Source organism: Undibacterium paludis, from assembly GCF_022568815.1.
In the GTDB taxonomy this organism is placed as follows: Bacteria; Pseudomonadota; Gammaproteobacteria; order Burkholderiales; family Burkholderiaceae_D; genus Undibacterium.
This window is the reverse complement of sequence record NZ_JAKZHX010000023.1, coordinates 1-53,152: the sequence shown is the minus strand read 5'-3', so window position 1 is coordinate 53,152 and position 53,152 is coordinate 1. Positions and strand designations below refer to the sequence as shown.

Here is a 53,152-nt window from a genome sequence, read left to right as displayed (position 1 = left end):
GTATCTGGCTAGGTTCATGCCGACATAAGCAGTCTGGCAGGGCCGATCAGGAAAAAGCGCGGTGTTCTCCAATGCGGGGACACCGCGTTTGTCTATATTTGATCGCTCGTTTGATCATTGATCAGCATTCGTCACCTGATCAAACAACTGGTGCCACAAGGCCCGTGTGGTTGCTGCCTCTTGTTCTACCAGCTCAGGTAATACCCTGGCCCTGTCTTCACCCTGAAGCCGTATGCCGTGCTGGAGTTTGCGGTAGAGACGATAGGCATTGGCGGTGTGCTCTGCCAGTTGCGCATCGATCAGACCCAGTTCAGCACAGCGTTTGAGCAAAGCGATATTGCCCTTGTTGGCTGTGAGCGACGGGTGCTGGCCGGCATATTTCAGGACCAGGAATTGTACGATGAATTCTATGTCTATCATGCCGCCGGCATCGTGCTTGAGATCAAACAGTTCGCTGCGGTTGACATGCGCATCACGCATTTTCTTACGCATGTTGACGACTTCCATGCGCAATTTTTCAGCATCCCTGGTTTGCCGTAAAACCTGCTCGCGGATCTGCTCAAACTGTTCGCCTATGGCAGCGTCGCCGGCACAAAAGCGGGCGCGGGTCAGGGCCTGGTGTTCCCACAGCCAGGCCGATTTTTCCTGGTAACGGGCAAACGATGCTACCGAGGACACCAGCAAACCGCTGGCGCCGTCAGGGCGCAGGGCAATGTCGATATCAAACAGGATGCCGGCCGGTGTGTGGCTGGTCATCCAGGTGATGAAGCGCTGCCCCAGCTTGGCATAATTGGCCGGTGCATCCTGGTCTTCGTCTTCATATAAAAAGATCACGTCAAGGTCGGACGCATAGCCCAGTTCCTTGCCTCCCTGTTTGCCATAGGCGATGACGGCAAAGCGTGGCTCTGGCCGGTGGCGGCTGGCGATGGTTTCCCAGGCCGATTGCAGGACGGCAGCGACGATGATGTCCGCCAGTTGCGATAATTCGTCGGCCAGGTGTTCTACGCTGAGCTGGCCTTCCAGGTCTTGCGCCAGCAGGCGGAACTGCATGGCATGATGCATTTCACGCAGGGTTTCCATCTGCCTTTCAGTATCGCCCTGATGCTGCTGCAAGTGATGTTGCAGGTCCAGCTGGAAGGCTGGCCAGTCAGGATGCTCATGCAATGATGCTTCATCGAGCAATTCATCAAGCAGTATGGGGTGGCGCGTCAGGAATTTTGCCGCCCAGTCGGAGGCCGCCATCATCCGTATCACCCTTGCCAGTGCATGCGGATATTCGGTCAGCAGGGATAGATAGGCTGCGCGGCGGGCGATGGCTTCCATGAAATCGAGCAGGCGGTGCCAGGCCAATACCTGGTTGTCACGCTGACGGGCGATGATGTTGAGGGCATTGTTGAGCAGAGACACCAGCTTGATGCGGCTTGATTCTGACAAAGCCTGTACTTTGGGTGACTGCCAGGTGGCCAGCAATCTTTGCGACACTGCCCGAGTGACCTCAGTCGAGAGACCCAGGCTGCTCAGGTGGGCGGCGATCAACTCGTCACTGTCGGGGCTGGCCAGGCTCACAGCCAGCATGCCCTGTTCATTTTCACCGCTATTGTCGGCCTTGTCACGGAAGATGGCGTCAAACTGCTCTGCAATGAAATCGCGATGGGGGCGCAACTTTTCCAGCAACTCTGCGACGCTGCCGCAATGCATCATCAGGGCGATTTTTTGCTGATCTTCTTCGCGGGCAGGGAAGGTATGAGTCTGGGCGTCGTCGAGGTATTGCAGCCGGTGTTCCAGGTTACGCAAGAACTCGTAGGACAGCAGCAGTTTTTCAATCACGCCAGCGTCAAGTATACCCTTGTCAGCCAGTGTTTGCAGGGTCCTGCGGGTGGAACGGTCACGCAGGCTGGCGTCACGACCGCCGCGTATCAACTGGAAGACCTGGGCCAGGAACTCCACTTCGCGTATGCCGCCACGACCAAGTTTGACATTATTGCTGCGCTCAGGGTGCTTGGTTTCTTGCCGTACGACTTCTGCCCGTATTTGTGCATGCATGGAACGCAATGAGTCAATGGCGCCAAAGTCGAGGTAACGGCGATACACAAAAGGGCGGATGATTTTTTCCAGTGCGGCAATATCATCGGGATTGCCCGTCATGGCGCGCGCCTTGACCCAGGCATAACGTTCCCACTCACGTCCCTGTATCAGGAAATATTCTTCTATCATATTGAAGCTGGCAACCAGAGGACCGGATGCGCCATTGGGCCGCAAGGCCATGTCAACGCGGAAACTGTAGCCATCCTCGGTCACTTCGGATATGGCGGCAATCAGTTTCTTGCCCAGGCGATTGAAGTATTCATGATTGGACAGGCTGCGCTGGCTGGCATCCTGTACCTGGGTCTCGCCGTCTTCGGCATAGCAAAAAATCAGGTCTATATCGGATGAGACATTGAGTTCATAGCCGCCCAGCTTGCCCATGCCCAGCACGATCAGCACTTGTTCGTTGCCGCTTTCTTCGCCCGTCGGTGTGCCGTACAGGGCCTGCATTTCCAGGTTCAGGGCTTGCAGATGCTGTTGCACCACAAAATCGGCAAACAGGCTGATTGTTGTTGCTACTTCATCAAAATTTGCCTGACCGCACAGGTCTCGCTTGATCAGCGTGCAGACCACCAGTTTGCGCAGGCGGCGCATGGCTTTGTTAAGACTGGCACCTGCATAAATTTCTTTTTGTAAAAAATGCGCAAAATCGTCCGTGCTCAAGGATAATCCAGAAACTTGCTGCAAAAGTTCGGCTCTGTCGGGATCTGCCTGCAGACAATGATTGAAAAATCGGGATGCCTGGAGAATGTCGGCATGGAGGTTGGTGCTTGCGGTCATCATGTTTTGTCAGTTTGCCAGAGTTGACATCGATTTTAAGCGATTAGGCCGATCAGAGGTATGCAGGTAGTGATGGCGAGGCAGCAAAGTATTTGCCAGTACAGCGTGCTCTGGCAGAATAGAGACTGGGCAGTTTATGCGTGGGAAAGCAGGGCTGGAGGTGTTCCGGCCTGAAGATTGAACAGACATTGCAGTTGCAGCAATAGCAATGAAGAAGTGCTAAGGTGTTGAGATGGGAAGTTTGTCGGCGGACGGCAGCAGGTCCCAGGATGTGAGGATTTACGCAAGGATAAATAAAGATTTTGCTTTTTTGCAAATTTAATTATTCTTACGCAAGTTTGACTTACAAATAAATTACACTTTAGCAATGACACAAGCAGATCAAGAACACATTGCTAACAATAAGGCAGTGAGCAAAAGGCCAGGCCCGGGCCATTTCTGGCGGCTTTGCCGTTTCACCTGGCGCACCTGCGACAAAAGCCTGCGTTTTACGCTCAGGCTCATCCTGTCTTTGTATTTTCTGTTCTGTATCCTGGTCCTGATACTGCGCTACGCAGTATTGCCGAATGTTGACCGCTATAAGCCTGATATCGAACAGGCGATTTCTTCTTCGCTGGGCAGACAGTTAAAGATAGACAAACTGCAAGCCTCCTGGCAGGGACTGAAGCCGCAATTCATGCTGGAAAACGTGGTGATGTACGACAAACAGGGCGGCCAGGCCCTGGTATTGCCCGAGGTGTCGGCTACATTGTCATGGTGGTCGCTGGCAGTGGCTGACCTGCGCTTTGAGCGTATTGTCATCGACAAGCCCAGCCTGGATCTGCGCAGGGAGGCTGACGGCAAGATTTATGTCGGCAGTTTTTATATCGACCCGGCCGGTGAAGGCAAGGGACAGGGCCTGGACTGGGTATTGGCCCAGCACGAGATCTACATCCGCAATGGCGCGTTGCGCTGGACTGACAAGATGCGTAACGGCGCTGAACTGAACCTGCCGCGCGTCAGTTTCCTGTTACAGAACCAGTGGCGTCACCACAAGTTTGCGCTCAAGGCCATACCTGATGCCAGCCTGTCGGCACCGCTTGATATTCGCGGTGATTTCATGCATCCGGTGTTTGCACAAAAGATTTCTGATGTCTCTTTGTGGACCGGTGAACTGTATACCGACCTGCGCCGTACCGATCTGGCTGCACTGAAAACCTTCGTCGATTATCCGGCCGATGTCAAAAAAGCCTATGGTTCGGTGCGGGCCTGGATGCGCCTGGACAAGGGCAGGATGGCTGAACTGACCGCCGACCTGAGTCTGGCCGATGTGCAGGGCAAGTTCCGCGCCGATTTGCCTGAGCTGGACATGGCCCTGGTCAGCGGTCGCCTGGTTGCCAGTGAAAAGGCAACCGCCAAACAGCGGTTTCTGGCATCATTCCTGGGACAGTCTGGCCACAGTGTATCGCTGATTGATTTCTCGATGCGAACCCGCGATGGTCAGCAGTTGCCGGTCACCACCATCAGGGAAACCTTTACCCCCGGTGAAAAAGGCCAGCCGGAAACCGTGGAACTGTACGCCAAGACCCTGGACTTGCAGACACTGGCAAATTTTGCCGAACACCTGCCCTTGCCCAAAGACCAGCGTCAGATGCTGGTGGACTTTGCCCCCAAGGGGCAATTGAAGGACTTTGCGGCAAAGTGGCAGGGCGCTTATCCCGATGTGTCTTCCTATAGCATCAAGGGGCAGTTCATCAATCTGTCAATGCTGGCGCAGGCGGCACAACTGTCCCGGCCCAAGACTGCCCAATTGCCTGCCAAGGCGGCAGTGCCGGCCATACCCGGGTTTGAAAACCTGTCCGGCAGCATAGAGGCGAATGACAAGGGCGGTAAGTTCCTGCTTGACTCCAGGGACCTGTCCTTGCGACTGCCCAGTTATTTCGTTGATCCGCTGATGCCGTTTTCGCGCCTGTACATGCAAGCCGGATGGCAGTTTGTCGAACAGGACAAACTGATCTTCCAGATCGATAAAATGGATGCCCAGCAAGAAGATATGCATGCCACCCTGACTGGCAAGCACATCATGTCCATGCGGCATGGCGTCGAGGCGCAACCGGGTGAGGTGGACCTGACAGGCAGTATCACCGGTTTTGACCTGAAACAGCTTGACCGTTACATCCCGGTCGCGGCGGAAGAACATTTACGTCACTGGCTGCTCAATGCCATCCTGGAAGGCAGGGCTGATGATGTCAGTGTGCGTTTGCGCGGCGATCTGGCGCATTTTCCTTTCAACAGTAATGATGGCAAGAAAGCCCATAAAGGCGAATTCCTGGTCAAGGGCAACCTGACTGGCGGCAAACTTGATTTTGCCGCAGCCCAGTTGAATGAAGAAGGCAAGCCCCTGTGGCCGGTCATCGAAGATATCAAGGGTGGCTTTGTCTTTGATAAGGCCAGGATGGAAATCAGCGGCGATACGGCGCGCACGCTTGGCGTAGACCTGAAAAAGGTCAAGGCCATCATTCCTGACCTGTCCATCCATGGCGCCGTGCTCAATATCGATGGGCAGGCCAGCGGCAATTTGCAAAACATGCTCGCTTATGTCGGGGCCAGCCCGGTCAGTGGCTGGCTTGGCCATTTCCTGAAAGAGACCAAAGCCAGCGCATCGTCAGCCCTGTCACTGAAGCTGCAATTGCCCTTGCAGCACCTGATTGACGCCAAGGTACTGGGAATTTTGCAATTTGCCAATAATGATGTGGTCCTGCAGCCAGGTATCCCGCAAGTGACCGGCCTCAATGGCAAGCTGGAATTCAACGAGACTGGCGTTAATCTGGGCACGCTCAAGGGCGCGGCGCTCGGTGGACCGGTACAGATTACCGGTGGTTCGCAAAAGGATAATAGTGTGAAAGTCAGGCTGGACGGCGGCATCACTGCCGAAGGCGTGCGCAAGATCATGCCGGCTTCCATGGCAGACAAGCTTGGTGATCGCATCAGCGGTGCCAGCCGTTACACGGCCAGTATCCATGTGAAAAAGCGTCAGCCGGAGATCATCATCGATTCCAGTCTGGCGGGCATGGCATTGAATTTTCCCATGCCCCTGAAAAAGGGGATAAATGAAACCATGCCCCTGCATTTTGAACTGTTGCCGCAACCGGGTATGGATGCGCAAAGTCTGCGTGATGAAATCCGTGTCACTCTTGGCAGTGCATCAGGCAATGCCATCAATGCCAGGTATTTCAGGCAAAAACCAGCCAATGGCCCCTGGCAGGTTGTGCGTGGCGGCATAGGGGTAAATGCGCCAGCCCCTGAGCCTGACAGCGGTTTGAATGCAAATGTCGATCTGAAGTCGCTCAATATCGATGAATGGCGCAAGCTGACACCGGCACCGGGCAATGTGGTTGCGACAAGTGCAGCCCAGGCGTCTGCACCAGGCACGGACAGGGACATGGTTGATCTTGATCTGTCGCCCTACATAGAACCGACGACCATGGCGGCCAGGACGCCTGAACTGCATATCATGGGCAAGACCCTTGAAAACGTCGTGGTTGGCGTGTCGCGCCAACGAAATGTCTGGCAGGCAAATATTTACTCCAACCAGGCTGCCGGTTACCTGACCTGGAACGAAGGCGCGGGCGGGCAGGGACTGGGCAGTGTGACGGCACGTTTAAGCAATCTGATCATTCCCAAATCAGCTGCCGCTGATGTCAGCGAGTTGCTGGAGGGGAAAAGTACGACCACCCAGATTCCCGCCCTTGACATCGTGGCTGAAAATTTTGAGCTGTTTAACAAAAAGCTTGGCCAGCTTGAGCTGGCCGCAGTGAACCAGCTTGGTGCCCAGGGTGTGGGGCGCGAATGGCAGATCAGCAAGCTCTTGCTCAAGAATGCTGATGCAGAGTTCAATGCCAGCGGCAAATGGGAAAGTCTGACCGGTGACGGACGGACGCAATTGAACTATGTGCTTGACATTAACAATTCCGGCAAATTGCTGGAGCGCCTGGGCTTTGCCGATGTCTTGCGTGGTGGTCGCGGCAAGCTCGAAGGCGAGGTTCACTGGAATGGGTTACCATTTTCCATGGATATACCAAGCATGAATGGCAGCATCAAGATGGTGCTTTCCAGCGGGCAATTTTTGAAGGTAGACCCTGGTGCTGCCAAATTGCTGGGTGTATTGAGCCTGCAATCGCTGCCACGCCGTCTGACGCTGGATTTCCGTGATGTGTTTTCAGACGGTTTTGCCTTTGATTCGATTGCCGGTATAGCCCAGATACAGCAGGGTGTGGCAAAGACTGATAACCTGAAAATGCTGGGTGTGAATGCGACGGTATTGCTGCAAGGTAATGCTGATATCGTCAAGGAATCACAGGACCTGCATGTGACCGTGATACCCGTCGTCAATGTCGGCACGGCATCGGTCCTGTATGGTCTGGCGGTCAATCCCGTGATTGGCCTTGGCACCTTTTTGGCGCAGGTGTTTTTACGTGAGCCCTTGAGCAAGGCTTTCACGTTTGAATACAAGGTCAGCGGTTCATGGAAAGAGCCGACGGTGACCAAGCTGGAAGGTCGCGACAGCGCACAGTCAAACAACAAGGCCGCCAGCAAATCATAAATGACGACCAGTCTTGTTACGAGCAGATTACATGAGGATGTTATGAAAATCGCAGCGATACAAATGATTTCCACACCGGTGCTGTCAGAAAACCTGGCAACGGCCAGACGCCTGATGCAGCAAGCGGCAGATGAGGGCGCAAAAATGCTGTTGTTGCCTGAATACTGGCCGTTGATGGGCATGCAGGAAACCGACAAGGTGGACATTGCAGAACCGGCTGATGCAGCGGATGATAAGGGGACCATGCAGGCTTTCATGGCGGACATGGCCCGCAGTCTTGGCGTCTGGCTGATCGGCGGCACCATTCCTCTGCAGGCGCCGGAAGCGGGCAAGGTACTCAACAGCACGCTCGTATTCAACCCCGAAGGGCGGCAGGTCGCCCGCTACGACAAGATACATCTGTTTGGCTTTAGCAAGGGGGATGAATCCTATGAAGAAGCGCGCACCATCGTTGCAGGTGGCCAGGTCAGCAGTTTTGATGCCGGTTTCGGCCAGGTTGCCCTGTCGATCTGCTATGACCTGCGCTTCCCTGAGCTGTATCGCACGCTCGGTACCTGCTCGCTGATTGTGGTTCCTGCCGCCTTTACCTATACCACCGGTCAGGCCCACTGGGAAATCCTGTTACGTGCCAGGGCCATAGAAAATCAATGTTATGTGCTGGCCTGCGGTCAGGGCGGCAAGCATGTCAATGGCCGCCGGACCTGGGGCCATAGCATGCTGATTGATCCCTGGGGCAAGATATTGAACCTGCTGGAGGAAGGCGAGGGCATCGTCAGCGGCGATATTGATGAAACCGTGATTGCCAGCATACGCGAGAGCCTGCCCGCACTGCGGCATCGCAAGTTGTAAAAAGCACAGTGTTATTCTGCCTTGCTCCCAGTGAACAGCGCAGATGCTCTACAATGTAAGTACTTGTGCAAATATGCCTTGCAGCTTGAGCGCTATCTCGCCAGGGCTTGTTTGCAGCTTATGTGTAATACCTTTGCAATTCACCTGCAACACCGAACAGACTATTTATGACACCATTTGATCCCGCCATGAGCCATCTTGCCATCGCCCGCGACATTTTGCTGACCCCTTTTGGCCTGGATGAGGCCAAGCTCAGCAAAGTGCTGGCCAGCATGTTCACCCACAAGGTTGATTATGCCGACCTGTATTTCCAGTTCACCCGCAACGAAGGCTGGAGCCTTGAAGAAGGCATTGTCAAGACCGGCAGCTTTTCTATCGACCAGGGTGTGGGCGTCCGTGCCGTATCTGGCGACAAGACGGCGTTCTCGTATTCGGATGAAATCTCCGAGCAGGCGTTGTTTGACGCCGCCAAGGCGACACGCACCATCGCCCGCCAGGGTTCCGGCAAAATTCAGGTGGCGTCAGGCTTGCAGGGGCTGGACGGGCGCTCGCTGTATCTGCGTGACGACCCCCTGCATTCCATGGATGCCAATCAGAAAGTCCTGTTGCTGGAAAAACTGGAAAAGATCGCCAGGGCCAAAGACCCGCGCATTGTACAGGTCATGGCGAATATGGCCGGTGAATACGATGTCGTGCTGGTGGCGCGCAGCGACGGTGTCATCGCCGCTGATATCCGCCCGCTGGTACGCGTTTCGCTGACTGTCATCGCCGAACAGAATGGTCGTCGTGAAATGGGCAACAGCGGTGGCGGTGGCCGTTACGACTATTCGTATTTCACTGACGCCCTGCTTGAGCAATATGCCGATGAAGCAGTCAAGTCTGCCCTGGTCAACCTGGAAGCGCGTCCGGCACCGGCTGGCGTGATGACCGTGGTACTTGGTCCTGGCTGGCCTGGCGTGCTGCTGCACGAAGCCATCGGTCACGGCCTGGAAGGTGATTTCAACCGCAAGGGTTCGAGCACCTTCTCCGGCCGCATCGGCCAGCGTGTGGCTGCCAAAGGCGTCACTGTCGTCGATGACGGCACCATGGCGAACCGCCGTGGTTCGCTGAACATGGACGATGAAGGCAATCCGACCCAGTGCACCACCCTGATCGAAGACGGCATACTCAAGGGCTACATGCAGGACACCATGAATGCCCGTCTGATGAAAATGCCGGTAACCGGCAACGCCAGGCGTGAATCCTTCGCCCACCTGCCCATGCCGCGCATGACCAACACTTATATGCTGGCTGGTGACAAAGACCCGGAAGAAATTCTTGCATCCGTTAAAAATGGTCTTTACGCAGTCAACTTTGGCGGCGGTCAGGTGGATATCACGAATGGCAAATTTGTTTTTTCAGCCAGCGAAGCGTACATGATAGAAAACGGCAAGATCGCTTATCCGGTCAAGGGCGCAACCCTGATCGGCAATGGACCTGAGGTGTTGAATCATGTCAGCATGATAGGCAATGACCTGCGTCTTGATGCTGGCATAGGCGTCTGCGGCAAGGAAGGGCAGAGCCTGCCTGTCGGTGTCGGCCAGCCGAGCTTGCGAATAGAAGGCCTGACAGTCGGGGGAACGGCCTGATGCCCTGTGTAAGCGCAACTGCAGTCATGCCGGAGTCGCAGGCATGATAGTCATTGCGATAGTGTCAGCCAAAGGCGGCGTCGGCAAGACCACGATCACTGCCAATCTTGGCGTTGGTTTTGCAGAGCGCGGCTATCCTGTCACCATCATAGACCTCGACCCGCAAAATGCCATGCAATGGCATCTGGGCGGGCTTGAAGAGGGTGAGAATAACGGCGTCAGCCTGTTGACTGGCGCGCGGGCAAAATTGATGGACGCCTGTTATACCAGCCCCTTTGGTGTCAACTTCGTCCCATTTGGTCATGGTGGTGAAGTACAGCGCATGCGTTTTGAAAAAATGCTGGAAGAGCAGGAATCCTGGTTGCGCAAAAAACTGCAGGCAGCCAGGCTGGCAAACGATACCATCGTCCTGCTGGATACGCCACCGGGGCCGTCCGTATATCTGAAACAGGCCATCCATGCCGCTGACTTTTTGCTGGTGGTGGTATTGGCTGATGCGGCCTCTTATTCAACCCTGCCTGAAATGGAAGAGTTGATTGCCACCTACGGCCATCGCAGCCAGGCCGATGTCGGTTCTGCCTATATCGTCAATCAGGGGTCGAAACGGCAACTGGCACAGGATGTGGTTGCCCTGATTGCCGACAGACTCGGTGAACGTATGGTCCCTTTCATCGTGCAGGAAAGTCCGCAAGTCGAAGAGGCGCTCGCCTTTGAGCGGCCCATACTCGAATACAAACCGGACAATCCGGCTTCGCAAACCATACGAAAAATCATCGACTGGCTCGAAGCAGGCTTGCAAGGCCAGCACTGACAGTCTTGTCCCGGACTTGCCTGAGTCGGTTTGCCGACCACGAATGCGGGTCGGAATGCGGGTGCGCAATGCAAATTCCAAATTAATGGATTTACGATGGAATAGTGCACAAACTGAGGGGCGTTAGCGACCCAATTGTAAAAATGGTATGCAAGATAATTAAATATCTATAAATCCTTGATTCTATTATTAATTGTTGACATTTGACCATCTGCTTTGGCTGGACTACCAATATTAGCGAGTGGTAAAGTCACAACGAATGAACATGCTCTATGATTTGCATGTCACGATACGGCGCATAGAGAAAGAGTCAAAACTAAGGGCTAAATCAAGATGTCAACAACTACGATCCATTATTATGAAGAGCAGCAATGCTCTGTTCAATGGAGATCCTTTCTTGGCGCATTTTCTGCTGAATTTGCATCCAAGGGTGAAGAGAAGGATTTGCGTGCATTCATGCATCAGTTGGGCCGCACAATGTCGAAGGGCTACGACGTGACTGACGGCAGCAGCCTGCAGGCGCTGGAAGCCTGCATGAACCGCGTGTGGTCTGCCATGAACTGGGGTTGGGTGGAACTGGTGGAAGAAGCCGATGCACTGGTGGTTGCCCACCATGCTGCGCCACTGAAGGTCGCTTTTGGTCCGGATGCCCTGAACTGGTCGCCGGCCCTGCTTGAAGGCGTCTATGCACAATGGTTTGAAGGCCTGGGCATGGACAAGAGTCTGCGCCTGACCCAGCGTGATGGCGCTTACGAAGAAGGGCAGTTGTTTGTATTTGATTTGAAAAAACAGTTGGATGAGCCGTCTTATTTCACACGTCGTTAATTTCTTGTTTTTGTGACGCGGCAAGTAACCTGGGCTGGTGGCTATCATGGATGATGATGTAAAAAACTTATTTCAGAAATTTGGACAATCGACAGACGCCTATCGCGAAATCAAGCGCGATGCAGACAGCGAACAGGCCAGGCAGCGCTGGCCTTTGCTGCGTGATGTTCATTTACATGCCGCTACACCTGCCCGCGTCCAGCAACATGATGATGTCATGGTCGCACCAGCCGCGCATGAGAATGAAGCGGGAACAGCACCCAAACCGGTGGCTATGCGATCAGCCGCAAGCAGGGCCGCAGCAGTAAAAACCGCAAGCGCAGAACAGGCAACAGGCACGGTAAAACCGGTGCTAGTCACACCGCTGAAGCAGATACTGACACAGCAGCATCCCGCAGAAGAAACCGAGAGCGATGCTTCCGTATCCAGCCCCGCCGTACCGGCCTTCCTGTCCAAGATCATGCCAGCGTCGCAAAGAGAGGCTGCACCGGCGGCAGCAAGGGAAACACAGGACCGCAGACCATTTTCATCACGCCTGCTGGGCGCGCAGGCTGCATCGGTAAGCTCTGCGACGAATCACGTGTCTGCTGCACATAACGAAGCTCCAGCCAGGACCGTACGCAAGCCTTTGTCCAGTGTCGCCGCTTCGCCCGTTGCGCACAACGCGCCGGCAGCACCGACCGTGCCAGCCAGACAGTTTGCCGCCAGCGATGAAACAAAACCCGCTGCCGCCAATAAATCTGCGGCCAGGGATAAATCGGTCAGCGCAGTCTTTGGCCGCCTGGCCGGCAGGGAAGAAGAGCCCCGGCCTGTGGAAACGAGCAGTAACTCATTTTTTCAAAAAATATTTAAACCATGAGGGTTGTTGCCGTCATTTCGCCCAAAGGCGGCGTAGGAAAAACGACAACTACTGCCAATCTGGCAGCGTCCCTGGCCCGTTTGGGGCCACGTGTCACGATACTCGATCTGGATCCGCAAAATTCCCTGCGTCTGCACTTTGGCATGGCGCATGAAGATGCCAGTGGCATTGCGCAGCAAGAGGCCATGGACAGCACCTGGACGAGTGTCCTGTTTGAAAGCGCCTACGGCGTGAATTTCCTGCCTTATGGCAGCGTCGATGAAAATCAGCGCGGTGATTTTGAGCAGACCATAAAAGATAACCCCAAATGGCTGGCGCAACACCTGGCCAGCCTGCAACTGGCGGACAACAGTGTGGTATTGATCGATACACCGCCAGGCCCCAGTATCTATTTGCAACAGGTATTAAGTGTGGCAAATTATGCGCTGGTGGTATTGAAGCCGGATGCTGCCTCGTATTCGACGATACCATCGATAGAATCGCTGATCGACTATTATTGTGGGCAGCGCAAGGACTTTTTAGGCTATTGTTATCTGTTGAACCAGATGGATGCGTCAAAACAGCTGAGTCGTGACGTGTTTGGCATGTTGCGTAACAGTTTGGGCAAGCGCTTCATACCCGTAACGATACACAGGGATGAAGCCGTCAGTGAGGCCCTGGCTTGTCAGACACCGGTGGCTTATTATTCCCAGCACTGTTCGGCAACGCATGACATGCAGGAACTGACCGCCTGGTTACAGACTAATTTCAGATTGGTTGATTGATGCGCTCGATACTTAATTCCCGTTACCTGTACGGTCGCCTCAACGACCTGGGGCGCTCCATGGTCAACTGGAGCGGCTGGGATGGCAAGATACCGCGTTTTCTGGCGCTGCTGGTGGCCGTGTTCCTGTACTGGTCCAGTATCAGCATCCCGCTGGACCTGCCTTTGCAGACCCTGTTTTCCACCATCATTTTTGGTACTGCGCTATATCTTCGACGCTATACCGGTACCCTGATTTCACTGGTGATGGTGATGTTTTCCATCAGCGCCACCAGCCGTTACATCTATTGGCGCATCACCTATACCATCGGTACCGACAACCTGATCGACCTGTTTTTTGCCCTGGTGCTGATCATGGCGGAAGTCTACGCCTGGGCGGTGCTCCTGCTCGGTTACCTGCAGACTGCCTGGCCATTGAAGCGCAAACCGGTGATGCTGCCGGCGGATACGTCGACCTGGCCCACCATCGACCTGTTCATTCCCAGCTATAACGAAGACCTGAGCGTGGTGAAACCGACAGTGCTGGCGGCAATGGGGCTGGACTGGCCCAAGGACAAGCTCAACATCATCATCCTTGATGACGGGCGCCGTCCGGCCTTTGCCGAATTTGCCGCTTCGGTCGGTGTCCAGTGCTTTACCCGTGCCGATAACAACCATGCCAAGGCTGGCAACATCAATGCCGCCCTGAAGCGCACGAACGGTGATTTTGTCGCGATTTTCGATTGCGATCACATGCCGACGCGATCGTTTTTGCAGTATACGATGGGCTGGTTCCTGGTTGACCCCAAACTGGCCATGGTACAGACGCCTCACCATTTCCTGTCACCAGACCCGTTTGAACGCAATCTGCAAACCTTCCGCAATGTGCCCAATGAAGGTGAACTGTTCTACGGCCTGATACAGGACGGTAACGATCTGTGGAATGCGACTTTCTTTTGCGGTTCCTGCGCAATCCTGCGCCGCACTTACCTCGAAGAAGTCGGCGGCATTGCCGTTGAAACCGTGACTGAAGATGCGCACACCGCATTGAAAATGCAGCGCCTTGGTTATAACACCGCCTATCTGGCCTTGCCCCAGGCAGCCGGGCTGGCGACCGAGAGCCTGTCGGCCCACGTTGGTCAGCGTATACGCTGGGCGCGTGGCATGGCGCAGATTTTCCGTACCGATAATCCCCTGCTGGGAAAGGGGCTCAGTTTTGGTCAGCGGCTTTGCTACAGCAATGCCATGCTGCATTTCTTCTATGGCCTGCCGCGCATGGTTTTCTTGCTGGCGCCACTGTCTTACCTGTTCTTTGAAGTCCACATCATCAAGGCGTCAGCCCTGTCGATTGCCGCCTATTCGCTACCGCACCTCTTGCATGCCAACCTGACCAACTCACGCATACAGGGAGCGCACCGGCATTCCTTCTGGGCCGAAGTGTATGAGGCAACGCTGGCCTGGTATATTTTCCGTCCGACACTGGTGGCGCTGATCAACCCCAAATTGGGTAAGTTCAACGTGACGGCCAAGGGTGGTCTGGTCGAACACGAGCATTTTGACTGGACCATTTCCAAGCCTTACCTGATCATGCTGGGGGCGAACGTACTGGGCTTTTTTGTCGGCATAGGTCGCGCCGTCTGGTGGAATACCTATGAAATGGATACCGTCATCCTGAACATGTTGTGGACCATTTATAACCTGGTCATACTGGGCGCAACGCTGGCAGTGGCGACAGAGTCGAAACAGGTCCGGCGTACCCACCGGGTCAGGGCGGTGCTCAATGCTACCCTGCGCCTTAATAATGGCCACTCCATCGTATGCCGTACCGAAGATTTTTCCATGGGTGGCATGTCCTTCAGGGTACCTGATGGTTTCCACATGAACCGTGACGAAGACCTGATGATTTCGCTCTATGGCACCAATGGTGAATCAGTGTTCCCGGCCAAGACGGTCTTCTTCAAGGACAACCTGCTCAGCGTGCAATTCATGCCGCTTGATCTGCAACAGGAGATGGACCTCATCAATTGCACCATAGGCCGTGCCGACGTCTGGCTGAGCTGGTCAAATGACAGGGACATTGACCACCCGCTGCATGGCTTGCGTGAAATCGCTTATCACAGCATGCGCGGATTTAGCCGGTTTGGAACCAGTATCAAGCAATATCTAGCAGAAAAAACAGAGCATATGAATAAGACAAAAGAGGCCTCCACCGTGAAAACCATCGTGACAAGTATCCGTGCCAAATTCTCGCGCAAAGGCAGCACGACGGCGCTGGCTATCCTCTGTGGTCTGGCAGGTGTTGCCCATCAAGATGACGTGCTGGCAAAATCCAAACATGCCAGTGCCAGTGCAAGCGCCTCAGCACAAGCGGCGGTACCGGAAAAAGTGGCGCTCGAAGACCTGCAGCCGACCTCAATAATCGGTGGCCAGAAAACCTATAACATCAGCCTCAAGGACATGGTAGGCGTCAATTCCAGCATAGAATTGCGCGGCACCGAAGGTGAACGTTCCTTCCCTTTCACGGTACGCAGTGACGAAGTCATCACCTCGGCCAAGATCAAGTACGGTATCGCCTATTCACCGGCCCTGCTGCCTGACCTGTCGCATATCCAGGTATTGGTCAACAATGAACTGGTCAGCGTAGTCCCTCTGCCGCGCGAAAATTCCAAGGGCATCGTCAGGGAAGACGTCATTGATCCGCGCTTTTTTGCCGACTTCAATCAACTCAGCTTCAAGCTGATCGGCCACTACACCAGGGAATGTGAAGACCCTTATCACTCCAGTCTGTGGGCCAAGGTCAGCCATACCTCGAACCTGGAACTGACGGTTTCGCCACTGACACTGGCGAATGACCTGGGCATGTTGCCAGCGCCTTTCTTTGATCGTCGCGATAATAAATTGCTGGAACTGCCGTTCATCCTGCCAGCCACCCCGTCAATGGAAGTATTGCGCAATGCCGGTGTCGTGGCCTCCTGGTTTGGTCACCTGTCTTCTTACCGTGGCGCCCGTTTCCCGGTTGAAGCCAATGCGCTGCCGCGCGGTAACGCCGTGCTGTTTGCCACATCCACCGAAGCCCCGGCCGGCGTCAAGCTGCCGGCAATTGCCGGTCCTACCCTGGCCATCATGGCCAACCCCATGAACCCCAAAGCCAAGCTCTTGCTGGTGCTGGGCCGTGACGTTGGTGAATTGAAGACTGCCGTACAGGCACTGACCATGGGCCAGATCGCCATGCAGGGCGACACTGCCCTGATCAAGAACCTGAAAGAAATCGATCCCCGCAAACCTTATGATGCGCCAAAATGGCTGCCGACCGACAGGCCCGTGAAGTTTGGAGAACTGGCTGCTCCGCCTGCATTGAAAGTCAATGGCCTGACACCGGACCTGATCCGTGTCAACCTGCGTGTTGCGCCTGACCTGTTCACCTGGCAAAAAGATGGTGTGCCCATCGATTTACGCTATCGCTTCACGCCACGACCTACAGTTGACAAATCGACGCTGAACATCGGTATCAATGACGAATTCGTGCGCTCCCTGCCTTTGTCCGGCGCGCATGTGGAAAAGGGCAAGATCAAGGAATCAGTGATGCTGTTCTTCAAGGATGGTCAGCGTTTTGCCCAGGATGAAATCCAGGTGCCAACTTTCCGCATCGGTGCAGAGAATCAGTTGCAATTCCACTTCTTCTACGACTACCCTAAACAGGGTGCCTGTAAAGACGTCTACCTGGACAATGTTCGTTCCGCGATTGATCCGGATTCGACCATCGATTTTTCCAATATGCCGCACTATGCCGCCATGCCCAACCTGGCCTACATGGCCAATGCCGGTTTTCCGTTCACTCGCATGGCTGACCTGTCACAGACTGCCATCGTCATGCCTGATCGTCCCAATGTACAAGAGATGGAGTTGTTCCTCAACGTCATGGGCCGCATGGGCGAGTCAACCGGTTATCCGGTACTGAGCAGCACTTTGATACGCAGTGTCGACGTGGAAAAGTTCAGCGACAAGGACTTTCTGCTGATCGGCACCAGCGGCAATCTGCCCCTGCTCAAGCAGTGGTCCAAGTATATGCCCATGAGTATGGATGAAACCGGCAATCGCCTGCAGTTGCCTACTGGGTTCTTGCGCCTGGTGACACGCTGGTCCGGACGTGACCTTGATCAGATGGAGCGTCATGCTGGTGAAATGCTGGCCAAGACTGGCAATGCCTTCGGTGCGATGATGCAATTTGAATCACCTCTGTCGAGCGGACGCAATGTCATTGTCATGACTTCAGGCGATTCCGCCAGCCTGGCTGACCTGACCATGGGTTTGAACAAGGCCGATCTGCGCAGCAAGTTCCAGGGCGATCTGGTGCTGATCAAGGGGGATCGTGTCGCCAATGCGCAGATCGGTGATACCTATTACAGCGGCAGCCTGCCATGGTGGACCTGGATCAAGTGGCATCTGTCCACGCAGCCATTCATCATGATCATCTTCCTGATGCTGGCCTCGGTGATCGCGGCGACCATGCTGTTCCGTTTCCTGCGCAAGAAGGCGGCTTCACGCCTGGCACTGGAAGACAAGAAAAAATAAAGTGACAGACTGCCAGCGCGCTGTTCTTGCTACCTGTCTGGAATACGGCGTGTCTGACCAGCAGGAGTGAAGCGTATGTTGAGTGGTCTTGTCTGTAGAGTTAATATTACTGCGCACATTTTCTGCAGTGGCTGTACTGATGACGGAACTCAAGAGCGGACCCGGGACCGTGTTCAACGATGGTTTCCGGGTTCAACGAGGGCTCACAGAAAAAGCGATCATTAGGGGACGTAAATGGTCTTGAAAAAAAAAGCGGCAGTATTGGCGCTTTTGGCAGTTTTTTTTGAGAGTGAAACTGCGTTCGCAGAAACAGCGCTGACGCAGCAATTGAAAGAACAGGCGCAATTCTGGCAGCAACGTGGTCGTGATGACAATGCTGCCGACCTCTGGCGCAAACTGTTAAGGATTGATGTCAATAACATCGACGCCCTGATGGCCTTGTCCATGCTGGAAGCCAAGGCTGGTAACCCTGAGCAGGCGAAGGCGTATTTTGCGCGCCTGCAAGGCACCCAGGCCAGCTCGGCACAGGTGCGCAGTGTCGAACAAGTGCTGCGCAAGGGCGGCCTGGGCGGTGTCGCCCAGCTCGAAAACGCCCGCAAGCTGGCCAAACAAGGTGATGTCGAATCGGCTGTCGAAGCCTACCGGCAGATGGGGGACCCATCCAAGCTCCGGGGCGATGCCGCTTTTGAATATTTTCAGACATTGGCTGGCACCAAGGGCGGTTACGAAGAAGCCCGCCGTGGTCTGGCCAAACTGCACAAAGAAAACCCCGGCAACAACAGGTATACACTGGCCCATGCCCAGGTACTGACCTATCGTGAACCGACACGGGTAGAAGGCATGAACCTGCTGGAAGGCCTGGGCAGCAAACCCGATGTCAGCAAGGAGGCGACAGAGTCATGGCGGCAGTCCCTGAGCTGGATGGCCCCCAAACCGGAAAATGCCAAATACTTCAACCGTTACCTGGAAAAATATCCCGATGATGCCCTCATTCGTGAACGTGTCAGCGGGCAGGGCAAGTCGGCCAAGGTGGCAGCACCAGCGGTGACGGAAGAGGTGAGGCCGGTCGAAAAACTGGCAGAAAAACCACCAGAAAAGGCGATAGAAAAGCCCGTCGAAAAAACAGTAGAAAAGCCGCACGGCAAGTCCAAAGAGAGCAAGCCTGCGGAAGAAAAGCTCGCACATGCCAAACCGGCAGAGAGCAAGTCAGCGGAAAAGGCGGCTGAAAAAACGGTAGAAAAACCGGCAGAAAAAAGCAAGCCGGTTGAAGCTGCTGCGCCGCAACCGCCCAAACAGCCCAAGGCAGCCCCGGAAAGCCCGGTTGATAAAAGTCGCATTGCCGGTTTCAAGGCATTGGATGACAATGACGTTGCCACGGCAGAAGCCGAGTTCCAGAACCTGATCAAGATCGCGCCCAAAAATCCAGTTGGCTATGGCGGCATGGGCCTGGTCAAGATGCGTCAGGAAGAATTTATCGAAGCGCGGGATTTCCTGCACAAGGCTGTCGATTTTTCACCGGGTCAGACCAAGGATCAATGGCGTCAGGCTTATGAAGACTCCAGCTACTGGGCTATTGTGGCTGAGGCCAGGACCGCCTTTGAAGACGGCGACAGCGTCAAGGGCATCGATTTCTTGCGTAAGGCCGTTGCACTGAACAGTAAGGAACCAGCCGGTATCCTGCAACTGGCGGATGCCTTGCAGGCAGAAAATGATTTGAAGGGCGCAGAAGAAAATTACCGCCGCGTCCTCGATGCAGATAAAACCAATATCCGTGCGCTTGATGGTGTGATCGGTGTACTGGTGCTGCAAAAACGTATTGCTGATCTTGAAGCCCTGAGCAGCATCATGCTGCCACGCCATCTGGCCATCGTCGCCAACCTCAAGTCTGACGATATGTGGAGCAAGGCCAAGACGGCAGAAGCAGCCGGTGACCTCAATGGCGCCCAGCAACTGCTGGCCGACGCCATCATGATCAAGCCTGACAATGCCTGGCTGAGAATGGCGCTGGCGAAAATCTATCTCAAGCGCGACATGCCGGGTCAGGCCAGGGCGCTGATAGATGCCATGACCAACGTGGAAAACCCCGATCCTGAAGCCCTCTATGTCAGCGCCTTGCTGAGTGAGATGCAACAATACTGGTGGGAAGCCTTGGTCACGCTGGAAAGAGTACCGCCGCCATCGCGCAAAAAGGAAATGGTTGACCTGCAAAGACGGCTATGGATACGCGTGCAGATTGACCGTATCACCCTGATGAGCAAGCGCGGCAATATCGCTGCTGCCAAAAATACCTTGGCTGCGGTAGAGCAGGTTGCCGGTACTGATATTGAATTCATCGGCACCATGGCCAATTTCTACATACAGATGGGTGACAAGGAGCGTGGCTTTGCCATGTTGCGTCAGGCTGTGCAAAACACCCCCAAACCAGCGGCCGGACTATTGTTGCAATACGCTGGCACCCTGATGGAAGCCAACCAGGAAGGTGAGCTTGAAGCCGTCATGCGCCGTGTGGCCGCCATGCCCGGCCTGCAGGAAGGTGAAATTGCTGCCTTTGGCCAACTGCAAAGAGTGCTGGCGATGCGTTATGCAGAGCGCGCACGCGAAGCAGGCGATTATGCCAATGCCTATGCCTACATACAGCCCATGCTGATTGCCGATCCCGAAGACAGCCTGCTGTTGCTGACACTGGCGCGCATCTACAACGCTGCTGGTGATAGCGAATCAGCCAGAGAGCTGTATGCCAAGGTATTGCAGACTGATCCGGAAAATCCCGAAGTCCTGCAAGGCCTGGTGTATGGCGCGATACAGGTGCGTGATTTTGACAATGCCGAACGTCACCTCAGTGTCCTGATGCGCCAGCAGCCAGATAATCCACGCTACCTGTCGCTGGCCGGTAATGTCGCCCGGGCGCAGGGTAACAACCGCACAGCGCTCAGTTATTTCAAACGCGCCCTGGCGTTGGAACAGTCACAGAAAACCGTCATCGGTTCCGGGCCGAATGGCCTGCGTCTGGTCGATGCTGCGCCGGCTAATAGTGTCACGGATTTTAAGACCAATCCGTTTATCCAGACCAAACCAGCAACAGGGGCGCAGCCGCAATTGCAAACTGCACCTGCGGTACGTGGACCGGCTTTAAAGGAAGTACCAGCCAGCAGTTATACCGGTGGTATTTTCGCACCTGTCGGCAAGCCTCTGTCGCCGCAGTCTGCTCCGGCTACTAATCCGGCCACTAATCCTGCTATGAATGCGCCAGTCAATAATGTGCCGGCGACAGCAACACCTGCACCCGCCTTGAAGGCGATACCCAGCTTGCCGCCACAGGCAAGTCCGCCGGTGCCGCAATTGCAGCAGGCGCCTGCCAGTGCGCCGGCCAATTCCAATACGCCAGCTGGCAAAGCGCCGGTAGTGAACCCTTTGCAACCGCCACAGCCCAAGGGCGGCGGTGCAACGCCGGAACCCAATCGCCTGGCCCCCGACGCTTACAGCAATGGCGCGACCATGCAAAGCCCTTATCCTGCCGGGGGAATGATGCTGGCGCAATATACTCCTGCGACACCGTATATACCGCCGAAGGCGAGCTACAACAGCAACGCGACGCCGGTGCCAGTGCCCCAGCAATACGCGCAATATGCGACGGGCAGCAATACCAATAATACCGTCAACCGCAGCAAAGCCAGGGTAGCCAACGTCAGTGCAGAAGAAGCAGCACTGCAAAAAGAAATCGACGCCATCAACGAACTGAGCCGCACCGAAGTCTCGGTCGAAGTGGCAGGGCGCTCACGCAGCGGAGAAAAAGGCCTGTCCGCCTTAAATGACATAGAAACCCCCATAGAAGCCCAGATCAGCACGTTGGGACTGGGCCAGTTCGGCTTAAAAATCATTCCCGTGCTGGCCGATGCCGGCACCCTGTACTTAAACGATACCAACGTCGCAGGCCAGTTTGGCCGCAACGCCATCCTGGTCGAACGCGCCAAGTTTGCCAAAGTCCCGTTCACCACCATCGCCCGCCAGCAAGGCTTAAGCAACGTTGCCAGCCTTGACGAACAAGCCAAAGGCGTCGCCCTCAACTTAAGCTACGAACTGGCCGGCATCAAAGCCGACATCGGCGCCAGCCCCATCGGCTTCCCCGTCCAGAACGTCGTTGGCGGCCTGCGCTGGAGCGGCCAGTCAGATGGCGCTGGCCTCGGGGTAGAAATCGCCCGCCGCTCCGTGACCGACAGCTACCTCTCCTATGCCGGCGCCAAAGACAGCCTTTACGGACTCACCTGGGGCGGCGTCACCAAGACCGGCGGCAAACTCGACACCTCCTACGATGGTGAAGACGGAGGCGTCTACGCCAGCCTGGGCTACTACAGCCTGACCGGCAAAAACGTCGCCAAAAACACCATGGCCGAATTTGGTGCAGGCGCCTACTGGCGCGCCTACAAAACCAACGACTTCAGTTTTACGACAGGACTGGGCCTGACCTCCTTCTTCTACAACAAAAACCTGCGCTACTTCAGCTACGGCCACGGCGGCTACTTCAGCCCCAAATCCTACGTAGCCGTTGGCCTGCCACTCGACATCGCAGGACGCAAAGGCAAATTCGCCTACCAGCTGGGCGCCTCACTGGGGGTACAACACTTCCGCGAAGTAGCGGCAGCGTACTACCCGAACAGCCCGCTGGACCAGGCAGAGCTGGAACAATTTGCGGCAGCCAACCCGACCATCAACATCCAGACCAGCTACCCGGGGCAATCGAAGACCGCATTTGCATTCAAGCTTGGTGGAGCGGCAGAATACCAGCTGACCCCGCACCTGTTCCTTGGGGGCAAACTCAGTGCGGATAACTCAGGAGACTTCAACGACACCACGGCAGCGATCTACCTGCGCTACAGCTTCGAGCCGAGAAAGAGCCCGATAGGCTTCCCGCCGGTGGCGCCCAAGGCTTATTATCAGGGTAACTGAGAGGGTAACTGAGAGGGGAACTGAGAAGAGAACTGTTATCGGGAAATATTTATCCCGAGTAATGAAAACCGCCAGATTCCTCACGGAACCGGCGGTTTTTTATTGGATTTGCAATAGATTTACAATTCATGCCACACATACGCTTTCTATTTGGGCTGGCTTACTTCAAAATGCTGCTTAAGCGTATCCTTTGTTTTTACGACATCAAGCTTGCAGGATGCGCCGTACAAGCTTCAATAGGGGACATGAATGATTTTTAAGAAAAAAGCGTTGGCACTGGCGCTTTTGACCGTATATCTGGACAGCGGGCAGGCGCTCGCCAACACCCCCTTGACGCAGCAACTGAAGGAACAGGCGCAATTCTGGGCGCAGCGTGGCAAAGATGAAAACGCCGCCGACGCCTGGCGCAAGATACTGAAGATAGAACCATCCAATGCCGAGGCCCTGCTGGCCCTGGTGATTTATGAATCCAAGGCTGGCAACCCCAGCGAAGCCAAGACCTATTATTCCAGACTCAGAGGCGCTCAGGCGACCATCACCCAACTGCGTGCAGCCGAAGATGCTTATCGTCGCGGTAGCAGCAATGGCGCTGGCGGCCAGCTCGAAGAAGCGCGCAAGCTGGCCAAACAGGGGGATGTCGACAGCGCGGTGGAAGCCTATAAGCAAATGGGTGACCCGTCCAAACTCAAGGGGGATGCCGCATTTGAATATTTCCAGGTATTGGCAGGCACCAAAGCCGGTTATCCTGACGCCAAACGCGGCCTGGAAAAACTGATGAAAGAAAGCCCTGGCAACACCAGGTATGCATTGGCCTATGCCCAGGTGCTGACGTATCGTGAACCTACCAGACTGGAAGGTATAGCCGCGCTGGAGCAACTGACTGCCAAGGCTGATGTCGGCAAACAGGCCGGTGATTCATGGCGTCAGGCGCTGAGCTGGATGGCGCTGAAAAATGACAACGCCAAGTACTTCCGCCGCTACCTCGATAAATTCCCCGATGACCAGGCCATGAGCGAAAAACTGGCTGGCCTGAACCGTCCTGCTGCACCGGCTGTAACTGAAGAAAAGAGTAATCCGGCCAAGGTGCTGGCTGCCGCCAAACAGACTACTGCCGTCAAGGCAGCAGCGGAAGTCAAAGAGAATATCGCCGCAGCACCTAAAGCTGAAGTGCAGGCAAAATCTGAAACAAAGTCAGAAGCCAGGTCAGAATCGAAGCCAGAGCACAAGTCTGCCGGCAAGACAGAAGCGCAGGCAAAGGCAAGTGGCGACAATCTGGACAAGGCGCGTACTGACGCTTTCAAGGCCCTGGACGCCAATGACCTGAAGACGGCTGAAGCGGCCTTCCAGACGCTGATCAAATCCCACCCCAAAGAATCTGCCGGTTACGGTGGCCTGGGCCTGGTCAGGATGCGCCAGGATGAATTTGTCGAATCCCGTACATTGCTGCACAAGGCGGTGGAGTTGTCGCCGTCCAATCGCAAGGACCAATGGAAGCCGGCGTTTGACCGCGCCAATTACTGGGGCATGATTGCCGACGCCCGTACTGCATTTGAAGACAGCAACAGCGCCAAGGGTATCAGCCTGTTGCGCAAAGCCATAGAGATGGACCCCAAGGAAGCGGTCGGCATCCTGCAGCTTGGCGACGCCCTGCTGGCAGAAAATGATGCGGCCGGAGCCGAAGCGAATTTCCGCCTGGTGTTGAAGAGCGACCCCAAGAACCAGGGTGCGCTGGATAGCATGATCGGTTTGCTGGCACAGCAAAAACGCATCAAGGACCTCGAAGAGTTAAGCGCCTACATGTCGCCACGGCAGATGGCGGTGTTGTCTGAACTCAAGGCCGGCAAATTATGGGACAAGGCCAAAGCTGCCGAAGCCGCAGGCGATATCGCCACGGCCCAGACCAGCCTCGAAGATGCGGTACTGATCACGCCTGATAACCCCTGGTTGCGCATGGCGCTGGCAAAAATCTACCTGGGCCAGAATGCTCCAGGTGCGGCGCGTGCCCTGATGGATGCCATGGCCAATGTCGAAAACCCGCAAGCCGAAGCCCTGTATGCCAGCGCCCTGTTGAGCGCCATGCAGCAGCTATGGTGGGAAGGCCTGATGACGCTGGAACGCCTGCCGGTCGCCGCCAGAAAACCCGAGATGGTCGAGTTGCAAAAGCGCCTGTGGACACGGGTGCAGGTTGATCGCCTGAATGTTTTCGTCAATCGCGGTGACACGGCGCGGGCGCGTGAACTGCTGGGCACCATAGAAGGCGTGGCCGGCAATGAGCCAGAATTTGTCGGCATCATCGCTGCCTTCCACATGAAGGTGGGTGACCCAGGTCATGGCCTGGCCCTGGTCAAGCGTGCTGTCGACAGCACACCCAACCCGCCGGCCGGCGTGCTGCTGCAATATGGCATGGCCCTGTTGCGCGCCAATCAGGAGGCAGAAGCACTGGCCGTGATGCGCCGTATCACTGAAATACCCAAACTCAGTGCAGAAGAAGTAACTGACTACAAGGATTTACAGCGCATTGTCTCCATGCGTTACTCGGAAAGGGCGCGTGAAGCCGGCGATTATGCGACCGCCTTCAATTTCATCCAGCCCATGCTGATGGCGGACCCGGACGACAATCTGCTGTTGCTGACACTGGCCAGAATCTATAGCTCATCCGGTGACACCGAGTCTGCCAAAGACCTGTATGCCCGTGTACTGCAGGCTGAACCGCAAAACCCTGAAGTCTTGCAGGGCCTGGTGACTGCCGCCATACAGGCCAGGGACTTCAGCAGCGCAGAACAGCACCTGGCCACCCTGATGCAGTTGCAGCCGGATAATCCGCGCTTTATTTCCCTGGCTGGCAATGTGGCGCGGGCGCAGGGCAACAATGGCAAGGCCATGGAGTATTTCAGGCAGGCTCTGGCCATGGAGCAGGCACAGCGTCCTAACGCAGGTATGGGAGCGAATGGCATACGGCTGGTTGCGCAGAATCAGCCTGCCCCTACCGGTGACTTCAGCGTCAACCCGTTCAGTGATCGTAATGGCAGGGCGCAAGCCGTGGCCATGAATAATCAGCCGGTGCAGGCAGGCGCGGGCAATCCCCGCAGTGCGCTGTTCGCACCGGTTGGCGTGCCTTTGCAGCAGGTAGCACCGCAATATGCGCCACCTGCGCAGGCTCAGTATATGCAGCCGCAATATGCGCAGCCCCAGTACGCTCAACCGCATTACGCCCAACAAATCCCGCAGCAGCAATATGCACCGGTAGCGCCGCAATACCAGATACCGCAACTGCCTGCCAGTACGCTGGCAGCTGCGCAAAACCAAAGCCAAAGCAGCACAGCACCTGCTCCAATGGCGCAGGTCGCAGCAGCGCCTGTGGCTACTATCCCGCAATTGCAGGCTGTAACAATGAACAGGCAGGCTGCACCAGTGCAACAGGCAGCAGCTGCGCCGCAAACAGTACCGCCGTATACCTATGCCGGTACTGCAGCCGGTGTCAGCAATGCAGCTGTGCAGGGTGGTGCCAGCGGCAATGTCAGCAGCGCCAGCGGCACGGCGACGGTCTACCAGATACCGCCCGCGAATGTGACGCGCAGTCCACTGACGCAAGCACCGCTGACATCGCAAGTGCCACAGTTGCAAAGTCAGTCTGTACAAAAGCCACAGACCGGCAATTACTATGATACCGGCAGCGGTGGGGCGGGTACGGCTTCCTCTGCGCCGGTTGTGCCCTACATCCCGCCGAAGGCGAGCTACAACAGCAACGCGACGCCGGTGCCAGTGCCCCAGCAATACGCGCAATATGCGACGGGCAGCAATACCAATAATACCGTCAACCGCAGCAAAGCCAGGGTAGCCAACGTCAGTGCAGAAGAAGCAGCACTGCAAAAAGAAATCGACGCCATCAACGAACTGAGCCGCACCGAAGTCTCGGTCGAAGTGGCAGGGCGCTCACGCAGCGGAGAAAAAGGCCTGTCCGCCTTAAATGACATAGAAACCCCCATAGAAGCCCAGATCAGCACGTTGGGACTGGGCCAGTTCGGCTTAAAAATCATTCCCGTGCTGGCCGATGCCGGCACCCTGTACTTAAACGATACCAACGTCGCAGGCCAGTTTGGCCGCAACGCCATCCTGGTCGAACGCGCCAAGTTTGCCAAAGTCCCGTTCACCACCATCGCCCGCCAGCAAGGCTTAAGCAACGTTGCCAGCCTTGACGAACAAGCCAAAGGCGTCGCCCTCAACTTAAGCTACGAACTGGCCGGCATCAAAGCCGACATCGGCGCCAGCCCCATCGGCTTCCCCGTCCAGAACGTCGTTGGCGGCCTGCGCTGGAGCGGCCAGTCAGATGGCGCTGGCCTCGGGGTAGAAATCGCCCGCCGCTCCGTGACCGACAGCTACCTCTCCTATGCCGGCGCCAAAGACAGCCTTTACGGACTCACCTGGGGCGGCGTCACCAAGACCGGCGGCAAACTCGACACCTCCTACGATGGTGAAGACGGAGGCGTCTACGCCAGCCTGGGCTACTACAGCCTGACCGGCAAAAACGTCGCCAAAAACACCATGGCCGAATTTGGTGCAGGCGCCTACTGGCGCGCCTACAAAACCAACGACTTCAGTTTTACGACAGGACTGGGCCTGACCTCCTTCTTCTACAACAAAAACCTGCGCTACTTCAGCTACGGCCACGGCGGCTACTTCAGCCCCAAATCCTACGTAGCCGTTGGCCTGCCACTCGACATCGCAGGACGCAAAGGCAAATTCGCCTACCAGCTGGGCGCCTCACTGGGGGTACAACACTTCCGCGAAGTAGCGGCAGCGTACTACCCGAACAGCCCGCTGGACCAGGCAGAGCTGGAACAATTTGCGGCAGCCAACCCGACCATCAACATCCAGACCAGCTACCCGGGGCAATCGAAGACCGCATTTGCATTCAAGCTTGGTGGAGCGGCAGAATACCAGCTGACCCCGCACCTGTTCCTTGGGGGCAAACTCAGTGCGGATAACTCAGGAGACTTCAACGACACCACGGCAGCGATCTACCTGCGCTACAGCTTCGAGCCGAGAAAGAGCCCGATAGGCTTCCCGCCGGTGGCGCCCAAGGCTTATTATCAGGGTAACTGAGAGGGTAACTGAGAAAGCAATTGGAGCGGCTACTGATGCAGGTAGCTGCTACTGAAACCGAAAAGACGTACGATGAAATGTAGTGGACAGATAGTGTGGATGGTGCAGATGATGAAAAAAACGACTATTTTCTTAAGATTGCTCTGCGCAGGCTTGCTCAGCCTCGGCGCTGTTGCCGCCCATGCGCAGGACCCCAATGTAGAAGGCCGTAATTTTCTGGCTGAGGGCAATACCAGTGCCGCCAGCAAAAAATTTGCCGAAGCGGCCAGGATCAACCCCTTTGATGCCTCTGCCCTGAACAACCAGGCAGTTGCCCTGGCAGCCCAGGGGGATAATGAAAAAGCCCTGAACCTGCTGGAAAGAGCAAACCGGCTCAGCCCCAACCGGGCCGATATCGCCGCCAACCTCAATGAATTACGTAACTGGATGAACCGCAACACCCCGCAAGTGGCGGCAGTACAAAGAAAATTGCCGGTGCCGGGCGCTTATCCCAACCAGGGTGATATCCCGCCAGAACCGCCGCCTTTATGGAAAAAATAAGCTTAATAAATAAGCTTATTACGCGAACATTCTTGCAAATTGCTGAAAACTGATGCACTATCAGTACGGTTAGTTCATTAGTGATGAACAAAGCAGTACAATAAGATTGTCAAAACTTAAAATACGAACAAATAATGATATGAAACAGGTTGTTTTCTTTTTCTTCTTTTATTTTAGCTATTCCAGGCCAAAGGCGGTGGGAAGACGGTAAGCGCACGAAGAAAAAGAGCTGAACCAGAATTCTAAAAAAACCGCCCGGAAACCAGGCGGTTTTTTTTTGACTTGAATTTTAAGCAAACAAGACCTCTCAACATAGGGGCGCGCAGACACAAAGTAAGGCAGGAGAAAGGTAAAAAGGCGAAACAACAAGAAGACGAACTGCCTGCTCATCGGTATTGGGAACGTCTGGCTTTGTTCTCTGTTCTTCTCTATGTCTTTGTGTTGAGATTTTGGTTTTAAAAACTTTGTAGGTTGGGCAAGATTTTTTTGCCCAACACCCCGAGGTGGAAATGACATGTAGAAGTGTTTTGCTAGGGCTGATAAAGCTTTAGCCCAATCTACAGAGGGCGGTAAATGCGACGGGTCTGGCCAAACCAGGGCTATGACAAGAAAAGGCACCATGCTTTCTTTTGCCTCCCTCTGTGTCTCTGTGGTGAGATTTTTGGTTTTCAGGTTTTCAAGTTCTTGCAACAACATTGATTTGTGATTTAAATTTTTAGAAATTTTCAGGAGAAAACATGCAGCGCACCGACGATTTACGTATACGCGAGATGAAGGAACTGGTTCCGCCCTCCCATTTGATACGCGAATTTGCCTGTTCCGAAAAAGCTTCGGAAACCGCAGGCAATGCCCGTACAGCCTTGCACCGCATACTGCATGGACAAGATGACAGGCTGATGGTCGTGATTGGCCCCTGTTCCATCCATGACCCCAAGGCGGCGATGGAATATGCCCGCAGGCTGGCAGAGGTGCGCCCGCATTTTGCTGGTGAACTCGAAATCATCATGCGCGTGTACTTTGAAAAACCACGCACCACCGTCGGCTGGAAAGGTCTGATCAACGATCCCTACCTCGACAACAGCTTCCGCATCAATGATGGCTTGCGCATTGCCCGTGAACTGCTGCTCAACATCAACGAACTTGGCCTGCCTGCCGGTACGGAATACCTTGACGTCATCAGCCCGCAATACATTGCCGACCTGATCAGCTGGGGCGCGATCGGCGCCCGTACGACAGAATCGCAGGTCCATCGCGAACTCGCGTCCGGCCTGTCCTGTCCGGTCGGTTTCAAGAATGGGACGGACGGCAATGTCAAGATTGCTGTTGATGCGATCAAGGCTTCGTCACAGCCGCATCATTTTTTATCGGTCACCAAGGGTGGCCATTCCGCTATCGTCTCGACCAATGGCAATGAAGACTGTCACATCATTCTGCGTGGTGGCAAGACGCCAAACTATGATGCAGCCAGCGTGGATGCCGCCTGCAAGGACATCGCCAGTGCCGGCCTGGCATCGCGACTGATGATCGATGCATCGCATGCCAACAGTTCAAAAAATCCCGCCAATCAAATCCCGGTCTGCGCCGACATCGGCCAGCAGATCGCCGCAGGCGACACCCGTATCGTCGGCGTGATGATTGAATCGCATCTGGTTGCCGGTCGTCAGGACCTGGTGGCGGGCAAAGAACTGGTTTATGGTCAGTCAGTGACAGACGGTTGCATCGACTGGGAATCGAGCATCAAGGTACTGGAAGGTCTTGCTGAATCCGTCAGGCAAAGGCGCTTGAAAGAAGGGGAGTGATGCGGTCTTAAGCCGTCGAATACCCATTTCGCTTGGTGTGGGCGTGAAATGGTTCATGCCCGCGGTGAAAGCAACTCCCCCTTTGAGCATAACCTCGCAAAAAGTGCCATGTGAGTCGACGTTTGAACGGACTTGTGTAACCCTGTTCAATGGCGCCTGCCCCTGGTCGCTGGCAGGCAAGCGACCAGGCTTGGGTGTTTCGGTGCTATAGCTGCACCCATGCGGCTACTGACATCGGTGGTACGGTGACCGTGCTGTCGTCCCGGCATGCCAGTTCGGCAGCGAGCAGAGCGTCTACGTCATGCAGGCTGGCATCGCTGCGGCCCAATTGACGTGCGGCTGGCATCACCGAACGCACCGCCGCCAGCGGTAGCTCAATCGAGTGCGCGCCAAATTGCATGGGGGCCGAGGTGTGGGCCTGAACTTCGCCGTATTTTGTCAACATGCTGGGCAAGCGCGCCGCCATATGAGGGACGGCACCCGCATCAAGCAAGACGTCAACGATGAAGCTGATTGCCTGTTCGGTAGCGGCACTGGCAGGCGGCCAGATCGTACTGGCTGCACCACGGAAAATATCCATTTCCAGAAAACCCACATAACCACCTGGCCTTACCCATGCAGCAGCCTGAGCAACGGCCGCCTCCGGGTCTTGCGCATACATCAGAAAATAGCGGCCGACGACAGCATCGAAGGTGAGTTCAGGCGGCAAGTCAGCCATTTCGCTGACGATGAACTTGACGTTGTTGAAGCCAGCGGCCCGGATGCGTGCAGCGGCGGCCTCTACCTGGGTGGCATCGCGATCCATGGCGGTGACTTCCCCGTCTGGCCCTGTCAGTTCGGCCAGCAAGAGAGTCACATCGCCACCGCCGCAGCCCAGCTCCAGTACGCGGGACCCTTTACCTATTTTTGCGCCTGTCAGCATTTGCAGTGTGAGTGGTGCAATTGCCTGTGCCTGCAGGCTGAGCCTGCGTCTTTCTGCATCATTGTTATGGAGTGGGTATGGTTTCATTTGTTAACCTCCTGTGAGATGTGAACACGTGATGGACATGATGGTGATGCGCCGGCCAAGGTGTTCGCCGTGCTCAAGCACTTGCCAGCCAAGCCGTGCATACATGGCTGCCTTGTCCGGAGTGAACAGATAAAGTTGTCTGACTCCCATGCTTGCAGCAGCTTGCACCACATGCTGTGTCAATGCCGTGGCTATGCCTTGCCGCCGGTGCGCAGGGGTGACGTAGACTGCCGATAACCAGGGGGACAGATGGGGGTGGGTAATTGTCTTTTGCAGCAAGCTTGCCGACCCCAGAAGCTTGTCATTGTCGACTGCGATAAAACTCAAGGGCATGCCTTGCTTTTGCGCTGATGCAGTCAGTTTTTCCATGCGCTGTTCAAGACTGACCGCAGGTGCGAGATAAGAAAACTGTTCATGCTGCCAATTGGCCAGTATGGGGATGTGATGAAGATGATCTGCCAGGTAGGTGATCTGCATAAAATTGGTTCCCGGTAATTTCGTGTTCTTTAAAAAAAGAGGCAGGCCGACGTCAACGAGGTGACAGTGGCAGGCCGCTTGCTATTGCCGCCCTTGCTCTTACCATTACTCTTGCGAGCTACATGCGCAATACATATCCGTGCCTATGCCCGTTTGGTTGACACGGACCAATAGCAGGGAAGTTGATCCGGTTGGTTTTATGGTGGTTGATATTTTTCATGGAAATTATAGATAATTTAAAAATAATGAATTTACGTTGGTATACTACGTAATTTAATATTTTTTGTGGTAATTATTTTAATAGATAATCTATAAAATGACTGAGACAATAGCGGCGGGTATTGCCAGGTCCTTGGCGGAAAAAATCATGACGGGGGAGTTGCCACCTGGGGCTCCCTTGCGTCAGGACCATATTGCTGAAGAATTTGCTGCCAGCCACGTTCCCGTGCGTGAAGCATTCCAGCGTTTGCAGGCGCAAGGACTGGTTGTCAGTGAGCCACGGCGTGGTGTTCGGGTTGCGCCTCTGGATCAGGCGTCCATGCGTGAATTTGCAGAAATCCGGGCACACCTTGAGGCACTGGCTTTGCGTCATGCAGCCCCCAGATTGACTGCGGGGAGTTTTGAGAAAATTGAACTGGCCTTGATTGCCGGTGACCAGGCCACGTCAATCGTCGAATGGGAACTGGCAAACCGCAGCTTCCATCGCGAACTCGTCGCACCCTGCAACATGCCGCGCCTGCTGGCCATGCTGGACGAATTGCAGCTCGTTAACTCACGTTTCATCTTTGCCGCTACCCGTACGGCAGGCTGGCAACCCGGTTCTGGTCTTGCCCATCGTCAGATTGTCGACGCCCTCAAATTGCATGAGGTAGACAAGGCGGTAATGCTGCTACAGAAGCATATCCAGGGACTGGAGCATGTCCAGGATGCGTGATGAATCAGACCAGGCCCGGATGGGATGCCTGGCGATTTACTGAGGTAGAGTGACGAGGATGAAAGTAGGGTGGGGAGACAGAAACTGCCCTGACAGAGGGCAGGTTTTCGCGGGAAGAGTCACTGACAAAACGTTTCAATATCGCTTGGTCAGGGTCATCTGGTCGCCTTCGCGTCGCATTTCCATGCGGTTCAGGAAGGACATGCCCAGCAGGGGGACATTCAATCCCTGCTCGATGACCGAGGCTTCAACACCATTGAGTTCAACGCCGCCAATCTTGACACTGTCTAGCCTGATCAGGTAGGTGGGGACGACGCCGCCCGCCGTGCTGGCGCTGCCGCGTTGACCTTGCCGGTAGTTCAGACCCAGCCTGATCGCTTCAGAGGCGGGCAGGGCAATCAGGCTGGCGCCCGTATCGACCAGCATATTGATGCCGACGCCATTGATCATGGCCTGCGCCATGAAATGGCCGCGGTCACCCACTTTCAGCACCACGCTGTCGCTGACGGCAGGTCCGGAACGATGGACTGTCTGCCCCATGACCAATACCTTGCGCTTGCCATTGATCATGACGGTGGCGGTTTCGCGGTCCGCCTCGATCAGCTTGGCTTCACTGTTGATGTTGCTGCCGACCGAATAGGTCTTGGGCGCAGCACCGTCCACCACCAGGATAGCCTTGCCGGGGAATAGTCCGACCACACCGATATCGGTAGCCTGGGCCAGTGTTGTACCAGTCAGCAGGAGTAAAGCTGCCAGCGTTGAGATTGTTTTCATGAGTCGTCGGCGTATCAGGGGCGTCGTTGGCAGTTGCAAATATTAACCGTCAATCAGGGAAATCAGTCACGGAAATTATTGAATTCCAGCGGCAGGTCCTTGATTTCCTTGCGCAACATGGCCATGGCTGCTTGCAGGTCGTCGCGCTTGGCGCCGGTTACACGGACGGCGTCGCCCTGTATGCTGCCCTGTACTTTCAGCTTGCTTTCCTTGATGGCCTTGACGATCTTTTTGGCATCGTCGCTTTCTATGCCATTCTTGACCTTGATCACCTGTTTGACCTTGTCACCACCGATTTTGTCGACTTTGCCCAGGTCCAGAAAGCGCACATCCACATTGCGCTTGGCCAGGGTCATGGTCAATTCTGTGCGAACCTGGTCCAGGTGAAATTCAGAATCACCATAGATCGTCAGTTCGCGGTCTTTTTGCTCGACCTTGGCGCTGGTCCCTTTGAGGTCAAAGCGGTTGGTCACCACCTTGTTGGTCTGGTCGATGGCATTCTTGACATCAACCATGTTGGCTTCAGAGACGGTATCGAATGAGGGCATTTCACTTCCTTGCAAATATAAATAAAGTAAACAGCATTTTAGCAAATGCGGGCAAGCTTCAGACAGAGCGCAAAGGCTATAATTTGAGGCTTATGACGAATTTACCTCCATTATTAGCAGATTATCCGCTGCAAAGCCTGAATACTTTTGGTATCGCAGCCCGTGCCCGCCAGTTCATGCAGATAGAGCAACTGGAGCAGTTGCAGGCAATCCAGGCCGATACCGCATTGTCTTCTTTGCCACGACTGGTATTGGGGGGCGGCAGCAACCTGGTCTTGTCTGACCAGGTTGACGCCCTGGTCTTGCACATGTGCATCAAGGGTAAACAAATCGTTGGCGAAGATGCTGGCCATGTTTATGTACAGGCCGCAGCGGGTGAGAACTGGCATGAGTTTGTGCTCTGGACCCTGCGGCAAGGTCTTGGCGGGCTGGAAAACCTGTCCCTGATACCTGGCACCGTCGGCGCCGCGCCGATACAGAATATCGGCGCTTACGGACTGGAGATCAAGGACGTCTTCCACAGCCTGACGGCCTTTGATTTTACGACCGGCCAGGTGCTGGAAATGGACAGGGCGGCTTGCCGTTTTGCCTATCGCGACAGTATCTTCAAGCAGGATTACAAGGACCGCATGGTGATACTGGCCGTGCGTTTTGCCCTGCCCAAACACTGGCAGGCCAGGCTGGCCTATGCCGATGTAGCCAATTACCTGAGTCAGCATGCGATAACGCACCCAGGTCCGGCAGATATCAGCGCCGCTGTGATCGCCATACGCCAGGCCAAACTGCCTGATCCTGCCGTGACGGGTAATGCCGGCAGCTTTTTCAAGAACCCGGTGGTGAGGGCTGCTGAGCGTGAACGCTTGCTGGCAGCTTATCCGAAACTGGTCAGCTATCCGCAAGACAATGGCGACTACAAACTGGCGGCTGGCTGGCTGATAGACCAGTGCGGCTGGAAAGGGCGGCATCTGGGGCGGGCAGCCGTCTATGAAAAACAGGCCCTGGTGCTGGTCAATCTGGGCGGGGCCAGCGGCGCAGACGTGCGGGCGCTGGCACAGGCAGTACAGGCCGATGTGTATGCCAGGTTTGCCGTGCAGCTGGAAGTGGAGCCGGTGTTCGTTTAAGCAGGCTGCTCAAAAAAATAACAAACTGCCAGCCATGCCGACTGTGGGCATCAAATAAATTGCATGGCATTGAGCATGCATCAGGATATCTTATGTCAGTAACGCAAAATACAAATACCGAAAAAGAAGAGCCATTTGTGCCAGGGGCGAATACGCCGGGACCAGATGCGCAGGAGCAAATGCCCGCAATACCGCCTGAACCAGGTCAGAGCAGACGGTCGGATGCCGGGTTGTCCAGCCTGTTTATTGAAGCCTTGCGCGCCAGCGTACTGAAGCAACCGCATTGGGAAAATGTGAAGGCCAGTCCCGCGATCATTGCTGCTTTGGTGCTGGCGTATCTGCTTTACACAATTGTGTTTTCCCGCCTGGCGATAGCCGGGCCCGCAAGATTCTACTGGCCTGCTGTTGCCGGCGGCTGGTTCTCTTTTGCCTCGTGGGCCTGGATTTGCTACAGCCTGCGCCACCGCACAGGCAAGAATGGGCAAGCTCCCAGTCTTGCCCAGGCGCCTGATGCCAGTCATTTGTTCGTGCTGTCGATGGCGCAGGGCCTGGCGATCAACATGGCATTGAATGCGCCCTTATTGCTGGCCGGGCGCATGGACTGGTTGCAGTCGGACAGTTTTGGCCCGGCGGTGCAGTGGCTGTTGTTTCTGCTCCCGGTGCTGGTCGCCATTCTGGTGCAATCGGTGTTTTTATGGCGTGCCAGTGATCGTCACCCTGGAGCGATGTTCATGGCTGTCATTGTGATGATGATCGCCCTGGGCCTGCAAGTGGGGACGCGTCAGGCGCAATACTGGTATCCCAAACCAGCGCCGGATGCGGACAAAGTATCGGAAGACAAAAGCCCGGAAATCACCCAGGAAGTTTTTGAATCCCAGTCAGCCCTGTTCTTGCAAAAACTCGATGAAATACAAAAACAGAGGCCGGGCGTCATCGACCTGTACAGCCTGAGCTTTGCCCCCTATGGTGAAGAAGATGTCTTCCTCAATGAAACCAGCATGGTTTCAAAAGTCATGGAACAACGCTTTGATGCAGCAGGGCGCAGCCTGCAACTGGTCAACAATCCCAAGACCATGGAGACTCTGCCCTGGGCAACGCCACTGAACCTGCAAAGAGCCATTGCGCATATTGCCAAGCGCATGGACGTCAATGAAGACATCCTGTTCATCCATATGTCCTCCCATGGGGCCAGTGACGGTGAGCTGTCTGCCGGCATGTGGCCGTTGACCGTCAACCCGGTTACGCCCGATGACCTCAAGCGCTGGCTCGATGAGGCAGGTATCAGGCACAGGGTGATTTCGATTTCTGCCTGCTTTGCCGGTAACTGGGTCCAGCCGCTGTCCGACCCCGACAGTCTGGTGATGACCGCGTCTGATGCCGATCATACTTCATATGGCTGTGGCAGCAAGTCTGACCTGACCTTCTTTGGCCGCGCCATGTATGACGAACAATTGCGCAAGCAGACCCTGTCCTTTGAAGCAGCACATGCAGCGGCCAGACCCATCATCAAGCAAAGGGAAGAAGAGGCAGGCAAGAGCGATGGTTATTCCAACCCGCAGATTGCTGTCGGCGAAAACATACGCCAGCGCCTGCAGATGCTGGAAGAGCGCCTGAAAAAATCTGTACCGGTGAAGACGGATTAAAAACGAATGTAGTGCAGTTGTTTTGCTGATGCCGGGAGGTCCGCCTTGCCGGCATCAGCAATGTGTCAAGTCAACGCATCAACGCTGCCCGCGCATGTGCATGATGCGTTCTTCCCTGCCTGGATGGCTGGATATATAGGTTGAAAGCTCAGGCGAGAGCTTGCCCAGTTTTTCAAAAGCCACCGCCATGTGCTCACCCGAAATGCCATTGGCCTGCAACATTTGCAGCGCATAATCATCGGCCTCGGTTTCAGCATCGCGAGAAAATTTCAGGTCCAGCAGCAAGGTCGGGATGTTGGCAATCAATGCAGATACATCACCAAACAGCAGCGTAGCCGTTGCGGCAATGGCAGAACTTTGTATGATGCGCCTGGTGATATGGCGTTCATGCAAATGACCTAGTTCATGCGCCAGCACCCCCATGACGGCTTCATCATCATTCATCAGGGTGATGATTTCATCAGTGATGACGATGTCGCCAGAGGGCAGGGCAAAGGCATTCGGACCTATCCGGCTTTTGCGAAACAGCAGCCGGTAATCGGGGCTGTCACCACGTGGCGGCTTCAGTTTCTTGAAGCGTGCGCTGAGTTCTGCCTGCCGTTCCGCCGGCAAGACAGACGGCTTGAAGATCTGCTTGTCAAAAAAGTCCAGGATACCATCACCAAGCTTGCGCTCCGCGCTGACCGGTATGGCAAAAGCCAGCGCCCGTGATGCGGCAGGCAGGCCATACTGGTAACCGAGTATCAGCACCAGCACCGTGGCAAACAGGGCCGCCAGCGTGCCGCGCCAGCTCTGCTGCACGCGCACCACCAGTGAGTCGCTATGGCCGGTATCACTGAGCAGCGCATCAAAAGCCTCTTTGTCGGCAACTTCCAGATAAGCGCCATCAGGGAAAGTGATTTTGCGGGCCGCATGCCGGGTGCGTTCAGACACCCGCAGTTCCGCCAGCGGGCTGCTGCGCCTGACCGGCGCCTGGTCCAGCAAGGCATCTGTTTCCACGACATGTAATACATCAGCCTGCACTGACAATTGTATGTGGTGCAGGCGTGATGTCTTTCCGTCAAAATAAATACCGGCAACCATGCTCATAAAGACAAATCAAAATCCAGCAAATCTGCTGCACCTTCGCCAGTGGCGTTGACTTGTTCCTGCGTGGCGGCGACGAAATGATCGAGGCTGTCAGCGACTTCGATGTGCAGGCTCTCTATGCGATAGCGCAGCGCGCGGATCTGGGCAAAGGGAATGAATAAGCCTAGGGTGAAGATGATGCCGACGATATTCGTAAGCGCGATGGAGGTCATTTTCTTCCAGTCCATATGGCTGCTGACCTGGTTGTTGCCGAGCTTGGTATGATTCCAGATCAGGTTTTGCAACAAGGTCAGGAAGATGGGGTAGACCGAAAACATCCAGGCATAGATCGCCAGTGCGAACAGGGCCAGCGATACCATGGTCCCGGCGACGGCAATATTTTCACTGCGCGCCGCAAATATCGTGGCACCCAGTGTGCCGGCAAAGGCGACGCAGATGACAATGGTGCCGACGATCATGATGCCTATGCCCCACAGGTAGGCCATGTAGAACTGCGATACCCTGCCATCGAAGGAAAAGTGTGTGCCGCCAAAGCGGCTTTCAGAGTGCTGGAATTGCTTGATGCGCTGGTGCCAGGCTGGCGCCAGCAGGCCCAGGCTGCACGCATACAGGATGGGCCAGAGCAGAAAGGTGATATAAGCCTGTTTGGCTGATCCACGAAAACCAAAACGTATGCCGCGAAAACTGGAGTTATATAGCTTGAATTGCAGACTCTTCCAGATCAGCCAGGGCATGAGCGCCATCAATACGAGCAGCATGACGCCACCCATGGCCAGACTGAACTTGAACGCCAGGTTGTAGGCCGCAAACAACACCAGGGCTACGATGCGCCCTTTCAGAATGGCAATCGGATTGCCATGGTATTCAAAACTGCTGCCAGCCAGGGAGGTGCTCGAATACAGATAGCGGTTGCGCCTGACCTTGGCCCAGGCAGAATAAATGCCCAGGGTGATAATGGACAGCAATAAATTGACTATCCATATGCGGAAGTATTCGCTGCCGCTACCCTTGAATTCCAATGCCATTACCGTATTAGACTGGTTGCCGCCAATAAAGCCCTGCTGGTCCTGTATATCCATGTTTTCCCCTGAAGATATTATTTTTTAGGTGCATGGACGATCTCATGAAGTTGGTAATAAGTCAAACTCTGCATCTGGCGGCAGCCACGGAAATCAGTGGATTTTCTTCCAGACCGAGATGGTTGTTGTGCCGCTGCTGTTGGCAGTGGCTGGTACGCGATAGCTGAGCACGTCTCCTTTCAGCTCAAGCTGCCTGGCCTGCTCGCTGCCGTTCCAGTTGACATTGGCAGCCTGCTCGATGCGAAATACCAGCACATTCTTTTCTACATCAATAAAGCACCGCCCAAAATGGGTGCTGTGGCTCAGTGCTGCGGCCCTCAGTTCATCTTCTGTCGCTTTTTTGACGTCACCGCTCGCATACTTGCTGCGGTTGGATTTGTAGATCTGCAGCGAATATCGCCCGGCGTCGTCGATGACCAGCAAGCCTTTGGGGTTTGCCCCAAAGGTGTCAGCCCGGCTGCCATCGGCGCGGATTTCCGGGGCTTCCAGCAGGGTCCAGGTGCCGGTCAGGCGTTTTTGAGCCTGGGCCTGCGGGTCTGCATCCTGTTCGGTCAGGGCGCAGGCGGGCAGGCTGATGACGCAGAGGCAAACCATCAGCGCGCTGATCAGGGAAGTGTTCCATTTATTTATCATGATGATGCTCCATTCAAGTGTTTTGGGCTGCCGCGCTGACGGCCAGCAGCAGCTTGCCGGAGGTGCGGCGTGATTCCAGATCGGCATGGGCTCGGGCAGCGTCTTTTAGCGCATAACTGGCATGGATACTGAGTTTCATCACACCTTCCCTCAACCAGCCCAGGACACGTTGTGTGCGCTGCTTCAGGCTGGCGGCATCGGCAACATGATGTGCCAGGGTGGGGCGGGTAAAGAACAGGGAGCCGCTGCGGCACAGTGTCATCGGGTCTATCGGCGGCACATTGCCGCTGGACTGGCCGAACAGCACCAGGCTGCCCAGCGGGCGCAAGACACGCATGCTGCCCTGGTAGGTCTGCAGACCTGTCGAGTCGTACACCACGTGCACACCCTGCTGCTGTGTCAGGTCTTTGACGGCCTGTACAAAATCCGTATCCTTGTAGAGGATGACGTGATCGGCGCCGGCGGCCCTGGCCAATTCGGCTTTTTCTTCGGTAGACACGGTGCTGATGACCGTTGCCCCCTTGTGCTTCAACACCTGGGTCAGCAACAGGCCGACACCGCCTGCACCCGCATGCAGCAGGACCGTGTCACCGGCCTGTACCCGGTAACTGGTTTCGCTCAGGTATTGCACGGTGACGGCCTGTAGCATCGCGGCGGCCGCTTCCCTGGTACTGATGTCGGCAGGCAGGAGGACCAGCTTCCAGGCCGGTATTGCCACATATTCGCTATACGAGCCGGGATGTGACAGCCAGGCCACCCTGGTACCCGCCGGCAGGTCGGCATTACCCTGCACCACGATACCGGCGCCCTCTGCACCGGGCACGGCGGGCAGGGCACTGGGGTTCTGACCGTTGCGCTGATAGACATCGGCATAATTGATACCGGCAAAATCGACCTGCACCAGCACTTCGTCGTCCCTGGGGACAGGTACCGGCAATTCGTGTACTTGCAATACGTCCGGCCCACCCTGGGCATGCATCTGTATGGCTCTCATGATTTCTTTCCTGATAGTTGATTGATCGTGTGTGACACAAGGTAATGTGTTGGCTTGCAGCTTAATCATCTGCATTCATAAAGAAAATTACTGAAAACTTCGCCCAGACTGTGCATAATTGCACCATGATGAACTGGGATGATCTTCGTTATTTTCTGGCCCTGGTCGACAGCGGTACGCTGACGGCGGCAGCGCGCCGCCTGCACGTCGAACACACGACCGTGGCCCGCCGTATTGATGCACTGGAAGAGGCATTGAAGCTCAGGCTGTTTGACCGCCTGGTGCGTGGCTGGAAATTGACGACGGAAGGGCGGGATCTGGTCGAACATGCACGCGAAGTGGAAGAACGCTGGTTCTCATTCGAGCGAAAAGCCCTGAGTGCAGGCAAAATGGAAGGTGTAGTGCGCATTTCTGCACCGCCGACCCTGACAGCGTTTTTACTCGCCTCCCAACTGCATGACCTGACGCATACGCTGACCGGAGTAGAGCTGGAACTGGTTACAGAAAGAGAGCATGCCAGTCTGGGCAAGCGTGAAGCCGACATCGCCCTGCGCATGTCGCGCCCGCAAACAGCCGGCCTGGTCATCAAGCCGCTGGCGACCATCTGCTATGGGGTGTATGCGAGCAAAAGCTATTTCGCGGAGTATGCCCGGTCAGACTGGCAATTTGCCGCTTATGAAAAGAAATCTGCGACACCACACCACCGCTGGCTGGAGGACTATGTGGCAGGCAGGCGCATCATCTTGCGCAGCAACGACCAGGTCGTCCTGGGCCAATTGGCCGCAGCCGGGCTGGGTGTGACGGTCTTGCCGCATTATTTGCGCAAAAGCAGCCCTGACCTATATTGTAAGGAGGACGAAGTATGTCCCATACAAAGAAAACTCTGGCTGGTCATGCATGAAGACGTGCGCCGTACGCCACGTGTGCGGGCAGTTGCCGACCACCTGATCAGGCTGTTTGCCGACCCAGGTGTTGCTACGCTGGTCAATAAAGGACAGATTTAGTGCAGAACCAGGGCTAATCCAGGGCTGGCACCGCATCCCGGCGATGCAGGGATGGTGCTAAAAAGCAATGCTGCACTGCACGCAAAACGGCAGGACGCAGTATCATAGAGCTTTAGTCAATGAGGTGTTGCCAAATGGATACCTTAATCATCATCGACATGCAAAACGCCTGGGTGCATGGCCCGACACCCCGCTATGAAAAAGAGCGTGTGATCGCACGCATACGCCATGCCGCAGACTATACCCGCGCCCACGGCGGCCAGGTGATTTTCGTGCGTCACGTCAACGACGACGCCCTGGCCGGTTCTGCCGGGTGGGAAGTCATACCAGAACTGCCATTCACACCCGGTGACGTGTTTGTCGATAAATCGGCCTGTGACGCCTTTGCCGACACCGGCTTGCTGACCCACCTCAAAATCACCGGCGCCAAAACGCTGATACTGTGCGGCCTGCCAACCGAACTGTGCATGGACAGCACGATCCGTGCTGCCGCCTCGCATGGCTTTGACGTGATCGCCCTGGCTGATGCGCATACGACGGCCGACCGGTCACATCTGCGGGCAGAAAAAATCATCGAACATCACAACTGGGTATGGGCCAGTATCTCTACCCCGTTCAACAGCCGCATCATGGTCAGGACCACGCAGGAAGTATTTGGCGGCTGATCTGCTGATCTGCTATCTGCTGTTACGCCGCAGAGACCGCAGTCACAGACCTGTTACGCATATCATCCACCCTGGCGATACACAAACTGACCGTGAATCTTCAATAGTTCTGCCTGATCGGCATCGATTTCTTCGTCGGGATAACGGGCTTTGTCCGGGTTGTCGCTTTCCAGCAGCCAGTTACCGTTGATCTTGCGGCGCAGCCGCTTGATGCGCAAACCGTCCGGGTGTTCAATCGCAAAAATCTGGCCGCTGACCGGTTCGGTTCTTACCCTGTTGAAGATGACGATATCACCATCAACGATGAAATTGGCCATGGAGTTGCCGTCTGCGTAGATGGCAAAGGCATCTTCCGGTTTGAGTCCGTACTTTCTGAAAAAGCCTGTTTCCTTGATCAGGTGGCCTTTAGGCAGCTGTTCTTCATTGAAGATGCCGCCGCCGCATGCGCCACGGACGTCCCACCAGGCGATGCTGCCAGTCTCTGCACCGCTTTGCCTTGTGCTCCCCAGGTGATCATCAATGGACGAAATTGGCAACGCTGGCAAAACGGGCTTGATACCGAAGATCACATCCGTCGTTACCTCAAATGCTTCAGCCAGTTGCGGAGCGCTGCGCTTGGGAACTCCCCTGGTTTTCCAGTTGGAAAAACGCTGCTTTTCTACACCCAGGGCGGCCTTGAGCCAGGCAGCATCTTTTGCCTTGGCGCGTAATAGTGACTCAATACGAGTCCAGGGGATGCTTGATTCAGTCATGGTGGCATCATTTTGTGTACTTGAGCCACCCAAGTCAAGCATAGCTCAGCCCCTGCCAAAAAATGACCTGGACAGAGCTTGCGCGAAAATGGCCCAGACGGTTTTAGCGTCGGCCAGCATGGATTCCGCAATGAGCACAATGCAATCCAGACCGTCATTCCCGTCTGCTTTGAGCGGGAGTCCATCGTTGATCAAACATGCAGACAGCAAGACGGGCAAGCCTGATCAGGCATGGATACCCGCCTGCGCGGGTATGACGAATTGGACGGCGCCGTAAGCTGCAAGCTTGAGGGTAGGTTGTGTGTGGGGGGGGGGCGTATTGAATAATAATTTGAGTCGAGTACACAAAATGTGTACCATTGTTTTAAATAGAGTTGAATTACCCACAATCTGCGCCGTGACACCATTTTTTTACTCCTTCCGGCGTAACGGGATACCTGTCCAGGCATCCCTTGCATACGCACATACAGATCAAAGAACCAGGGCTAACTCGCCTGTGTACAAACGCTTCTGGTAAGGACATGCCTTGCACTCTACAAACCATATTTCTTCCCCTGTCTGTACAAAGACAGCCTGCTGCCCTGACCGTATGGCGGGGGCGGCATGAACTACTACCCATTCCACCTTGGTGATTATGCTTCCCATACCCGTCATCTCAGCCTGCTGGAAGACCTCGCCTATCGCCGCATGCTGGACATGTACTACATCACCGAAGAGCCCTTGCTCCTTGAGCCTGAAAGAGTTGCACGCCTGATAGGCATGCGTGAACATGTGCGTGAAGTGAGCGACGTCCTGGATGAATTCTTCGAGAAAACTGACGATGGCTACGTCAATCACCGTTGCGATAAAGAACTGGCTATTTATCAGGCCAAGGCTGATCGCGCCAAGTCCGCCAACAAGGCACGCTGGGGTGCATCGAGGGCTGCTGCCCATGGTGCAGATGACGACATGGAATTTGACAGCAAGCCTGGTCAGGGCGCGCGTACCCCGTCAGCAAAAAATCTGTTATCAGATGTGATTTCAGATCAGGTTTCAGTACGGACTCAGATCGCAACCAATAACCATCAACCGGTAACCATTACCCATCATAACCATCAACCAGTCCCTGTAGGTAGCGAGCGTCGCATGCCTACGTCGGCTGCGCCGACGTATACGTCTGTCTTTGAGTTAGCCTGGCAGAGCTATCCTGAATGTACTGGTCGCAATAAAAGAGCGGCTTACAGAGAATGGAATGCCAGATTGGGTGAAGGCATCTCTGCCGAAACCATGATCGCCAGCGTCAACCGCTACCGTACCTATGTAAAGGAGAATTATTTTGAGACGCGCTACGTCAAGCATCCCAGCACCTTCTTCAGTGACGAGGATTACCTTACCTGTGATTGGGGTGACCCGGCCTATTCAACAGCAAGGCAATCCGGGGCCGTGCGCAGCGAGAAGAAAATCGATTATCACCAGGGGATCAATGAGGATGGCTCGTTTTGATTTGTGTGGCTGATTTTGAATTGAAAATTATTTTGGAATGTAAACATGGGAACAATCAAAACAATTTATGGCCCTGATGGGCAAGCCTATATCGTCGATATGCCGGATGATATGACGGCTGATATGACGACTGATGCAGCAGGGGCGAGAACCAGTGAGCAGTCAGGTGAACATTATCCAGATGCTAAAGTTGCGTCGCCTGCTTGGCAGGCAAATACTCGACAGCTACCCGCCAGTTTTTTAGACAATTATCCAGCTGAAGATGACATGTCAGGTCGGCAGTTTGCTCCCGCTCTTACAGACGTAAGCAGAGGTCATAGCTGGCAAGCATCCCCATCACTACCTGTCCGGCGAGTGTGGCAAGATGATGCCTGTGTCAGGGATGATGACCAAATGTCGATGGACCGGTTTTCACCATTTCTGAATATGAATTCGCATGCGGTCGCACCCTTGGTGCGTTTCCGGCCCCCTGGTATACCAGTTAGCAATGAAAACTATTCTCTTGCAGGTTTTGCTGAGCCCGATGGCAGTGCTCATAAAAACGCATGGCCAGAGCAAATGCGTGATAGCCCGACATCTGAGCCTGCTGGCGCCAATGTGTTTTTGACGCAGCAGCCAGACCCTCAGTTGAACTCGGAAGGTCACGCAGATGCACTGCTAACTGATATGAGCGAAAACGCCGGGTATGGAGTTTTGCAGTCTGCGGCACGCCTGTCAGGAACTGATGTCAATTCGCTTTACTTTGGCGATGGCAGGAATACACCGCTTACCGATGGAGATTTCCTGAAGGTTGGCATAGGGAAGGATATATGGAAGAGGGTAGAAGAAGGAAAAATAAATCCAACCCTGACGCCGGATGAGCTCAAACCTTTTCCAAAAGTATTAACCCATGGTTGGGCACCGATCACTGACGCCGGCGAAGGTGGGACCGCGGCACCAGAATTTACGCTGGGCTCAACCCCGCCGCCGATTCGTCCGGATAAAGGTGCCGGAACCTGGGCTTCTGAGTTGCCGCAATTGTCTTCAAGCGCCCAAAAACTGATGATTCAACAATCACTGCTTCCCTATGCCAAACTTATTTACCCTGAGGCGGCCAGGCACATGGCGCATTATTTTAATAATACGGGCGACGATTACCAGGTTAACCTGAAAAGAATTGTCGAGACGACAGATGCAGGCCGGGATTTATATGAGTCACAAAGAAATTCAGCGATTGATTTTGCAATGAAACATGCAGTGGATGGCGAGCCGGTCACATTTACATCCAAACGCCTGGAGCAAAGATCTTTTGGAGAGGATACTAATTGGTACTATGCCAGTGGCAATTTTTCAGGCTGGTCCCGTGCAACAGTAACAAAGAACGGAGACGATTTTTCCATGGATTTCGACTTGCATTTCTTTGACAGATATAACTGGGATAAAGACAAAAAACTTCACCTCGAAGGTTTCAGTGTCAAAGATAACACAATGGGGACATATCACAGGCAGGGTTTGGCCCGGGAGTTTAATCTGGTAGGTCAATTACCGCTTACGATAAAATGGAAAGCTGGTGATGAGTCTAATCTTCAAGTGAGAATTCGCAAATGAAAAAGAAACTTTTCTTTATTGTCCTCGGCCTCGTTCTGTTCAATATTTATTTTGTCGGATTCTATTTGAATGAATCGAGAGAACTCTATACTTACAATCTCGAATCTGAATATGTGGCCGTGGGTGTAAACCTGGAAGGGCACAAGATACATCTTCTTGACATTGAAGACCTGTATTCACTCTGGGTTTCGCGTACCCACAGGGGACAGCCGGAAAGGCGTGTGCACTACCTCAACGTTCACCTTTTTAACCATGACAACCTGGACCCGGTTACCTACCTGAAAACATGCAAGGTAGTTGCTTCACCAGGCGGTATTTCATTTGTTCAGCCTTCGGGCCATACCTTGTTTATCCCGGAAAGCGCCTATCGCTAGCAGACTGTCACAGTGAAAGCGGAAGTGAAGGACGCCCGGCGGGCAAGGTGCAAAGCACAGCAATAGCCTCACTATTGCTGTGCTTATTTGCTGATATTTTCCATGGCCTGATTCACCGGGTGTTCTCCACTCTTGATTTCATGATGACAGTTCACTAGCGGCCGCAACCCAGCTCTTTCAGGTTGTTTTCTATCTCTTTCTTGTTGCTGGCCATGGTTTCCATGTCCTTGGCCGATCCGCCGGCTCTTTGGCTATTGCTGGCGGCTGCAATTTGCTTGCGTATGTCTTCGCACAGTTTTTTCTTGCGTTCGGCTTCGGTACTGTCAGCCTGCTTGCTGTCTTTGGGGGTGTCCTTGGGATTTTCACCGCTGGCTTTGCGCTCGGCATCCTGGTGGCGCTTGACTTCATCATCAACGGGGCGCATACCGGTTTTGCGTTCGACTTCCTTGTCGGCCATGCAGTCGCTCTCAATCTTGGCGCGGATGTCATTGGCATTGCCGCGCAGGGCATAGACATCGGCAATCAGCTTGCGTTGTTCGCTGGTCTTTGCTTCTGACTGCAATCTGTCCTGGAAAGCGCCGCCTTCACGCATCCAGATGATTTTCTTGGCTTCTTCACCACGGCGTATGCAGTTGGCATCGAGCGGGGGTTTGTCGGATGTCGACGGCAAAGGGTTCTTCTTGATCAGCTGCCCCTGACCATTGTCACAGGGCTTGTCCTGATAGGTGCTGCCGCAGCGGTACAGGTTCTGTGCCTGGCTGCCATCGGTATAAGCAAGGCCGCCCAGCAGAAACAAGGCTGACAGTATGCATGGCAGGGTGCCTGATTTGAAATGTGTGTAGTGCATGGCTTGATAGTGTGACAGTAACGAAGTAATCGTCACTGTAGCACTTGCCCAGGCTAACAGACGTAAAAAAGTGAAACCGGGGCCATCAGGCGGTTTGAATGGTGGCTATCTGGTGCTATCTTCAAGTCCGCTGTCTCCAAGCCCATTTTTATCCAGGCTCAGCGCCCGCCCGCCACATCCAGAAAAGAGCCGGTAATATACGAGGCAGCATCACCGAGCAAAAAGACAATCGCCGCCGCCACCTCTGACGCCTCGCCGCCACGCTTGAGGGGGATATTGGCCTTCACCCGCTGTATGCGGTCTGCCTCGCCGCCATCGGCATGCATGTCAGTATCGATAAAGCCAGGCCGCACGCAATTGACGCGTATGCCTTCTTCGGCCACTTCCAGCGACAGGCCCCTGGTCAGGGTATCAATCGCGCCCTTGGTCGCCGCATAGTCCACATATTCATTGGGCGAGCCCAGGCGCGAAGCGGCAGACGAGACATTGACAATGGACCCGCCAGGGCCGCCATGCCTGTGAGACATGCGTTTGATGGCTTCACGGCAGCACAAGAAATAACTGGTGACATTGGTGTTGAACAGACGATTGACACGCTCTGCCGTCACATCTTCGACCCGGCCCTGCGGCAGCAAGATCCCCGCATTGTTGACCAGCACATCAAGCCTGCCCAGTTGCCGGTCTATATCTGCAAACAGGCGTACGACATCGGCCTCTACCGACACATCAGCCTGCAAGGTGATGGCCTTGCCACCCTGTGCAATGATGCCTTCGGCAACCTGCATGGCAGCGGCATGATTGCGCGCATAGTTGATGACAACGGTATAACCCAGATGCGCCAGTTGCCTGGCAGTGGCTGCACCTATGCCCCTGCTGCCACCGGTAACCAAAGCGACTTTTGCGACTTTTGTCATGATGCATCCTCCATTACAGTATCGGGTATTGACGGTATTGATGATGGCATATGATGCCCGGTTTTGCTGCCTGACGCTGGCACCTGATCTGGACGCCTGCTTTTGCAGGCTGACAGAGGGAAGAATAGCGGCAAATGCGCTTGCCGGTGATGAATTTTATTTGATGGACGCCAAAGAAGGGCAGGCGGCCCGGATTGATCTGCCTGACCTGGGTACTTGCATGATACCCAGGTCAGCAGGCAGATGGTGCTGCGAAAAAAAGCCGTCAATGACTGCTTGCAATCAATCTGCAATCAATCATTGCTTGCTTTTAGCCTCTATCACTTCCCATTTCTCCAGCGCTTCCAGCAATTGCTCGTCAATTTCTGCATAACGGGCGTTCAGCTGATTGGCTTGTTCCGGACCATTTTTATACAGCTCAGGATCAGCCAGCTTACCGGTGATGGCTGCCTGTTCAGCTTCCAGTGCGGCGATCTGTTTTGGCAATTCTTCCAGTTCACGCTGCTCTTTGTAGCTGAGCTTTTTCGGCTTGCTGGTTGGCGCGTTCATGGTCGACACCGCCGCAACCGTAGATTTTTGCTCAGCCTTGGGGGCGGGTTTGACGGCCGGCACCGTGGCGCGATAACGTTCCCAGTCGGTGTAACCACCGATGAATTCACGCCACTGGCCTTGACCTTCAGCAACGATCACCTGCGTCACCACATTGTCGAGGAAGGTGCGGTCATGGCTGACCAGAAAGACCGTGCCGGTATACTCTTCCAGCAATTCTTCCAGCAATTCCAGCGTGTCAATGTCAAGGTCATTGGTCGGTTCATCAAGCACCAGCACGTTGGCCGGTTTGGCAAACAGGCGGGCCAGCAACAGACGGTTGCGTTCACCGCCGGACAGCGATTTGACAGGCGAACGGGCACGCTCAGGCGCAAACAAAAAGTCGCCCAGGTAAGACATCACATGCTTGCGCTGGCCATTGACTTCTACCCAGTCACTGCCTGGCGCAATCGTGTCAGCCAGGCTGGCTTCTTCGTTCAGTTGTGCGCGCATCTGGTCAAAGTAAGCAATCTGCAATTTGCTGCCTTGCTTGATGGTGCCGCTGTCGGGCTGGTCTTCGCCCAGTATCAGCTTCAACAGCGTTGTTTTGCCTGCGCCATTCTGACCGATCAGGCCCACCTTGTCGCCACGCAAAATAATGCTGGAGAAATCGTCGATGATGACCTTCTCGCCAAAGCGCTTGCTGACGTTTTCCAGTTCGGCCACGATCTTGCCTGAACGCTCACCAGAAGTCACATCCAGCTTGACCTGGCCTTGCTGCTCGCGGCGGGCGCTGCGTTGCAGGCGCAATTGTTCCAGACGCTTGACGCGGCCTTCGTCACGCACACGGCGGGCCTTGACACCCTTGCGTATCCAGATTTCTTCCTGCGCCAGAAACTTGTCGAACTTGGCGTTCTCGACCTCTTCGTTTTCCAGCTGTTCAGCCTTGCGCGTCTGGTAAGTACTGAAGTTGCCAGGGAAAGAAGTCAGCTTGCCACGGTCCAGCTCAATGATGCGGGTGGCCACATTGTCGAGAAAGCTGCGGTCATGGGTGATGAACAGCACGCTGCCTTTAAAGTCCTTGAGCAAACCTTCCAGCCACTGTATTGATGAAAAATCCAGGTGATTGGTTGGCTCATCGAGCAGCAAGACATCAGGTGCGCCAACCAGCGCGCAGGCCAGGGCCACGCGCTTTTTCATCCCGCCAGACAGCGTGCCCATGATGGCGTCTTTGGACAGGTTGAGCTTGTCCAGCGTCGTTTCAACCTTGTTGCCCAGGCTCCAGGCGTCGGCTGCATCAAGCTGCACCTGGATGTCATGCATGCGCTCCATTAGCGCATCATCATTGTCGCCGCCAAACTGGCCGGTTAGCGCCTCATATTCCTGCAACAGAGCGGGCAGCTCGCCCAGACCAGAGGCCACCGCATCAAACACGCTGATGCTCTGGTCAAACTGTGGTTCCTGCTCGACATAGGCGATCTTGATACCTTGCTGCATCACCAGCAGGCCATCATCAATCTTCGACGTGCGGGCGATAATCTTCAGCAGGGACGACTTGCCCGTACCATTACGCCCGATCAGGCCAACCCGCTCGCCTGCCTCTATGGAAAACTCTGCATGATCGAGCAGAGCAACGTGACCGAATGCCAGCTGGGCATCGCTTAAAGAAATAACTGCCATAAAACCCTGTGAAGCCGGCAACAAGCATGCCACCAGCGCAAAAATTGGAGAAAACCGCTATTGTACGCTAGCCAGCCACTTAAAATCGCCGTCAGAATTGATTGTTATGTCTATGTCAGGTAATATGGCGGGCTGATTGAGAAATCACCGTGCAAACCGGGCATTTCTCACCGTGTCTCGCCGTAGTTCAATGGATAGAACGTATGCCTCCTAAGCGTAAGATACAGGTTCGATTCCTGTCGGCGGGACCAGTTTTCCCATCCATACCTGGCTTCATCAGTTGATTTTGCCTGTCAGACAGTATTCTGATGCCTGTTGACCACCCAGAAATCCGGGTACATTAATTTCCCCCAACTTTTTCCCCCGACATTTGCCTTTCATGGGCTATTGATGATATTTTGTCATCGGATGGGTGATCTGGCAGGTTGCGTCAACGGCATGGCAGATGTCTGTTTTAGTTTTTTTGCTCGCAGCAATAGTTTGCAATCAATAGTCTGCAATCAATTGACAATAAATATTTCAATGAGGTCACAATGTATTTCTGGAAACTGGATTTGCTGAAGAAGCAATTGATTGCTCAAGGACTGACTGAGGCCCAGATGTTCTCTTACATGCTGGTGTACGTTATTTTTGGTGCAATTGCGGTCGAACTTGTCGCCTATTTCCCCCATGAGTCTGTGGATGGCTGGACATACCTGGTTTCTGCCCTGAATATACTGATCCCTGCTGTGGGCACCGTCATGGCTTATCGCGCCAACGGCGGTGCATCAGGCTCACAATTTCTCGCTCGTTATGTGAGCATTTCACTGGTATCTTCAATACGTTACCTGGCCCTGCTCATTTTGATGATCATACCGCTGACCATCGTCGCTGTCGTGCTGGCAGGGAGCGGCGATATAATTGGCGGCCCAGTGTTCGAACTGCTCTTTGCCGTCACTTATGCCGGGCTGTACCTGTATATAACCAGGCATGTACGCGATGTGGCGGCGGCACAGCACAGTTAAACAGCCAGCGTGTAAAGAGTGTCGCCGATTCTTATTTCTATGGGATACAGGAAATGCAATCGGGATGGCAGATGCAAAAAATGAATCTTGCGACTAAGTGAGCCAAGTGTCTAACACAAATAAACCCCTATATTGCTCGGAAACTTGCGCAAATAGAGACATTGTCAGATCATTTGGCACCTGTCCAGAATGCCATAAAATTTGGGATGGCATTTCTCGCGGCGATAACCGCCATTACCGAAATAATGCTTGGTTGATATGCGAAATCTGCGCCCGTATTCAGAACAGATGTGTGAGTTGCGGCACAAATATAGAAAGTAGTACAAATGATTAAATGCAGGAAGCGTGGGACCGGTCTGACATTCATACAGTTCTGTTAAGCGCAGAACATATGGGCTTCAACACCCAGCTACATGAGGGAAACGAATATGCATGGACAGGATCTCCGGTTATGTCGCGCACGCTGCATGCGTTGGGTATGTTGACAGTTGCTGCCCAGATCTCGTGCGCACTTCCTGCAAGGGTATGGCCGGCAGAAGCTATCGACCAATACCGCGACTAACTCATTGCAATGTTCAAAAAAAACCAGGATGCCAGACGCAATTTTGACAGAGATGACCCCAAGACCATTGATCATCTGATAGAGACAGATAAAAACAACCTGGCTATCTGTTCGGACTCGTTGGAAGTTATTAGCGATGGTGAATGTTTCAGCTTGCATTTCCCCAATTTCTTCCCTTGAGCAACAAGTAGAGAGTGCAGAAGAAATATTCACGATGATCGTTGAGTTGGCAGCATAATTACCAAATGACAGCATAAATCCAATAGAAATCATTTTATAGAGCGGCTAAATACCATGCCTACAAAATTCGATGAGTTATATCAGAAGCTATTTAACTCGACATGCACCAAGGAGGGAGCTGCGTTCGAACGGCTTGCCGCAGCAATAACCAGTATTGTATTTCCAGACGCTGACGTTGCCCATGACCAGAAATTGAGAGGTCAATTTAGTAAATCACTTTATCAAATCGACGTTTTGCGACAAGAAAGCGGAGAGAAAATATTTGGTGAGGCAAAGGATTACACTGAACGAGGAGAAGCAGGTGGAAAGGTCGGGCGACCAGACCTTCAGAAACTTGGAGGAGCATTGCCAGATATCGGAGCACAACGAGGTGTATTCTATTCAGCAACGGATTATACTAGAGAGGCGAAAAAATACGCTGACGCTGCAAAAGATATTGTTGGTGTTCCGATTGATTTATTGCATATAAGGCCCTCTGTCGAGTCAGACAAAGACGGAAGAATTCAGAAAATTGTAATTAATTTTGCGTGTCATTTCCCTAATTATGAAAATGCAAAATGGACTCCAATTTTCACAGAGGGCGGGCGAGCAGTATTGCAAAAACTGGCAGATGAAACCGAAAGTGGCTCATTGATCTGTCATTTGCGGGTTAAAGATTTTTTAGATCACTCAGGAAAACTGAAGAATTCGATACAAGAGCTGACGGCAGGTGGGTTTGGGAATGATTTTGATTCAGATTTGGCGCATGGTTGCTTCTTATTGCCTAGTCATTACATAGAAATTCATGGGAAATTAGTTGAAATTTTTGGCATTGAGTATTCTGTTCCATTTATCATGGAAACAAAAATTATCGAAATTGTGACTGAGGGCGAACCGCAAATCTTAGTAAAAGCTGAGAATGGAACTATCGATAAACTTATCACAGATAAGCAGCTACAGAAAATAAAATTTGATGATATTGGAAATGTCGTTCGATTGAAGTAAGTTATTATGTTTTTAATGGAGAAAAGTTCATCACCCGTTATGCAAGTAATTCCAATGTCCGTTTTGAGACGGAAACAACCGGTCACTTAAAGTCCCCATAGTAGGCTGT

General features: G+C 54.4%; 36 protein-coding genes and 1 tRNA gene. 23 read left to right on the top strand and 14 right to left on the bottom strand.

Annotated elements, in window-relative coordinates; translation table 11 throughout:
- Positions 1 to 114: 114 nt before the first annotated feature.
- A complete protein-coding gene (glnE, locus tag LZ463_RS27505; RefSeq protein WP_241459525.1) occupies positions 115 to 2,865 on the bottom strand; it encodes a bifunctional [glutamate--ammonia ligase]-adenylyl-L-tyrosine phosphorylase/[glutamate--ammonia-ligase] adenylyltransferase in 2,751 nt (916 codons plus the stop codon).
- Between the two features lie 409 nt (positions 2,866 to 3,274).
- Here glnE and LZ463_RS27500 point away from each other — a divergent pair, with 409 nt between their 5' ends.
- The 11 genes from LZ463_RS27500 to LZ463_RS27445 all read left to right on the top strand — a co-directional run bounded on the left by LZ463_RS27500 (position 3,275) and on the right by LZ463_RS27445 (position 28,320).
- Positions 3,275 to 7,447, top strand: coding sequence for a YhdP family protein (locus tag LZ463_RS27500; RefSeq protein ID WP_241459523.1), 4,173 nt, complete (start codon positions 3,275 to 3,277; stop codon positions 7,445 to 7,447).
- Between the two features lie 42 nt (positions 7,448 to 7,489).
- Complete coding sequence (locus LZ463_RS27495) at positions 7,490 to 8,296, top strand: carbon-nitrogen hydrolase family protein (protein ID WP_241459522.1); 807 nt, start codon at positions 7,490 to 7,492, stop codon at positions 8,294 to 8,296.
- 167 nt (positions 8,297 to 8,463) lie between these two features.
- Entirely contained in the window at positions 8,464 to 9,924 is a 1,461-nt protein-coding gene (gene tldD / locus LZ463_RS27490; protein ID WP_241459521.1) for a metalloprotease TldD, read from the top strand.
- A 43-nt stretch (positions 9,925 to 9,967) separates the two neighbouring features.
- Entirely contained in the window at positions 9,968 to 10,735 is a 768-nt protein-coding gene (gene bcsQ / locus LZ463_RS27485) for a cellulose biosynthesis protein BcsQ (RefSeq protein ID WP_241459520.1), read from the top strand.
- 333 nt (positions 10,736 to 11,068) lie between these two features.
- Complete coding sequence (bcsD, locus tag LZ463_RS27480) at positions 11,069 to 11,560, top strand: cellulose biosynthesis protein BcsD (protein ID WP_241459519.1); 492 nt, start codon at positions 11,069 to 11,071, stop codon at positions 11,558 to 11,560.
- Positions 11,561 to 11,606: 46 nt separating this feature from the next.
- Positions 11,607 to 12,419 (top strand): cellulose biosynthesis protein BcsP, encoded by an 813-nt coding sequence (bcsP, locus tag LZ463_RS27475; RefSeq protein WP_241459518.1) that lies wholly within the window; start codon positions 11,607 to 11,609, stop codon positions 12,417 to 12,419.
- A complete protein-coding gene (bcsQ, locus tag LZ463_RS27470) occupies positions 12,416 to 13,183 on the top strand; it encodes a cellulose biosynthesis protein BcsQ (protein WP_241459517.1) in 768 nt (255 codons plus the stop codon). The genes bcsP and bcsQ (LZ463_RS27470) overlap by 4 nt, the downstream gene beginning before the upstream one ends.
- Positions 13,183 to 17,733: a UDP-forming cellulose synthase catalytic subunit gene (gene bcsA, locus LZ463_RS29310; RefSeq protein WP_489686158.1), complete on the top strand. Its 4,551-nt coding sequence runs from the start codon at positions 13,183 to 13,185 to the stop codon at positions 17,731 to 17,733. The genes bcsQ (LZ463_RS27470) and bcsA overlap by 1 nt, the downstream gene beginning before the upstream one ends.
- A gap of 234 nt (positions 17,734 to 17,967) precedes the next feature.
- On the top strand, positions 17,968 to 22,677 hold the full coding sequence (locus LZ463_RS27455) for a cellulose synthase subunit BcsC-related outer membrane protein (protein ID WP_241459516.1): 4,710 nt from the start codon (positions 17,968 to 17,970) through the stop codon (positions 22,675 to 22,677).
- 249 nt (positions 22,678 to 22,926) lie between these two features.
- Positions 22,927 to 27,780, top strand: a complete 4,854-nt coding sequence (locus LZ463_RS27450) for a cellulose synthase subunit BcsC-related outer membrane protein (RefSeq protein WP_277624193.1) — start codon at positions 22,927 to 22,929, stop codon at positions 27,778 to 27,780.
- A gap of 108 nt (positions 27,781 to 27,888) precedes the next feature.
- The gene (locus tag LZ463_RS27445) at positions 27,889 to 28,320 is read left to right on the top strand and encodes a tetratricopeptide repeat protein (protein ID WP_241459515.1); all 432 of its coding nucleotides are present in this window, start codon (positions 27,889 to 27,891) and stop codon (positions 28,318 to 28,320) included.
- A gap of 177 nt (positions 28,321 to 28,497) precedes the next feature.
- Here the strand turns inward: LZ463_RS27445 and LZ463_RS27440 are convergent, their stop codons facing one another.
- On the bottom strand, positions 28,498 to 29,016 hold the full coding sequence (locus LZ463_RS27440; protein ID WP_241459514.1) for a hypothetical protein: 519 nt from the start codon (positions 29,014 to 29,016) through the stop codon (positions 28,498 to 28,500).
- Between the two features lie 41 nt (positions 29,017 to 29,057).
- On the opposite strand from LZ463_RS27440, the gene aroG reads away from it, so the two are divergent.
- The gene (gene aroG / locus LZ463_RS27435) at positions 29,058 to 30,119 is read left to right on the top strand and encodes a 3-deoxy-7-phosphoheptulonate synthase AroG (RefSeq protein WP_241459513.1); all 1,062 of its coding nucleotides are present in this window, start codon (positions 29,058 to 29,060) and stop codon (positions 30,117 to 30,119) included.
- 205 nt (positions 30,120 to 30,324) lie between these two features.
- Here aroG and LZ463_RS27430 read toward each other — a convergent pair whose 3' ends face one another.
- Both LZ463_RS27430 and LZ463_RS27425 read right to left on the bottom strand, forming a co-directional pair.
- A complete protein-coding gene (locus tag LZ463_RS27430; protein WP_241459512.1) occupies positions 30,325 to 31,128 on the bottom strand; it encodes a methyltransferase domain-containing protein in 804 nt (267 codons plus the stop codon).
- Between the two features lie 3 nt (positions 31,129 to 31,131).
- A complete protein-coding gene (locus LZ463_RS27425) occupies positions 31,132 to 31,605 on the bottom strand; it encodes a GNAT family N-acetyltransferase (RefSeq protein ID WP_241459511.1) in 474 nt (157 codons plus the stop codon).
- Positions 31,606 to 31,921: 316 nt separating this feature from the next.
- On the opposite strand from LZ463_RS27425, the gene LZ463_RS27420 reads away from it, so the two are divergent.
- Positions 31,922 to 32,539, top strand: coding sequence for a GntR family transcriptional regulator (locus tag LZ463_RS27420; protein WP_241459510.1), 618 nt, complete (start codon positions 31,922 to 31,924; stop codon positions 32,537 to 32,539).
- Between the two features lie 135 nt (positions 32,540 to 32,674).
- Here LZ463_RS27420 and LZ463_RS27415 read toward each other — a convergent pair whose 3' ends face one another.
- On the bottom strand, positions 32,675 to 33,313 hold the full coding sequence (locus LZ463_RS27415; RefSeq protein WP_241459509.1) for a retropepsin-like aspartic protease family protein: 639 nt from the start codon (positions 33,311 to 33,313) through the stop codon (positions 32,675 to 32,677).
- A gap of 62 nt (positions 33,314 to 33,375) precedes the next feature.
- Positions 33,376 to 33,861, bottom strand: a complete 486-nt coding sequence (locus LZ463_RS27410) for a YajQ family cyclic di-GMP-binding protein (protein WP_241459508.1) — start codon at positions 33,859 to 33,861, stop codon at positions 33,376 to 33,378.
- A 92-nt stretch (positions 33,862 to 33,953) separates the two neighbouring features.
- Between LZ463_RS27410 and murB the strand changes: the two genes are divergently transcribed.
- Both murB and LZ463_RS27400 read left to right on the top strand, forming a co-directional pair.
- Positions 33,954 to 34,982 carry a UDP-N-acetylmuramate dehydrogenase gene (gene murB, locus LZ463_RS27405; RefSeq protein WP_241459507.1) on the top strand — a complete coding sequence of 343 codons (1,029 nt, stop codon included), beginning with the start codon at positions 33,954 to 33,956 and terminating at the stop codon, positions 34,980 to 34,982.
- Positions 34,983 to 35,074: 92 nt separating this feature from the next.
- On the top strand, positions 35,075 to 36,625 hold the full coding sequence (locus tag LZ463_RS27400) for a C13 family peptidase (RefSeq protein ID WP_241459506.1): 1,551 nt from the start codon (positions 35,075 to 35,077) through the stop codon (positions 36,623 to 36,625).
- A 78-nt stretch (positions 36,626 to 36,703) separates the two neighbouring features.
- Here the strand turns inward: LZ463_RS27400 and LZ463_RS27395 are convergent, their stop codons facing one another.
- The 4 genes from LZ463_RS27395 to LZ463_RS27380 all read right to left on the bottom strand — a co-directional run bounded on the left by LZ463_RS27395 (position 36,704) and on the right by LZ463_RS27380 (position 40,420).
- A complete protein-coding gene (locus LZ463_RS27395) occupies positions 36,704 to 37,714 on the bottom strand; it encodes a M48 family metallopeptidase (protein WP_241459505.1) in 1,011 nt (336 codons plus the stop codon).
- Entirely contained in the window at positions 37,711 to 38,793 is a 1,083-nt protein-coding gene (locus LZ463_RS27390; protein ID WP_241459504.1) for a YjgN family protein, read from the bottom strand. Before LZ463_RS27390 ends, LZ463_RS27395 begins: the two co-directional genes overlap by 4 nt.
- A gap of 93 nt (positions 38,794 to 38,886) precedes the next feature.
- Complete coding sequence (locus tag LZ463_RS27385; protein WP_241459503.1) at positions 38,887 to 39,426, bottom strand: lipocalin-like domain-containing protein; 540 nt, start codon at positions 39,424 to 39,426, stop codon at positions 38,887 to 38,889.
- 13 nt (positions 39,427 to 39,439) lie between these two features.
- Positions 39,440 to 40,420 (bottom strand): quinone oxidoreductase family protein, encoded by a 981-nt coding sequence (locus LZ463_RS27380; RefSeq protein WP_241459502.1) that lies wholly within the window; start codon positions 40,418 to 40,420, stop codon positions 39,440 to 39,442.
- A gap of 125 nt (positions 40,421 to 40,545) precedes the next feature.
- Between LZ463_RS27380 and LZ463_RS27375 the strand changes: the two genes are divergently transcribed.
- On the top strand, positions 40,546 to 41,424 hold the full coding sequence (locus LZ463_RS27375; protein WP_241459501.1) for a LysR family transcriptional regulator: 879 nt from the start codon (positions 40,546 to 40,548) through the stop codon (positions 41,422 to 41,424).
- A gap of 134 nt (positions 41,425 to 41,558) precedes the next feature.
- Positions 41,559 to 42,089, top strand: coding sequence for an isochorismatase family protein (locus LZ463_RS27370; protein ID WP_241459500.1), 531 nt, complete (start codon positions 41,559 to 41,561; stop codon positions 42,087 to 42,089).
- A gap of 62 nt (positions 42,090 to 42,151) precedes the next feature.
- Here the strand turns inward: LZ463_RS27370 and LZ463_RS27365 are convergent, their stop codons facing one another.
- Entirely contained in the window at positions 42,152 to 42,841 is a 690-nt protein-coding gene (locus LZ463_RS27365; protein ID WP_241459499.1) for a S24 family peptidase, read from the bottom strand.
- 603 nt (positions 42,842 to 43,444) lie between these two features.
- Here LZ463_RS27365 and LZ463_RS27360 point away from each other — a divergent pair.
- From LZ463_RS27360 to LZ463_RS27350, 3 genes are read left to right on the top strand one after another with little or no spacing between them, the layout of a single operon-like run.
- Positions 43,445 to 44,323, top strand: a complete 879-nt coding sequence (locus LZ463_RS27360) for a YdaU family protein (protein ID WP_241459498.1) — start codon at positions 43,445 to 43,447, stop codon at positions 44,321 to 44,323.
- A 45-nt stretch (positions 44,324 to 44,368) separates the two neighbouring features.
- The gene (locus tag LZ463_RS27355) at positions 44,369 to 45,910 is read left to right on the top strand and encodes a hypothetical protein (RefSeq protein ID WP_241459497.1); all 1,542 of its coding nucleotides are present in this window, start codon (positions 44,369 to 44,371) and stop codon (positions 45,908 to 45,910) included.
- A complete protein-coding gene (locus LZ463_RS27350; protein WP_241459496.1) occupies positions 45,907 to 46,284 on the top strand; it encodes a hypothetical protein in 378 nt (125 codons plus the stop codon). The genes LZ463_RS27355 and LZ463_RS27350 overlap by 4 nt, the downstream gene beginning before the upstream one ends.
- A 154-nt stretch (positions 46,285 to 46,438) precedes the next feature.
- Here the strand turns inward: LZ463_RS27350 and LZ463_RS27345 are convergent, their stop codons facing one another.
- The 3 genes from LZ463_RS27345 to LZ463_RS27335 all read right to left on the bottom strand — a co-directional run bounded on the left by LZ463_RS27345 (position 46,439) and on the right by LZ463_RS27335 (position 50,253).
- The gene (locus tag LZ463_RS27345; protein WP_241459495.1) at positions 46,439 to 47,131 is read right to left on the bottom strand and encodes a hypothetical protein; all 693 of its coding nucleotides are present in this window, start codon (positions 47,129 to 47,131) and stop codon (positions 46,439 to 46,441) included.
- 158 nt (positions 47,132 to 47,289) lie between these two features.
- Positions 47,290 to 48,045 carry a glucose 1-dehydrogenase gene (locus LZ463_RS27340; protein WP_241459494.1) on the bottom strand — a complete coding sequence of 252 codons (756 nt, stop codon included), beginning with the start codon at positions 48,043 to 48,045 and terminating at the stop codon, positions 47,290 to 47,292.
- A 297-nt stretch (positions 48,046 to 48,342) separates the two neighbouring features.
- Entirely contained in the window at positions 48,343 to 50,253 is a 1,911-nt protein-coding gene (locus LZ463_RS27335) for an ATP-binding cassette domain-containing protein (RefSeq protein WP_241459493.1), read from the bottom strand.
- A 176-nt stretch (positions 50,254 to 50,429) separates the two neighbouring features.
- On the opposite strand from LZ463_RS27335, the gene LZ463_RS27330 reads away from it, so the two are divergent.
- From LZ463_RS27330 to LZ463_RS27320, 3 genes are all read left to right on the top strand, one after another.
- Positions 50,430 to 50,504: transfer RNA gene (locus LZ463_RS27330), tRNA-Arg, on the top strand.
- A 282-nt stretch (positions 50,505 to 50,786) separates the two neighbouring features.
- Complete coding sequence (locus tag LZ463_RS27325; protein ID WP_241459492.1) at positions 50,787 to 51,257, top strand: hypothetical protein; 471 nt, start codon at positions 50,787 to 50,789, stop codon at positions 51,255 to 51,257.
- Between the two features lie 856 nt (positions 51,258 to 52,113).
- Positions 52,114 to 53,043, top strand: a complete 930-nt coding sequence (locus LZ463_RS27320) for a restriction endonuclease (protein ID WP_241459491.1) — start codon at positions 52,114 to 52,116, stop codon at positions 53,041 to 53,043.
- Positions 53,044 to 53,152: the final 109 nt, after the last annotated feature.

What these genes read in the sequence shown, in the direction of transcription:
- glnE (WP_241459525.1), bottom strand. Translation starts at nt 2,865, where the DNA reads ATGACCGCAAGCACCAACCTCCATGCCGACATTCTCCAGGCATCCCGA.
- LZ463_RS27495 (WP_241459522.1), top strand. Translation starts at nt 7,490, where the DNA reads ATGAAAATCGCAGCGATACAAATGATTTCCACACCGGTGCTGTCAGAA.
- tldD (WP_241459521.1), top strand. Translation starts at nt 8,464, where the DNA reads ATGACACCATTTGATCCCGCCATGAGCCATCTTGCCATCGCCCGCGAC.
- bcsQ (WP_241459520.1), top strand. Translation starts at nt 9,968, where the DNA reads ATGATAGTCATTGCGATAGTGTCAGCCAAAGGCGGCGTCGGCAAGACC.
- bcsD (WP_241459519.1), top strand. Translation starts at nt 11,069, where the DNA reads ATGTCAACAACTACGATCCATTATTATGAAGAGCAGCAATGCTCTGTT.
- bcsP (WP_241459518.1), top strand. Translation starts at nt 11,607, where the DNA reads ATGGATGATGATGTAAAAAACTTATTTCAGAAATTTGGACAATCGACA.
- bcsQ (WP_241459517.1), top strand. Translation starts at nt 12,416, where the DNA reads ATGAGGGTTGTTGCCGTCATTTCGCCCAAAGGCGGCGTAGGAAAAACG.
- bcsA (WP_489686158.1), top strand. Translation starts at nt 13,183, where the DNA reads ATGCGCTCGATACTTAATTCCCGTTACCTGTACGGTCGCCTCAACGAC.
- LZ463_RS27455 (WP_241459516.1), top strand. Translation starts at nt 17,968, where the DNA reads ATGGTCTTGAAAAAAAAAGCGGCAGTATTGGCGCTTTTGGCAGTTTTT.
- LZ463_RS27450 (WP_277624193.1), top strand. Translation starts at nt 22,927, where the DNA reads ATGATTTTTAAGAAAAAAGCGTTGGCACTGGCGCTTTTGACCGTATAT.
- LZ463_RS27445 (WP_241459515.1), top strand. Translation starts at nt 27,889, where the DNA reads ATGATGAAAAAAACGACTATTTTCTTAAGATTGCTCTGCGCAGGCTTG.
- LZ463_RS27440 (WP_241459514.1), bottom strand. Translation starts at nt 29,016, where the DNA reads ATGTTGTTGCAAGAACTTGAAAACCTGAAAACCAAAAATCTCACCACA.
- aroG (WP_241459513.1), top strand. Translation starts at nt 29,058, where the DNA reads ATGCAGCGCACCGACGATTTACGTATACGCGAGATGAAGGAACTGGTT.
- LZ463_RS27430 (WP_241459512.1), bottom strand. Translation starts at nt 31,128, where the DNA reads ATGAAACCATACCCACTCCATAACAATGATGCAGAAAGACGCAGGCTC.
- LZ463_RS27425 (WP_241459511.1), bottom strand. Translation starts at nt 31,605, where the DNA reads ATGCAGATCACCTACCTGGCAGATCATCTTCATCACATCCCCATACTG.
- LZ463_RS27420 (WP_241459510.1), top strand. Translation starts at nt 31,922, where the DNA reads ATGACTGAGACAATAGCGGCGGGTATTGCCAGGTCCTTGGCGGAAAAA.
- LZ463_RS27415 (WP_241459509.1), bottom strand. Translation starts at nt 33,313, where the DNA reads ATGAAAACAATCTCAACGCTGGCAGCTTTACTCCTGCTGACTGGTACA.
- LZ463_RS27410 (WP_241459508.1), bottom strand. Translation starts at nt 33,861, where the DNA reads ATGCCCTCATTCGATACCGTCTCTGAAGCCAACATGGTTGATGTCAAG.
- murB (WP_241459507.1), top strand. Translation starts at nt 33,954, where the DNA reads ATGACGAATTTACCTCCATTATTAGCAGATTATCCGCTGCAAAGCCTG.
- LZ463_RS27400 (WP_241459506.1), top strand. Translation starts at nt 35,075, where the DNA reads ATGTCAGTAACGCAAAATACAAATACCGAAAAAGAAGAGCCATTTGTG.
- LZ463_RS27395 (WP_241459505.1), bottom strand. Translation starts at nt 37,714, where the DNA reads ATGAGCATGGTTGCCGGTATTTATTTTGACGGAAAGACATCACGCCTG.
- LZ463_RS27390 (WP_241459504.1), bottom strand. Translation starts at nt 38,793, where the DNA reads ATGGATATACAGGACCAGCAGGGCTTTATTGGCGGCAACCAGTCTAAT.
- LZ463_RS27385 (WP_241459503.1), bottom strand. Translation starts at nt 39,426, where the DNA reads ATGATAAATAAATGGAACACTTCCCTGATCAGCGCGCTGATGGTTTGC.
- LZ463_RS27380 (WP_241459502.1), bottom strand. Translation starts at nt 40,420, where the DNA reads ATGAGAGCCATACAGATGCATGCCCAGGGTGGGCCGGACGTATTGCAA.
- LZ463_RS27375 (WP_241459501.1), top strand. Translation starts at nt 40,546, where the DNA reads ATGATGAACTGGGATGATCTTCGTTATTTTCTGGCCCTGGTCGACAGC.
- LZ463_RS27370 (WP_241459500.1), top strand. Translation starts at nt 41,559, where the DNA reads ATGGATACCTTAATCATCATCGACATGCAAAACGCCTGGGTGCATGGC.
- LZ463_RS27365 (WP_241459499.1), bottom strand. Translation starts at nt 42,841, where the DNA reads ATGACTGAATCAAGCATCCCCTGGACTCGTATTGAGTCACTATTACGC.
- LZ463_RS27360 (WP_241459498.1), top strand. Translation starts at nt 43,445, where the DNA reads ATGAACTACTACCCATTCCACCTTGGTGATTATGCTTCCCATACCCGT.
- LZ463_RS27355 (WP_241459497.1), top strand. Translation starts at nt 44,369, where the DNA reads ATGGGAACAATCAAAACAATTTATGGCCCTGATGGGCAAGCCTATATC.
- LZ463_RS27350 (WP_241459496.1), top strand. Translation starts at nt 45,907, where the DNA reads ATGAAAAAGAAACTTTTCTTTATTGTCCTCGGCCTCGTTCTGTTCAAT.
- LZ463_RS27345 (WP_241459495.1), bottom strand. Translation starts at nt 47,131, where the DNA reads ATGCACTACACACATTTCAAATCAGGCACCCTGCCATGCATACTGTCA.
- LZ463_RS27340 (WP_241459494.1), bottom strand. Translation starts at nt 48,045, where the DNA reads ATGACAAAAGTCGCAAAAGTCGCTTTGGTTACCGGTGGCAGCAGGGGC.
- LZ463_RS27335 (WP_241459493.1), bottom strand. Translation starts at nt 50,253, where the DNA reads ATGGCAGTTATTTCTTTAAGCGATGCCCAGCTGGCATTCGGTCACGTT.
- LZ463_RS27325 (WP_241459492.1), top strand. Translation starts at nt 50,787, where the DNA reads ATGTATTTCTGGAAACTGGATTTGCTGAAGAAGCAATTGATTGCTCAA.
- LZ463_RS27320 (WP_241459491.1), top strand. Translation starts at nt 52,114, where the DNA reads ATGCCTACAAAATTCGATGAGTTATATCAGAAGCTATTTAACTCGACA.